The sequence below is a fragment of the Pseudomonas sp. URIL14HWK12:I5 genome, assembly GCF_900176445.1.
Classification (GTDB): domain Bacteria; phylum Pseudomonadota; class Gammaproteobacteria; order Pseudomonadales; family Pseudomonadaceae; genus Aquipseudomonas; species Aquipseudomonas monteilii.
The window spans coordinates 1-56,130 of the sequence record NZ_FWXQ01000001.1; the positions used below are offsets into that span (position 1 = coordinate 1).

52 protein-coding genes and 1 pseudogene (1 of these 53 only partly in view) are annotated in these 56,130 nt (G+C 62.0%); 31 read left to right on the top strand and 22 right to left on the bottom strand.

The genetic code is table 11. The features are described 5' to 3' along the window. Positions 1-384: 384 nt before the first annotated feature. Positions 385-1,605 carry a CaiB/BaiF CoA transferase family protein gene (locus B9A31_RS00005; protein ID WP_019099180.1) on the bottom strand — a complete coding sequence of 407 codons (1,221 nt, stop codon included), beginning with the start codon at positions 1,603-1,605 and terminating at the stop codon, positions 385-387. A 14-nt stretch (positions 1,606-1,619) separates the two neighbouring features. Then, on the bottom strand, positions 1,620-2,801 hold the full coding sequence (locus B9A31_RS00010) for an acyl-CoA dehydrogenase (protein WP_019099181.1): 1,182 nt from the start codon (positions 2,799-2,801) through the stop codon (positions 1,620-1,622). 161 nt (positions 2,802-2,962) lie between these two features. Here B9A31_RS00010 and B9A31_RS00015 point away from each other — a divergent pair, with 161 nt between their 5' ends. The 10 genes from B9A31_RS00015 (at position 2,963) to B9A31_RS00060 (ending at position 12,793) form a co-directional block, all read left to right on the top strand. After that, a complete protein-coding gene (locus B9A31_RS00015; RefSeq protein WP_026020486.1) occupies positions 2,963-3,862 on the top strand; it encodes a LysR family transcriptional regulator in 900 nt (299 codons plus the stop codon). A gap of 434 nt (positions 3,863-4,296) precedes the next feature. After that, positions 4,297-5,418: a Re/Si-specific NAD(P)(+) transhydrogenase subunit alpha gene (locus B9A31_RS00020; RefSeq protein ID WP_019099182.1), complete on the top strand. Its 1,122-nt coding sequence runs from the start codon at positions 4,297-4,299 to the stop codon at positions 5,416-5,418. 11 nt (positions 5,419-5,429) lie between these two features. Next, positions 5,430-5,744 carry an NAD(P) transhydrogenase subunit alpha part 2 gene (locus tag B9A31_RS00025; protein ID WP_016484308.1) on the top strand — a complete coding sequence of 105 codons (315 nt, stop codon included), beginning with the start codon at positions 5,430-5,432 and terminating at the stop codon, positions 5,742-5,744. Positions 5,745-5,746: 2 nt separating this feature from the next. Next, positions 5,747-7,183 (top strand): NAD(P)(+) transhydrogenase (Re/Si-specific) subunit beta, encoded by a 1,437-nt coding sequence (locus tag B9A31_RS00030; protein WP_019099183.1) that lies wholly within the window; start codon positions 5,747-5,749, stop codon positions 7,181-7,183. 186 nt (positions 7,184-7,369) lie between these two features. Next, positions 7,370-8,863: an acetyl-CoA hydrolase/transferase family protein gene (locus B9A31_RS00035; protein ID WP_016712872.1), complete on the top strand. Its 1,494-nt coding sequence runs from the start codon at positions 7,370-7,372 to the stop codon at positions 8,861-8,863. Positions 8,864-9,265: 402 nt separating this feature from the next. After that, entirely contained in the window at positions 9,266-9,481 is a 216-nt protein-coding gene (locus B9A31_RS00040; RefSeq protein WP_003256968.1) for a DUF1127 domain-containing protein, read from the top strand. Positions 9,482-9,785: 304 nt separating this feature from the next. Then, on the top strand, positions 9,786-10,103 hold the full coding sequence (locus B9A31_RS00045; protein ID WP_016712871.1) for a DUF2388 domain-containing protein: 318 nt from the start codon (positions 9,786-9,788) through the stop codon (positions 10,101-10,103). Positions 10,104-10,190: 87 nt separating this feature from the next. Continuing rightward, complete coding sequence (locus tag B9A31_RS00050) at positions 10,191-10,484, top strand: DUF2388 domain-containing protein (protein WP_016712870.1); 294 nt, start codon at positions 10,191-10,193, stop codon at positions 10,482-10,484. 36 nt (positions 10,485-10,520) lie between these two features. Beyond that, complete coding sequence (locus B9A31_RS00055) at positions 10,521-10,841, top strand: DUF2388 domain-containing protein (RefSeq protein WP_012316830.1); 321 nt, start codon at positions 10,521-10,523, stop codon at positions 10,839-10,841. Further along, the gene (locus B9A31_RS00060) at positions 10,838-12,793 is read left to right on the top strand and encodes a DUF7844 domain-containing protein (RefSeq protein WP_084296570.1); all 1,956 of its coding nucleotides are present in this window, start codon (positions 10,838-10,840) and stop codon (positions 12,791-12,793) included. Before B9A31_RS00055 ends, B9A31_RS00060 begins: the two co-directional genes overlap by 4 nt. 6 nt (positions 12,794-12,799) lie before the next feature. Here B9A31_RS00060 and B9A31_RS00065 read toward each other — a convergent pair whose 3' ends face one another. Beyond that, a complete protein-coding gene (locus tag B9A31_RS00065) occupies positions 12,800-13,201 on the bottom strand; it encodes a GFA family protein (RefSeq protein ID WP_019099185.1) in 402 nt (133 codons plus the stop codon). Between the two features lie 267 nt (positions 13,202-13,468). On the opposite strand from B9A31_RS00065, the gene B9A31_RS00070 reads away from it, so the two are divergent. The 9 genes from B9A31_RS00070 to B9A31_RS00110 all read left to right on the top strand — a co-directional run bounded on the left by B9A31_RS00070 (position 13,469) and on the right by B9A31_RS00110 (position 23,638). After that, positions 13,469-14,776, top strand: a complete 1,308-nt coding sequence (locus B9A31_RS00070; protein ID WP_016712867.1) for a CitMHS family transporter — start codon at positions 13,469-13,471, stop codon at positions 14,774-14,776. 71 nt (positions 14,777-14,847) lie between these two features. Beyond that, on the top strand, positions 14,848-15,618 hold the full coding sequence (locus tag B9A31_RS00075) for a TerC family protein (protein WP_016712866.1): 771 nt from the start codon (positions 14,848-14,850) through the stop codon (positions 15,616-15,618). Between the two features lie 198 nt (positions 15,619-15,816). Next, complete coding sequence (locus tag B9A31_RS00080; RefSeq protein WP_019099186.1) at positions 15,817-17,475, top strand: Na/Pi cotransporter family protein; 1,659 nt, start codon at positions 15,817-15,819, stop codon at positions 17,473-17,475. 28 nt (positions 17,476-17,503) lie between these two features. Then, a complete protein-coding gene (locus tag B9A31_RS00085; RefSeq protein ID WP_025754197.1) occupies positions 17,504-18,910 on the top strand; it encodes a M16 family metallopeptidase in 1,407 nt (468 codons plus the stop codon). A 95-nt stretch (positions 18,911-19,005) separates the two neighbouring features. Further along, positions 19,006-20,028 (top strand): DUF5924 family protein, encoded by a 1,023-nt coding sequence (locus B9A31_RS00090; protein ID WP_019099188.1) that lies wholly within the window; start codon positions 19,006-19,008, stop codon positions 20,026-20,028. Between the two features lie 114 nt (positions 20,029-20,142). Next, the gene (locus B9A31_RS00095; protein ID WP_019099189.1) at positions 20,143-21,276 is read left to right on the top strand and encodes an ABC transporter permease; all 1,134 of its coding nucleotides are present in this window, start codon (positions 20,143-20,145) and stop codon (positions 21,274-21,276) included. Then, positions 21,273-22,064: an ABC transporter ATP-binding protein gene (locus tag B9A31_RS00100; RefSeq protein ID WP_016712861.1), complete on the top strand. Its 792-nt coding sequence runs from the start codon at positions 21,273-21,275 to the stop codon at positions 22,062-22,064. The genes B9A31_RS00095 and B9A31_RS00100 overlap by 4 nt, the downstream gene beginning before the upstream one ends. A 3-nt stretch (positions 22,065-22,067) precedes the next feature. Then, complete coding sequence (locus B9A31_RS00105) at positions 22,068-23,006, top strand: MlaD family protein (protein WP_019099190.1); 939 nt, start codon at positions 22,068-22,070, stop codon at positions 23,004-23,006. Then, positions 23,003-23,638, top strand: coding sequence for an ABC-type transport auxiliary lipoprotein family protein (locus B9A31_RS00110; RefSeq protein ID WP_019099191.1), 636 nt, complete (start codon positions 23,003-23,005; stop codon positions 23,636-23,638). Before B9A31_RS00105 ends, B9A31_RS00110 begins: the two co-directional genes overlap by 4 nt. On the opposite strand, the gene B9A31_RS00115 is transcribed toward B9A31_RS00110, so the two are convergent. The 6 genes from B9A31_RS00115 to B9A31_RS00140 all read right to left on the bottom strand — a co-directional run bounded on the left by B9A31_RS00115 (position 23,620) and on the right by B9A31_RS00140 (position 29,008). Continuing rightward, positions 23,620-24,849, bottom strand: a complete 1,230-nt coding sequence (locus tag B9A31_RS00115; RefSeq protein WP_019099192.1) for a nucleoside recognition domain-containing protein — start codon at positions 24,847-24,849, stop codon at positions 23,620-23,622. The genes B9A31_RS00110 and B9A31_RS00115 overlap by 19 nt on opposite strands. A gap of 121 nt (positions 24,850-24,970) precedes the next feature. Then, complete coding sequence (gltP, locus tag B9A31_RS00120; protein ID WP_016712857.1) at positions 24,971-26,299, bottom strand: glutamate/aspartate:proton symporter GltP; 1,329 nt, start codon at positions 26,297-26,299, stop codon at positions 24,971-24,973. A gap of 745 nt (positions 26,300-27,044) precedes the next feature. Then, the gene (locus tag B9A31_RS00125) at positions 27,045-27,515 is read right to left on the bottom strand and encodes an inhibitor of vertebrate lysozyme family protein (RefSeq protein ID WP_016712856.1); all 471 of its coding nucleotides are present in this window, start codon (positions 27,513-27,515) and stop codon (positions 27,045-27,047) included. Positions 27,516-27,517: 2 nt separating this feature from the next. Then, positions 27,518-27,679 (bottom strand): DUF1328 domain-containing protein, encoded by a 162-nt coding sequence (locus tag B9A31_RS00130; protein WP_003252966.1) that lies wholly within the window; start codon positions 27,677-27,679, stop codon positions 27,518-27,520. A gap of 42 nt (positions 27,680-27,721) precedes the next feature. Beyond that, complete coding sequence (locus tag B9A31_RS00135) at positions 27,722-28,012, bottom strand: hypothetical protein (protein WP_019099193.1); 291 nt, start codon at positions 28,010-28,012, stop codon at positions 27,722-27,724. 174 nt (positions 28,013-28,186) lie between these two features. Further along, a complete protein-coding gene (locus tag B9A31_RS00140) occupies positions 28,187-29,008 on the bottom strand; it encodes a BON domain-containing protein (RefSeq protein ID WP_084296571.1) in 822 nt (273 codons plus the stop codon). A gap of 211 nt (positions 29,009-29,219) precedes the next feature. Between B9A31_RS00140 and algB the strand changes: the two genes are divergently transcribed. Further along, positions 29,220-30,566, top strand: a complete 1,347-nt coding sequence (gene algB / locus B9A31_RS00145; RefSeq protein WP_019099195.1) for a sigma-54-dependent response regulator transcription factor AlgB — start codon at positions 29,220-29,222, stop codon at positions 30,564-30,566. Further along, the gene (locus B9A31_RS00150) at positions 30,563-32,344 is read left to right on the top strand and encodes a KinB sensor domain-containing domain (protein ID WP_019099196.1); all 1,782 of its coding nucleotides are present in this window, start codon (positions 30,563-30,565) and stop codon (positions 32,342-32,344) included. The genes algB and B9A31_RS00150 overlap by 4 nt, the downstream gene beginning before the upstream one ends. A 39-nt stretch (positions 32,345-32,383) precedes the next feature. On the opposite strand, the gene B9A31_RS00155 is transcribed toward B9A31_RS00150, so the two are convergent. The 7 genes and pseudogenes from B9A31_RS00155 to B9A31_RS00185 all read right to left on the bottom strand — a co-directional run bounded on the left by B9A31_RS00155 (position 32,384) and on the right by B9A31_RS00185 (position 39,495). After that, on the bottom strand, positions 32,384-33,988 hold the full coding sequence (locus B9A31_RS00155) for an EAL domain-containing protein (RefSeq protein ID WP_019099197.1): 1,605 nt from the start codon (positions 33,986-33,988) through the stop codon (positions 32,384-32,386). 78 nt (positions 33,989-34,066) lie between these two features. After that, a complete protein-coding gene (locus B9A31_RS00160; protein ID WP_019099198.1) occupies positions 34,067-34,855 on the bottom strand; it encodes an N-acetylmuramoyl-L-alanine amidase in 789 nt (262 codons plus the stop codon). Positions 34,856-34,936: 81 nt separating this feature from the next. Further along, positions 34,937-36,865: a GGDEF domain-containing protein gene (locus B9A31_RS00165; RefSeq protein WP_084296572.1), complete on the bottom strand. Its 1,929-nt coding sequence runs from the start codon at positions 36,863-36,865 to the stop codon at positions 34,937-34,939. Between the two features lie 27 nt (positions 36,866-36,892). Next, positions 36,893-37,725 (bottom strand): annotated as a pseudogene (locus tag B9A31_RS00170) (endonuclease/exonuclease/phosphatase family protein). 34 nt (positions 37,726-37,759) lie between these two features. After that, positions 37,760-38,392 carry a thiol:disulfide interchange protein DsbA gene (gene dsbA, locus B9A31_RS00175; protein ID WP_019099201.1) on the bottom strand — a complete coding sequence of 211 codons (633 nt, stop codon included), beginning with the start codon at positions 38,390-38,392 and terminating at the stop codon, positions 37,760-37,762. Positions 38,393-38,543: 151 nt separating this feature from the next. Beyond that, the gene (locus B9A31_RS00180; protein ID WP_016712846.1) at positions 38,544-39,161 is read right to left on the bottom strand and encodes a c-type cytochrome; all 618 of its coding nucleotides are present in this window, start codon (positions 39,159-39,161) and stop codon (positions 38,544-38,546) included. A 31-nt stretch (positions 39,162-39,192) separates the two neighbouring features. Then, on the bottom strand, positions 39,193-39,495 hold the full coding sequence (locus tag B9A31_RS00185) for a c-type cytochrome (protein WP_016712845.1): 303 nt from the start codon (positions 39,493-39,495) through the stop codon (positions 39,193-39,195). Positions 39,496-39,696: 201 nt separating this feature from the next. Between B9A31_RS00185 and yihA the strand changes: the two genes are divergently transcribed. Continuing rightward, positions 39,697-40,329: a ribosome biogenesis GTP-binding protein YihA/YsxC gene (gene yihA, locus B9A31_RS00190; protein ID WP_019099202.1), complete on the top strand. Its 633-nt coding sequence runs from the start codon at positions 39,697-39,699 to the stop codon at positions 40,327-40,329. A 412-nt stretch (positions 40,330-40,741) separates the two neighbouring features. On the opposite strand, the gene polA is transcribed toward yihA, so the two are convergent. After that, entirely contained in the window at positions 40,742-43,489 is a 2,748-nt protein-coding gene (polA, locus tag B9A31_RS00200; protein ID WP_025754201.1) for a DNA polymerase I, read from the bottom strand. Between the two features lie 75 nt (positions 43,490-43,564). On the opposite strand from polA, the gene B9A31_RS00205 reads away from it, so the two are divergent. Continuing rightward, positions 43,565-43,852 carry a DUF2782 domain-containing protein gene (locus B9A31_RS00205; RefSeq protein ID WP_013970316.1) on the top strand — a complete coding sequence of 96 codons (288 nt, stop codon included), beginning with the start codon at positions 43,565-43,567 and terminating at the stop codon, positions 43,850-43,852. Between the two features lie 69 nt (positions 43,853-43,921). After that, the gene (locus tag B9A31_RS00210; protein ID WP_016712843.1) at positions 43,922-44,872 is read left to right on the top strand and encodes a homoserine kinase; all 951 of its coding nucleotides are present in this window, start codon (positions 43,922-43,924) and stop codon (positions 44,870-44,872) included. A gap of 112 nt (positions 44,873-44,984) precedes the next feature. Here the strand turns inward: B9A31_RS00210 and B9A31_RS00215 are convergent, their stop codons facing one another. Continuing rightward, positions 44,985-45,941 carry a zinc ABC transporter substrate-binding protein gene (locus B9A31_RS00215; RefSeq protein ID WP_084296573.1) on the bottom strand — a complete coding sequence of 319 codons (957 nt, stop codon included), beginning with the start codon at positions 45,939-45,941 and terminating at the stop codon, positions 44,985-44,987. A gap of 18 nt (positions 45,942-45,959) precedes the next feature. Here B9A31_RS00215 and zur point away from each other — a divergent pair, with 18 nt between their 5' ends. The 4 genes from zur to B9A31_RS00235 all read left to right on the top strand — a co-directional run bounded on the left by zur (position 45,960) and on the right by B9A31_RS00235 (position 48,825). Next, positions 45,960-46,445, top strand: coding sequence for a zinc uptake transcriptional repressor Zur (gene zur / locus B9A31_RS00220; RefSeq protein ID WP_084296574.1), 486 nt, complete (start codon positions 45,960-45,962; stop codon positions 46,443-46,445). Continuing rightward, positions 46,442-47,215, top strand: a complete 774-nt coding sequence (znuC, locus tag B9A31_RS00225; protein WP_019099206.1) for a zinc ABC transporter ATP-binding protein ZnuC — start codon at positions 46,442-46,444, stop codon at positions 47,213-47,215. The genes zur and znuC overlap by 4 nt, the downstream gene beginning before the upstream one ends. Continuing rightward, on the top strand, positions 47,208-47,990 hold the full coding sequence (gene znuB / locus B9A31_RS00230) for a zinc ABC transporter permease subunit ZnuB (RefSeq protein WP_084296575.1): 783 nt from the start codon (positions 47,208-47,210) through the stop codon (positions 47,988-47,990). Before znuC ends, znuB begins: the two co-directional genes overlap by 8 nt. 127 nt (positions 47,991-48,117) lie before the next feature. Next, positions 48,118-48,825, top strand: coding sequence for a PA5502 family lipoprotein (locus B9A31_RS00235; RefSeq protein WP_019099208.1), 708 nt, complete (start codon positions 48,118-48,120; stop codon positions 48,823-48,825). A 113-nt stretch (positions 48,826-48,938) separates the two neighbouring features. Here the strand turns inward: B9A31_RS00235 and katE are convergent, their stop codons facing one another. After that, complete coding sequence (katE, locus tag B9A31_RS00240) at positions 48,939-51,074, bottom strand: catalase HPII (RefSeq protein WP_019099209.1); 2,136 nt, start codon at positions 51,072-51,074, stop codon at positions 48,939-48,941. A 226-nt stretch (positions 51,075-51,300) separates the two neighbouring features. On the opposite strand from katE, the gene B9A31_RS00245 reads away from it, so the two are divergent. The 3 genes from B9A31_RS00245 (at position 51,301) to B9A31_RS00255 (ending at position 53,814) form a co-directional block, all read left to right on the top strand. Further along, complete coding sequence (locus B9A31_RS00245) at positions 51,301-52,308, top strand: methionine ABC transporter ATP-binding protein (protein WP_019099210.1); 1,008 nt, start codon at positions 51,301-51,303, stop codon at positions 52,306-52,308. After that, a complete protein-coding gene (locus B9A31_RS00250; RefSeq protein WP_010951513.1) occupies positions 52,308-52,979 on the top strand; it encodes a methionine ABC transporter permease in 672 nt (223 codons plus the stop codon). Before B9A31_RS00245 ends, B9A31_RS00250 begins: the two co-directional genes overlap by 1 nt. 64 nt (positions 52,980-53,043) lie before the next feature. After that, entirely contained in the window at positions 53,044-53,814 is a 771-nt protein-coding gene (locus B9A31_RS00255; RefSeq protein ID WP_016712836.1) for a MetQ/NlpA family ABC transporter substrate-binding protein, read from the top strand. A 67-nt stretch (positions 53,815-53,881) separates the two neighbouring features. Here B9A31_RS00255 and B9A31_RS00260 read toward each other — a convergent pair whose 3' ends face one another. The 3 genes in view from B9A31_RS00260 to B9A31_RS00270 are tightly spaced (each overlapping or abutting the next) and all read right to left on the bottom strand, a layout consistent with a single transcriptional unit that may run on beyond the window. After that, positions 53,882-54,514, bottom strand: a complete 633-nt coding sequence (locus B9A31_RS00260) for an SCO family protein (protein ID WP_084296576.1) — start codon at positions 54,512-54,514, stop codon at positions 53,882-53,884. Beyond that, entirely contained in the window at positions 54,511-55,404 is an 894-nt protein-coding gene (gene cyoE / locus B9A31_RS00265) for a heme o synthase (protein ID WP_019099212.1), read from the bottom strand. Before cyoE ends, B9A31_RS00260 begins: the two co-directional genes overlap by 4 nt. Then, positions 55,389-56,130 carry the 3' portion of a COX15/CtaA family protein gene (locus tag B9A31_RS00270; RefSeq protein WP_084296577.1) on the bottom strand. Its footprint extends 338 nt past the window's final position, so 742 of the gene's 1,080 nt are visible here — the last part of the coding sequence; its start codon lies off the right edge, out of view; it ends in the stop codon at positions 55,389-55,391. Before B9A31_RS00270 ends, cyoE begins: the two co-directional genes overlap by 16 nt.

The window sequence follows — 56,130 nt, forward strand, 5'->3', positions numbered from 1 at the left end:
CAACCGAGGCGCGCATTCTACGCTTTCCTCAGAGCCTGTCAAGCGTTTATTTTGAAGTTTTTTGCGAGAAACTCGTTTAACTTCAGACACTTGGCTCGCTGCGATCTCTCGTAGCGGGAGGCGAATCATACAGCGTTTAAAACCGCTGTCAACCACCATTTCAACCGCTTGCGATCATTCGATCGTAGCCCTTTCAACGCCACCTTAACTATTTAACTCATTGAATATCAAGGAGTTTTTCGTTCCGATGTCGCTGGAAGTGGGGCGCATTATAAGGGGATTCGAAACCGCGTCAACCGTTAATTTCAAGAAACCTTAACATCGCTGAAAAGCAAAGCGGGGAGGCCTGACGGCCTCCCCGCTTTTCAGCAACACCGGACAGCTCTACAGCACGCCCGCATCACGCAAGCGCCGCACCTCTCCCGCTTGCAGCCCCAACACTTCCTCCAGCACCAACTCAGTGTGCTCACCCAACAGTGGCGGCGCCCGGCGATACTCCACTGGCGTCTCCGACAACCGTATCGGGCTTGCCACCTGCGGAACGCTACCCGCCAACGGATGGGGAATGCTCACCGCCAAACCCCGAGCCAGCACCTGAGGGTCCTGAAACATCTGCGCCAGGTCATTGATCGGCCCACATGGCACGCCCGCAGCTTCCAACTGGCTTACCCACTCCGCCGTGGTCTTGAACACCGTGGCCTGGCGGATCAAAGGAATCAGCTCCGCCCGGTTGGCTACCCGCAGCTTGTTAGTGGCGAAACGCGGATCATCCGCCCATTGTGGCTGCCCGGCCACTTCGGCGAACTTGCGGAACTGACTGTCGTTGCCCACGGTAAGAATGAAGTCACCATCCGCCGTCGGGAAATCCTGGTAGGGCACTATATTGGGATGCGCATTACCTAGCCGGCGAGGCGGGACACCCGTAGTCAGGTAATTCATTGCCTGGTTCGCCAGGCAAGCCACCTGCACATCGAGCAATGCCATATCGACATGTTGCCCCACCCCGGCCTGATCCCGGTGGGCGAGGGCAGCGAGCATCGCCACCGTGGAATACAGCCCGGTAAGGATGTCGGTAAGCGCCACCCCCACCTTGACCGGCCCTGCACCTTCCTCGCCCTCCGGGCGACCGGTCAGGCTCATCAGCCCGCCCAACCCCTGAATCATGAAATCGTAACCCGCACGCTTGGCATAGGGGCCGGTCTGGCCAAACCCCGTGATGGAGCAATAGATAAGCTGCGGATTGATCGCCTTCAGGCTCTGGTAGTCCAACCCATAAGCAGCCAGACCGCCCACCTTGAAGTTCTCGATGACGATATCGGACTTGGCTGCCAGCTCACGCACCAGGCGCTGCCCCTCAGGCTGGGTGAAGTCGATGGTCACCGAGCGCTTGTTGCGGTTGGCCGACAGGTAATAAGCCGCCTCGCTGGTATTGTCACCCGCAGCATCCTTCAGGAAGGGCGGGCCCCACGCGCGCGTGTCATCACCACTGCCCGGGCGCTCGACCTTGATCACGTCAGCGCCCAGGTCAGCGAGAATCTGGCCAGACCATGGGCCAGCCAACACGCGCGAAAGGTCCAGCACCCGCAGATGTGATAGCGCGCCCATGGGCTGGCTCCTTATTAATAGAAGGCCTGGATACCGGTTTGCGCACGCCCCAGGATCAATGCATGCACGTCGTGCGTGCCTTCGTAGGTGTTGACGACCTCCAGATTGACCAGGTGACGGGCCACGCCGAACTCGTCGGAGATGCCATTACCACCCAGCATGTCACGCGCCATGCGGGCAATATCCAGCGCCTTGCCGCAGGAGTTGCGCTTCATGATCGAAGTGATCTCCACCGCAGCCGTCCCTTCGTCCTTCATGCGCCCCAAGCGCAGGCAGCCCTGCAGTGCCAGGGTGATTTCGGTCTGCATGTCAGCCAGCTTCTTCTGGATCAGCTGATTGGCAGCCAGCGGGCGACCGAATTGCTGGCGATCCAGCGTGTACTGACGCGCAGTGTGCCAGCAGGCTTCCGCAGCACCCAGCGCCCCCCAGGAGATGCCATAACGGGCTGAGTTAAGGCAAGTGAACGGACCTTTGAGGCCGCGCACATCCGGGAAGATGTTCTCTTCTGGCACGAACACATTGTCCATGACGACTTCACCGGTAATGGAGGCGCGCAGGCCAACCTTGCCATGGATAGCCGGCGCACTCAGGCCTTCCCAGCCCTTTTCCAGCACAAAGCCGCGGATATCACCGGCATCGTCCTTGGCCCAGACCACGAATACATCAGCGATCGGGCTGTTGGTAATCCACATCTTGCTGCCGGTCAGGCGGTAGCCGCCATCTACCTTCCTGGCGCGGGTAATCATCGAGCCTGGGTCAGAGCCGTGGTTAGGCTCAGTCAGGCCGAAACAACCGATCCACTCACCACTGGCCAGCTTGGGCAGGTATTTCTGCTTTTGTGCTTCGGTACCGAACTCATTGATCGGGACCATGACCAGCGACGACTGCACACTCATCATCGAGCGGTAGCCCGAGTCGATACGCTCCACTTCACGCGCAATCAGGCCATAGCACACGTAGTTCAGGCCGCTGCCGCCGTACTGCTCAGGGATGGTGGCCCCCAGCAGGCCGACTTCACCCATCTCGCGGAAGATCGCCGGGTCAGTCTGCTCGTGGCGGAACGCTTCAAGTACACGAGGGGCCAGCTTGTCCTGGGCGAACTGATAAGCGCTGTCACGCACCATGCGCTCTTCTTCAGTGAGCTGCTGATCCAGCAGCAGCGGGTCGATCCAGTTGAAGCTTGCTTTACCGGCCATGAGCGAAATCCTCGAAATAGGGGGCAGTTTCTTGTGCCTTTGAGCCTAGGCCTGATCGGCCGCCGGGACAAACGAGGATTGCGCACCAATTAGTGATAATTTGTCACTTCGTAAATCGGCAAAACGCCATATTGACAGCCTTACAAGTGAGGTTGACGTACATGCGCCGCAAGATCCCCAGTACCGCCGCCTTGGTTTGCTTCGAGGCGGCAGCACGCAACGAGAGCTTTACCAAGGCCGCCCAGGAGCTGGCCCTGACCCAGGGCGCCGTTTGTCGCCAAATTGGCGGCCTGGAGGCCTTTCTCAATGTGGAACTGTTCCGACGCTCGCGCCGCGGCGTGAAGCTGACCGAAGCAGGCCTTTCCTATAGCCGTCAGGTTGCCGCCCAACTGGACGCCGTGGAGCGCGATACCTTGTCGGTGATGGGCCAGCAGGGGGCCAGCGTGATCGAACTGGCAGTGGTGCCTACCTTCGGCACTCAATGGCTGCTTCCGCGCCTCAAGGACTTCCAGCAACGCCACCCGGAGGTCACGGTCAACCTCACCAACCGAACCCGGCCATTCCTGTTCGCCGACACTTCGTTCGATGCCGCAATCTATTTCGGTGATGCTGACTGGTCCGGCACCCAGTCTCACCGGCTGATGGGGGAAAACCCGGTCCCCGTCTGCAGCCCGGCATTGCTGGCCGGGCAGGGCATGCTTGAAGCACAGCGCATCGCCCAACTACCTCTGCTGCAGCAAAGCACGCGCCCCTATGCCTGGCGGCAATGGTTCGGCAGCTTGGGGATGAATGTGGAGCGCGACATGACAGGGCCGCGCTATGAACTATTCTCGATGCTCGCCCAGGCGGCCATACATGAAATGGGGATCGCGCTGATTCCGCCGTTCCTGATCCAGCGCGAACTGGAGGAGGGTAGGCTGGTGGTCGCTAACAGGCATGCCCTCGATAGCGACAAGGCCTACTATCTGATGATTCCGGAGCGCAAGGTGGAATCGGCATCACTACGCGCCTTCCGGGACTGGCTGGTAAGCCAGGCCCACGCCTACACCGCAAGAAAATGAGCAGTGCGACAAATTGACCCTGTAGTCAATTATTTTAAACACCTACAGATATATGGATTTGTCGCATATCCGTAAACTGTTATGCAAGCCAGAAAATACCCTTTAACCCTGCTAAGCGCGCGGCCTTGCGGGTTATTTTGCGACACTCAGCGTGCCGTAAGCGAAATGACTGAAAAATTTTTGTTTTTTTCTCCTAATCTGCCAATAGCCCATGCTTGACGGGCTACAGCCTTACTGCTGCGACAAGCGGTCACAGGGTGACTTGTAGTTTTAACTTCGTTTCGCTCCAGAATCGGTTGAAGGCCCCTTGGTTCGTCTGCAAAATGCTTCGCCCGCCCGGGAACTGGCGGGTCGGCGCTCCACAACCGCCCCAGCGCACCATCCGAAGTGTGCTGGCTTTTACAAAGACAAAAGGTCACCGCAGGAGAAAAGTCGTGCACATTGGTGTTCCTCTCGAGACGCAGACCGGTGAGACAAGGGTCGCTGCGACCCCGGAAACCATCAAGAAACTGATTGGCCAGGGCCATCAGGTCACCGTCCAACGGGGGGCAGGGCTTAACGCCGCCATTCCGGACAGTGCCTATGAGGCCGTGGGTGCTTCCATGGGGAATGCCGCCGACGCCTACGGCGCCCAATTGGTACTCAAAGTGGTCGCCCCCAACGACCAGGAACTGACCCTGATCAACAGTGGCAGCCTTCTGGTGGGCATGCTCAACCCCTTCAACAGCGAACTGATCGGCAAAATGGCCGAACGCGGCATTACCGCCTTCGCCCTGGAAGCCGCACCGCGTACATCGCGGGCGCAAAGCCTGGACGTGCTGTCGTCGCAAGCCAACATCGCCGGTTACAAGGCTGTGTTGCTGGCGGCCCATCACTACCCGCGCTTCATGCCCATGCTGATGACCGCTGCCGGTACCGTTAAGGCCGCGCGCGTGTTGATTCTGGGTGCGGGCGTTGCCGGCCTGCAGGCCATCGCCACGGCCAAGCGCCTGGGCGCAGTGATCGAAGCGTCCGACGTACGCCCGGCCGTGAAAGAGCAGATCGAGTCGCTGGGCGCCAAGTTCATCGACGTGCCCTACGAGACCGATGAGGAGCGCGAATGCGCCGAAGGGGTGGGTGGTTACGCCCGCCCGATGCCGGCCAGCTGGATGCAACGCCAGGCCCAGGCCGTGCATGAGCGCGCCAAGCAGGCGGATATCGTCATCACCACCGCACTGATCCCCGGCCGCAAGGCTCCGACCTTGCTCAGCGCCGAAACCGTCGCGCAAATGAAGCCTGGCTCGGTGGTCATCGACCTCGCTGCAGCCCAGGGTGGCAACTGTCCGCTGACGGTTGCTGACCAGGTCGTGCAGGAAAACGGCGTGACCATTGTCGGCCCGACCAACCTGCCTGCCCAAGTGGGTGCCGATGCCTCGGCGCTGTATGCACGCAACCTGCTGGACTTCATGAAGCTGCTGTTCGACAAGGACGGCGCACTGGTCATCAACCTCGAAGACGACATCGTCGCGGCCTGCCTCATGTGCCGCGATGGCCAGGTCGTCCGCAAGAACGGCTAAGGAGCACGACAATGGAAGATATGCTGATTTCCCACGGCATCTACAACCTGATCATCTTCGTGCTGGCCATCTATGTGGGCTACCACGTGGTCTGGAACGTCACCCCGGCATTGCACACCCCATTGATGGCGGTCACCAATGCCATCTCGGCAATCGTTATCGTCGGCGCCATGCTGGCCGCGGCCCTGACCGTTACCCCGGCAGGCAAGCTGATGGGCACCCTGGCCGTGGCCCTGGCCGCGGTCAACGTGTTCGGTGGCTTCCTGGTCACCCGCCGTATGCTTGAGATGTTCAAGAAGAAAGCCAAGAACGAGGGGCAGAAGTAAGCATGAGCATGAATCTGGTAACACTTCTGTACCTGGTTGCGTCGATCTGCTTCATCCAGGCGCTCAAGGGCCTGTCGCACCCGACCACTTCGCGGCGCGGCAACCTGTTCGGCATGATCGGCATGGGGATCGCCATCCTCACAACCGTCGGCCTTATCTATAAGCTGGGGGCAGAGCTTGCTACTGCCGGCATCGGCTACGTGATCGTCGGCCTGCTGGTTGGTGGTACCGCCGGTTCGATCATGGCCAAGCGCGTCGAAATGACCAAGATGCCGGAGCTGGTCGCCTTCATGCACAGCATGATCGGCCTTGCTGCGGTGTTCATTGCCATCGCGGCCGTGTTGGAGCCGCAGTCGATGGGCATCGTTGCCGCCATCACCGACCCGATCCCTACCGGCAACCGTCTGGAGTTGTTCCTGGGTGCTGCAATCGGTGCCATCACCTTCTCCGGCTCGGTAATCGCCTTCGGCAAGCTGTCGGGCAAGTACAAGTTCCGCCTGTTCCAGGGCGCACCGGTACAGTTCGCCGGCCAGCATAAGCTGAACCTGATCCTCGGCCTGACCACCATTGCCCTGGGCCTGCTGTTCACCTTCACCGGCCACTACAGTGCCTTCACCCTGATGCTGGTTCTGGCCTTCATCATGGGTGTGCTGATCATTATTCCGATCGGTGGCGCCGACATGCCGGTGGTGGTGTCGATGCTCAACAGCTACTCGGGCTGGGCTGCGGCCGGCATCGGTTTCTCGCTGAACAACTCGATGCTGATCATTGCAGGTTCGCTGGTAGGTTCGTCCGGCGCCATCCTCTCGTACATCATGTGCAAGGCGATGAACCGTTCGTTCTTCAACGTCATCCTTGGCGGCTTCGGCGGTGACACCGATACGGGTGCGGCGCAAGGCTCCAAAGAGCAGCGCCCGGTGAAGTCCGGCTCGGCCGACGACGCCACTTTCCTGCTCAGCAACGCCGACAGCGTAATCATCGTGCCGGGATATGGCCTGGCGGTGGCCCGTGCCCAGCACGCGCTGAAGGAGCTGACCGAAAAGCTGACCCACAACGGCGTAACCGTGAAGTACGCGATCCACCCAGTGGCAGGCCGCATGCCCGGGCACATGAACGTATTGCTGGCCGAGGCCGAAGTACCTTACGACCAGGTGTTCGAAATGGAAGACATCAACGCCGAATTCGGTCAGGCCGACGTGGTGTTGGTGCTGGGTGCCAACGATGTGGTCAACCCGGCGGCGAAGAACGATCCGAAATCGCCCATTGCCGGCATGCCGATCCTCGAAGCCTTCAAGGCCAAGACCATCATCGTCAACAAACGCTCCATGGCCAGCGGCTATGCCGGCCTGGACAACGAACTGTTCTACCTGGACAAGACCATGATGGTGTTCGGTGACGCCAAGAAAGTGATCGAAGACATGGTCAAGGCTGTGGACTGATACCCACGGCTGAAAACCAGCGGATATAAAGGAAGCCCCGGTCAGAATCTGCCGGGGCTTTTCTTTTATTGATCCGGATCAACGGCTCTACTTCAGGGCTTCTCATACGACCATGGTCGTGGGACGGCAATGGGCGAAATCTCTAGACTGCGCTGCAGTAGTTTCAGTAGCCCGAGATAACAATCCATGTACCGTGATCGTATCCGCTTGTCCTCCCTGCACAGCAAGGTAATGAGTGCGGCTGATGCCGCTGGTCTGATCGAGGACGGCATGACCGTCGGCATGAGCGGTTTCACCCGCGCCGGTGAAGCCAAAGCCGTACCGCATGCACTGGCCGAACGTGCCAAGCAGTCGCCACTGAAAATCAGCCTGATGACCGGCGCCAGCCTGGGCAACGACCTGGACAAGCAACTGACCGAGGCCGGCGTGCTGGCTCGCCGCATGCCATTCCAGGTCGACAGCACCCTGCGCAAGGCCATCAACGACGGCCAGGTGATGTTCATCGACCAGCACCTGTCGGAAACCGTCGAGCAACTGCGCAACCAGCAGCTGAAACTGCCGGACATCGCCGTCATCGAAGCCGTGGCCATTACCGAGCAAGGCCACATCGTGCCAACCACGTCGGTAGGCAACTCGGCCAGCTTCGCGATCTTCGCCAAGCAGGTGATTGTCGAGATCAACCTCTCGCACAACCCCAACCTGGAAGGCCTGCACGACATCTATATCCCGACCTACCGCCCGACCCGCACGCCAATCCCGCTGGTCAAGGTCGACGACCGTATCGGCAGCACCGCCATCCCGATCGACCCGGCCAAGATCGTCGGCATCGTCATCAGCGACCAGCCGGACTCCCCATCCACCGTGCTGCCGCCGGATGACGAAACCCAAGGCATTGCCGACCACCTGATCAACTTCCTCAAGAAAGAAGTTGAAGCTGGTCGCATGACCAACAAGCTCGGCCCGCTGCAGGCCGGTATCGGCAGCATTGCCAACGCCGTAATGTGCGGCCTGATCGAATCGCCGTTCGAAGACCTGACCATGTACTCCGAAGTACTGCAGGACTCCACCTTCGACCTGATCGATGCCGGCAAGCTGAGCTTCGCTTCGGGCAGCTCGATCACCTTGTCCACTCGCCGTAATGCCGACGTATTCGGCAACCTTGAGCGCTACAAGGACAAGCTGGTGCTGCGCCCGCAAGAGATCTCCAACCACCCGGAAGTGGTGCGTCGCCTGGGCATCATTGGTATCAACACCGCACTGGAGTTCGATATCTACGGCAACGTCAACTCCACCCACGTGTGCGGCACCAAAATGATGAACGGCATTGGTGGCTCGGGTGACTTCGCCCGTAACGCCCACCTCGCTGTGTTCGTCACCAAGTCGATTGCCAAAGGCGGCGCGATTTCCAGTGTGGTGCCGATGGTCAGCCATGTCGACCACACCGAGCACGACGTGGACATCCTGGTCACCGAGCAAGGCCTGGCCGACCTGCGTGGCTTGGCACCACGCGAGCGGGCACGGGCGATTATCGACAACTGTGTGCACCCAGACTACCGCGCTGCGCTGAACGATTACTTCGATCGTGCCTGCCAGCGTGGCGGCCATACCCCGCACATTCTGCGTGAAGCGCTGAGCTGGCACGAAAACCTGGAAGAAACCGGGCGCATGCTGGCTAGCTGATCAATTCGTGATCCGGAACAGCGTGTGCTGTTCCGGTCACGCGCTCTGCAGGAGCGGCTTTAGCCGGGAATACCGGCACAGCCGGTGCCATCCTCCGTGTCGCCTGTTCCGCGGGCAAGCCCGCTTCCGCAACACCCTTACAATCTCCATTAAAAACTGTTCTACTGTACTGGTATTTCTGCCAGTCCTTCCTCCTGAAATTCCCCCATCAGCCAAAAACGCACCAATAGCGTGCAGACCAGTACAGTTGCGCTTGTTTCGGGTGCAACAGTAGGGTTACACAGTTAACTGAGTCATCGTCTTTCAACTGAACTGTATCTACTGTTATGGACGACAGAGGAGGATCATTGGCATCAGTTAAATCACTACCTAATCCCGCCATAAGCGGAAGGATGAAGCATCATGGAACGTACCCTCAGTTCCGGTCTGGTTTTTGAAAGCAACGCCCAGCAATCCAACGCCTCGCTGCCGCTGCGCGCACTGTCCACCCTGCTGCTGTGGCAGCGCCGTATGGCTAGCCGCCGTCAATTGGCTCGCCTGGACGCCCGTCTGCTGGCCGACGCCGGTATCAGCGAGTCGCAGCGTTACGAAGAGCTGAGCAAGCCTTTCTGGCGCTAAGCACCGGCTTGCCGGCTTCGGCCGGCACCGCGAATTCCCGAAACCCGTTGCAGGTAACTGCAACGGGTTTTTTGCATTCAGGCCGCATGCTAGAGCCTCTCGCAAACAAATAGGTACAGTTTTGATAATCAAAAAAAACATAGATACAGTTTGTTGGCGCGCTTTTCATTAACATCCAGAAACACCGGCGCGTGATACGCTTGGCTTCACAGTCTGGTAGAACCCACTGTTAAAAGTACCGTGACGAGCTGTGCGAGCGTCCGATAAGCAGAACCACCCGACCCTAGTCCAGGAGTCCACGATCATGTCCCGTAAATACCTGATTGGCGCCGCCCTGATGCTGAGCCTGGCCGGCACCGCAAACGCCACCAGCTTCGTTGTCACCACCGACGCCGTCGTTGGCGCGGTAGCCGCGTCCACCGATGCCACTTCCGATATCTCCTCCTCGTTCAAAGACGACAAGATCGTCAAGGCCGCCCGCGACGATGCCGCTGCCTTTGTTGGCAGCCAGGGCGACATCCGCGGTGCCAAACTGGAAAGCGCCTTCTTGCACATCCGCTCGCAAGCACCCGCGTTGCAGGCCAGCGATGCGCAACTGGCCCAGGCCATCCTGGCACTCTGACGCCAGCTGAGCCCTCTGGCTGTGCTGGTGGCTACCAGCACAGCCATCCAGCCTTTGCGCCCCACCTTTCCAGCTGTTGTAGAGCCCATGCGTTATCTGTTGCCGCTGCTGTTTTCTGTTGCAGGCATGGCCAGCGCCCATGCCATGGATACCACCACGCAAAGCCTGGTCATTACCGGCTATGTCACCAGCCAGGTCACCACTGCACCCTTCGATCGCAAACTGGTCCGCCAGGCGCGCGACGATGCGGCGGCCTTCGTGGCCAGCGACGGCCAGATCCGCGGTGTGCGGCTGGAAGCTGCGCTGGAATCATTACGCCACAATTGTGCACGGCACGCCGTCGGCGACCTGGAACTGGCGCAGGCAATTCTCGTCCAATAACTACACCTGACTCCCTGTATTTTTCGGAGATGCTCCATGCGTAAACCGCTGATTGCCGCTACCCTCGGCATGCTGCTGCTGGCCGACCTGGCCCAGGCACAGACCCTGGTGGCCACCAGCAATATCATCGTGCGTGCCTTTGGCCGCTCGATCGACTTCACCTCGGACACCACCACCTCGATTCGCGACTCCAAAGTGGTGCGCGAAGCCCATGACGACGCTGCAAGCTTCGTCGCCAGCAACGGTGACATTCGCGGCGCCCAGCTTGAGGCGGCCTTCAACACCCTGCGCGAGCGCGTGCCAGAAGCGCGTGGCGCCAGCGACCAGGTATTGGCCGAAGCCATCCTCGCACTGTGAAACGCGTGCGTGCCTGGCTGCTCGGCTGCGCCCTGACGCTGCCCGGCACGCCCGTATTGGCCGACCTGCAGCTTCAGCTGCAGGCAACCGGCCTGGACCCGCAGCAAACCCAAGCCACCCAGGCCCTGCTCGATGAGGCCTTGGGCAAGCTGCCCCCCCGATTCAAGCAGCAGCTGGACCGCCGCGTGCGGGTCAGCTGGAGCGACAGCATGCCGGCAGATGCCTACGGCCAGGCATCGCTGGTGTCCACCCTTGAGCTCAATCGACGCCTGCTGCCCGGTCTCACCGACGGCAGCGCTGCTACCGAACGCACCAACCGCCCCCATGGCACGGTGCGCGAAGAATTGCTGGCCACCGTGCTGCACGAGCTTACCCATATCTACGACCGTGCCCGGCTGTGGCCCGCTGCCGAGCATTCGATGATTGCCCGCTGCAAGCGCCAGCAAGGCACGCTGGGCAAAATCGGCCTGCCCGAAGCGTGCCGGGGCCAGGCCGAACGCCGCTTCACCCTCAGCGACGACCCGCGTTTGCTCGACCTGGCGGGTTGGCAACAGTACGTAGGCCGTCGTGGCGAGCGCGAGCAGCACAATGGTCAGTTCGTGCGCAGCCCCGACAGTTATGAACTGAGCAGCCCCAAGGAGTACATCGCGGTCAACATGGAGTACTTCCTCCTCGACCCGAGCTACGGTTGCCGCCGCCCGGCGCTGAACCAGTACCTGCGCGAGCACTTCGGCTGGGCACCGCAACAGGACACCTGCGCCAAGGGCCTGCCGTTCATCAATGCCGGCAGCGACTTTGCCCGCCAGCCGCTGGGTGAAATCGACCCTGAGCGGGTCTATGAAGTGGACTACCTGCTGGCCGAAGCCAACCAGAATCTGGTCAGCCGCTGGGGCCACAGCATGCTGCGTCTGGTGATCTGCAAGCCGGGCCGCCCACGCGGGCCGGACTGCCGCCTGGACCTCGACCAGAGCCTGGTGCTGTCGTATCGCGCTTTCGTCAACGATGTGCAGCTGTCCAGCTGGGACGGCCTGGTCGGCAACTACCCCTCGCGGCTATTCGTGTTGCCGCTGGGCCAGGTAATCGACGAGTACACCAAGACCGAGCTGCGCAGCCTGGCTTCCGTGCCCTTGAGGCTAAACCGCGACGAAATCGAGCGCCTCGTACGCCAGGCCGCCGAAATGCACTGGAGCTACGACGGCAATTACTGGTTCCTGTCCAACAACTGTGCCGTGGAGTCGTTGAAATTGCTGCGCAGCGGTACCGCCAACCCACGCCTCAACGACCTCGACAGCATCATGCCCAACGGCTTGCTGGCAGTGCTCAAGGGCAGGGGGCTGGCAGACACCAGCGTGCTGGATGACCCGCGTGAGGCGCTGCGCCTGGGCTACCGGTTCGATTCCTATCGCGACCGCTACCAGGCCATGTTCGAGGTGCTGCGCAAACAGCTGCCGATCAAGCAGGCCCTGGTCGAAGACTGGCTGGCACTGGATGCCGAGCAGCGCCGTCCATGGTTTGCCAAGGCCGACCTGCGCACCAGCGCCGCGTTACTGCTGCTCGAACAGGCCAGCTTGCGCCGGCAACTGCTGCTGGCCCAGGACGAGGTCAAGCAGCGCTACCTGAATGCCGCTGCCTTGAAAGATGGCAGCGTCAGCAAGGCCGATGCGACCCTCAAGCAGATGCTCGCCAACAGCGGCTTTCTCAGCCGCCCGGCAGAACTGCTCGATGCCAAGGGCTACGGGCTGCCGCAGCCCGACGAGCGCAAGCACCTTGAGCAGGTGAGCAGCGAACGCCAGGCACAGTTGTTGCGTTTGAGCACCAGCCTGGACAAAGAGGTGAGGGCGCTGCTGGAGCCGTCTCGGGCCAAGGAAATTGCGGCTGTCGAGGCCAATGTGAAGCAGATTGGCGAACATTTGCGGGCACTGCACAAGGCAGCGGGAGGCCTGCAGCTGTGATGTTGCCTACAGTTTCTCTTCTGCCTCCGAAGGCAAATCCTCATCCAGGTGCAACCAAGGCAACCGGCTACCCACCCAGATATGCCGGTTGGCCCTGACCCGCTCCGGGTGATCCAGCGTCGCCACCGTCACATCGACCGTTTCCGGGCTATGGGTAGTCATCAGCGCCACATGCGCCCCGCACTGCCCACAGAAGTACCGGCTGCAACTGGCCGGCGCCACATAGCAGTTCGGCTCACCCGCCAACCACTGAAACCCCGCGCGGGGCAGGGTGAGCCAGGTCACCACCAACCCACCGCTTACCCGCCGGCAAATCGAACAATGGCAGTGGGCGATGTCTGTCAGGTCACCCACCAGCCTGTAACGCAAGGCGCCACAATGGCAGCCCCCTTCGGTTACATCCTGCATCACCTACCTCTCGTCGCCTTTGCTTCGGCGAAAGCTGGCTGAAAGCTTGCGCTCATAGGATAGCCCCCACTACCGGCACAAGACCGGTCAGCCAGGGCACCCGGTAATTACCGAGCCCGGCCCAATCAACAACAACAATGGTGATTCTGATGTATTCCTGTGCCCGCCTTCCTGCAGTCCCCCTCCGCATGCTCCCTGCGCAGCGCCCGACGCGCTGATCCGCCCGAATCGACATTCCTTTCGCCGCGCCACGCCTGGAGTATTGCCATGCTGACCTTCCTCGGCTTTGCCATGGTCATCACCTTCATGTACCTGATCATGACCAAGCGCCTGTCGGCCTTGATCGCGCTGATTCTGGTACCGATCCTGTTCGCCCTGTTCGGCGGTTTCTCCGCCAAGATCGGCCCCATGATGCTCGAAGGCATCAGCAAGCTCGCGCCCACCGGTGTGATGCTGATGTTCGCCATCCTCTATTTCGCCTTGATGATCGACTCCGGTCTGTTCGACCCGGCCGTGCGCAAGATCCTCAAACTGGTCAAGGGCGACCCGCTTAAAGTCTCTGTCGGTACCGCCGTGCTGGCCCTGGTGGTCTCGCTCGACGGTGACGGCGCCACCACCTACATGATCTGCTGCGCCGCCATGCTGCCGATGTACAGCCGCCTGGGCATGAGCCCGCGGATCATGGCCGGCCTGATCATCCTGGCCGGTGGGGTGATGAACATGACGCCGTGGGGTGGCCCGACCGCCCGCGCCGCCAGTGCCCTGCACGTAGACCCGTCGGACATTTTCGTACCGATGATCCCGGCCATGCTGTTCGGCGTGCTGGCAATTCTGGCCATCGCCTACATGTACGGTAAACGTGAACGTGCCCGCCTGGGTGAGCTGCACCTGCCGACTGACGACATCGACCACAGCGAAATTACCGTTTCGCAGTACCCTGACGCGCGCCGGCCCAAACTGCTGTACTTCAACGGTGCCCTGACTGCTGCCCTGATGGTCGCACTGATTGCCGGTGTGCTGCCGCTGCCCGTGCTGTTCATGATTGCCTTCAGCATCGCCATGATCGTCAACTACCCGTGCCTGCAGCAGCAAAAGGATCGCATCGCCGCCCACGCTGGCAGCGTGCTGGCCGTGACCGGGCTGATCTTCGCCGCCGGTATCTTTACTGGCATCCTGTCGGGTACCGGCATGGTCGATGCCATGTCCAAGAGCCTGCTGGCCGTCATCCCCGAAGCACTGGGCCCTTATCTGGCGGTGATCACCGCGATCGTGAGCATGCCGTTCACCTTCTTCATGTCCAACGATGCCTTCTACTACGGCGTGCTGCCGGTACTGGCCGAAGCCGCCAGCCACTACGGCATCACCCCGGTGGAAATGGCCCGTGCATCGATCGTCGGGCAACCGGTTCACCTGCTTAGCCCCTTGGTGCCGTCGACCTACCTGCTGGTGGCCCTGGCCGGCATCGAGTTTGGCGATCATCAGCGCTTCACGCTCAAGTGGGCAGTGCTGGTATGCCTGTGCATAATGTTCGCCGCGCTGCTGATGGGCATTTTCCCGCTGTTCAGTAGTCTTTAATAAACGCGTATTAGTCTGACGCGACGCGCCTCGACAGGGGCGTGTCGCCTTTATCGTTCGAAGGAAAACACATGGAATGGCTGACCAGCCCGGAAATCTGGGTTGCCTTTTTCACCCTTACCGCGCTTGAGATCGTCCTCGGTATCGACAACATCATCATGATCTCGATCCTGGTCAGCCGCATGCCCAAGCACATGCAGCCACGCACCCGGATCTTCGGCCTGGCCCTGGCCATGGTCACCCGTATCATGCTGCTGCTATCGATTACCTGGGTCATGCGCCTTACCGCCGACCTGTTCGTGGTGTTCGGCCAAGGCATCTCCGGACGTGACCTGATCCTGTTCTTCGGTGGCCTGTTCCTGCTGTGGAAAAGCTCGCAAGAGATCTACCACGGCCTGGAAGGCGAGGACGAAAACGCCGAAGAGCCGAAAGGTGCGGGCGGCAAGTTCTTCTACACCATCATCCAGATCGCCATCATCGACATCGTGTTCTCGCTGGACTCGGTAATTACTGCGGTGGGTATGGTTTCCCACGTACCGGTGATGATTGCCGCCATCGTCGTTGCCGTGCTGGTGATGATGCTGTGCGCCGGCGCCATCAGCAATTTCATCGACAAGCACCCGTCGCTGAAGATGCTCGCGCTGTCGTTCCTGATCGTGGTCGGTACCGTGCTGATCGCCGAAGCGTTCGAGGTGCATGTGCCGAAGGGCTACGTCTACTTCGCCATGGCCTTCTCGCTGGCGGTGGAAGCCATCAACATCCGCATGCGCACCGCCCTGGCCCGCAAGGAAGGCAAAGAGCATGAGCCGGTGAAACTGCGCAAGGACATTCCGGGTCAGTAAGACCAGGAAGCGCAAACCACAAAGGGTCCTTCGCAGGGCCCTTTTTCATGTCTGATCGGTTTCAAACACATGACAGCCATGCGAAGCTGGCGACAGCTGCGCAAAACAACTAAAGCTTTGAGTGAGCACCGAAAATTCTTCAAACGCTCACGTTTCTTTTCTTGGCCCGCTGGGCCAGTGCAACAGGGGGCTTTCGCCATGCTGACCCTGCTCAACCTGCTCTCGGCCGTGACGCTTCTGGTCTGGGGCACCCACATCGTACGTACCGGCATTCTCCGCGTGTTCGGCTCGAACCTGCGGCGCATCATTAGCCAGAACATGGACAAGCGCCCGCTGGCGTTCATTGCCGGCATACTGGTCACGGCCATGGTGCAGAGCAGTAACGCCACGGCCATGCTGGTCACGTCCTTCGTCGGCCAGGGCCTGATGGCCATGACCCCGGCCCTGGCGATCATGCTGGGTGCCGATGTGGGTACCGCGCTGATGGCCCGGGTACTCACTTTCGACCTGTCCTGGCTATCACCCCTGCTGATATTCCTGGGCGTGATCTTCTTCCTCTCACGTAAGCAGACACGGGCTGGCCAACTGGGCCGTGTCGGTATCGGGCTTGGCCTGATCATCCTGGCACTGGAGCTGATCGTGCAGGCAGCTGCGCCGATCACCCACGCCCAAGGCGTGAAAGTGCTGTTTGCTTCGCTGACCGGCGACATCATGCTCGACGCCTTGGTCGGCGCCATGTTCGCCATGATTTCCTATTCCAGCCTCGCCGCCGTGCTGCTTACCGCAACATTGGCCGGTGCCGAGGTCATCAGCCTGCCGGTGGCCATTGGCCTTGTGGTCGGTGCCAACATCGGTAGCGGCTTACTGGCCTTCATCAGCACCAGCATGCAGAACACTGCCGGGCGCCGTGTGGCGTTGGGCAGCTTGCTCTACAAGCTGATCGGCCTGCTGCTGATCATCCCTGTGCTGCACCCATTGGTGGAGTGGATGGACTCGCTCAGCTTCAGCCCGCAAGAGCTGGTCATCGGCTTCCACCTGCTCTACAACACCCTGCGCTGCCTGCTCATGCTGCCCACGGTCAAACTCATGGGCCGGCTGTGCAACAGCCTGCTGCCCGAGCGGGAAAACGGCAACGGCCAGATCCGACCGCGCCACCTCGACGCCTCGGCACTGGAAACACCCAGCCTGGCGCTTGCCAACGCTGCCCGCGAAACCCTGCGTCTGGGCGATATCGTCGACAGCCTGCTTGAAGCCATGCTGGGGGCCCTGCGCGGCACCCAGACTGCCCTGCCACAGCAGGTTCGCGCCCTGGGTGAGGATGCCGACGCCCTGTACAGCGCCATCAAGCTTTACCTTGCGCAGATGTCGCGCGAAGATCTCAGCGAGCAGGACAACCGCCGCTGGGCCGAGATCATCGAGCTGGCCATCAACCTCAAGCTCGCCTGCGACCTCATCGAGCGCATGTTGCGCAAGGTCCAGCAGCAGAAAACCAGCCAGCGCCGGGAGTTTTCCCAGGTGGGGCTGGAAGAGCTGACCGGGCTGCAAGAGCAATTGTTAGCCAACCTGCGCCTTGGCCTGTCGGTATTCCTTAGCGCCGACCCGGAAAGCGCCCGCTTGCTGCTCAAGGAAAAACGCCGTTTTCGCGCCCAGGAACGGCGCCTGGCGCATGCCCACGTCAGCCGCTTGCAGCGTAAGGTGGTGCAAAGCATCGAAACCAGTTCGCTACACTTGGAGCTGATCGCCGACATGAAGCGGTTGAACTCTTTGTTCTGCAGCAGTGCCTATGTGGTACTGGGCGGCTCCGACACCGGCGGGCTGATGCTCGACAGTGTGCCGGACGAAGCCCGCCTGCCGTGAATGCCTACCTGAGGACCGAAGCTCGCCCATGCGTTGCCTGATGTTCGTTTGCCTGCTGATCTGCAGCCTGCCCTCATTGGCCCTCGACCGCTCGCGGGTTGAGGGCTACCTGCTGCCCAACGGCCTGCAGGTCATTCTAAAAAACGGCTACGAGCGCGACCATGTGGCGATTCGCCTGGTGGTCGGGGTGGGCCTGGACGACTTCGATTGCGAACAGAAAGAGCTGCCGCACCTGCTTGAGCACCTGCTGTTCAGCGGCATCGACGAAACCGGCGAGGGCGGCCTTGAAGAGCGCCTGCAATCGCTCGGCGGCGAGTGGAATGCCTACACCAGCAGCGCCGACACCACGTTTGTCATCGAAGCCCCCGCACGCAACCAGCGAAAAGTGCTCGACCTGCTGCTGGCGGTAATCCGCGACACCCGTATCGATGACAAAGCCCTGGTCACCGCCAAGCGCATCATCGAGCGCGAAGATGGTGGCCACTATGGGCACCTGCAGCGCTGGCTCGACCGCCAGGATATCGGCCACCCTGCCAGTGACCAGCTGGCGACCGAGCTGGGCCTGAAATGTCCGGAGCGCTCCAATATCGACGACATGACCCTGGAGCAGGTACAAGCCTTGCGTGACCGCTGGTACGCCGCCAACAACATGACCCTGATCATGGTCGGCGGCCTCGATCGCTTGCTGCCAGCCTACCTGGAACGCACCTTTGGCGAACTGCCAGCCACCGAGCCGGAAGAACGCCGCAACCTGGAAAGCATTACCCAGCAGGCCGAGCAGCGCCGCGACCTGACCCGGGGCTGGTTGGGCGATAGCGTCAAGCTGCATTGGTTGTTCATCGAGCCGGTCCTGGACAACGACCATCAGGCCACCCTCGACCTGCTGTCGCGTTACCTGGACTGGGCGCTGTACGACCAGCTACGCCTGCGCAACGGGCTGTCCTACGGGCCATCGGTGCAGCGTGAAAGCTTTGGCGATACCGGCCTGCTCAGCCTCAATGCCGACCTGGAACGCGACGACATCGACAAGGCGGTGAAGGTGATGCGGGCGTTGTTCGAGCACCTGCGCAAGGAAGGCCTCGACCCGGACACCTTCGCCCGCGTCAAGGACGCCAGCGTTGCCAAGGAAAGCTGGAGCACCCAGGGCAACAGTGCCTTGGCCGACTACTATTGGGGGGCGCTGAACGACTACACCGACGGGCGCTTTGCCAACCCGGTGCGCAAGTTGCGACAGGTTAGCCTGGAGCAGGCCAATGAGGCGCTGAAGGCATTGCTGAAGGAAGAGGGTTACTTGCGTATCGAGAAGCCGTTGCTTGGCTATGACGAGCTGTACGGGCTGGCCGCGCTGGTGGTGGGGGTGATATTGGCGGCCGGGTTGCTGCGCTGGCGGCGGCATGGCCCGCAACGGCCGAGTGGTGCTACACGAGAACGGTAGATCAGCGGTATCCTTTTGCCAGTACCGGCCTCTTCGCGGGCATGCCCGCGAAGAGGCCCGGCACAGCCACCTCATCCTTTCTGTTGTAGCCCCTAATGCCCCAAATACCCCGCATAGTCCTGCGCATCATCGAACTGCTCAAACGCTACCCCGGCATCATCGCGCTCTGTGGTTTCCTCTCTGGTATCGGCAGCTTCATCCTGGTCGACCGCCAAGCCGGCCTGGCCAGCTGGGTAGCCGTGCTCATGCTGATCAGCTGGGTCTGGCTGATGCTGGAGAACACCCTGACCGGCCTGTTCGCCCGCACCTTCAATCGCGAAATCCCGCAGCCGCTGCTGCGCTACGCGACGCAGATGATCCACCAGGAAACGCTGTTTTTCGTGCTGCCGTTCTTCTTCATCACCACCACCTGGAACAGCGGCCAGCTGGTGTTTACCGGTTTGCTCGGCGCCGCAGGCCTGATTTCGATCATCGACCCGCTGTACTACAAGTGGCTGGCGCCTCGGCGCTGGCTGTTCCTGGCGCTGCATACCCTGACATTGTTTGCCGCCCTGCTGACCGCGCTGCCGATCATCCTGCACCTGACCACCGCGCAAAGCTTCAAGCTGGCCCTGATCGCCGCCATGGCCCTGTCGTTCCCCAGCCTGGCCAGCAGCTTCCCGATCAATACCTGGCGGCGCGGCGTCGCCTTGGTGCTGGTTACCCTGTCGGTGGGTGCCGGGGGCTGGCTGCTGCGTTCCTGGGTGCCGCCGGCCACCCTGTGGATGACCGAAGTGGCGGTGAGCACCGAAGTGCTGAATCGCCAACCGGGCGACTCGCTGGACGAAATAGCCGCCAGCCGCATTCGCAGCAGCGGCCTGTATGCCTACACCGCCATCAACGCACCACGCGGCCTGAACGAGCGGATTTACCACGTGTGGCAGAAGGACGGCAAAGAGGTCGACCGCATCGCTCTGGACATCCACGGCGGGCGCAAGGAAGGCTACCGGGCCTGGACCCACAAGCAGAACTTCCCGCCAAACCCGGTGGGCAAATGGCAGGTGCGGGTGTTGACCGAGGATGGCCAGGTGATTGGCGTGCTGCGCTTCAAGGTGGTCGATGACGCGCCGGCACAGTGATTGAATGGGGGCCGCTTTGCGGCCTCCAAACCCAACAGACAGCACATAATCACCAAACAGCCCATGGCTGCTGCGCTATGATCAGCCCCAAAGCCTTAGCGCCGAGTCAGTAGCATGGAGCCAATGACCCCCCCCAGTGCCACCCTGGACACCAGCAGCCAACCGGCCTGCCTGCGTATAACCGGTGACTGGACCCTGGCGCACTACGCCAGCCTCAAGCGCGAGAGCGAACGCCTGCGAGCGCAGTCCACCCCCGACACCGTCGCCGACCTCAGCCAGCTGGGCCGCCTGGACACTGCGGGCGCCTCGTTGCTGGCCGAACTGCTGGGTTCCGAGCGCCTGTCCCACTGCACCCAAGACCTGCCCAAAGCCAGCCGTGCGCTGCTCAAGAACGTTTACTGTTCGGTGCAGGACTACTGCATCCCGGTCAAGGAACCCGAGCGCAATGTGCTGATCTTGCTGCTGGAACGCATCGGCCGCGCCGTCGGCACGTTGTGGCAGGACAGCATGCAATTGCTGGGCTTTGTCGGCGTGATCCTCGAAACCTTGCTGCGTCGAGCCCTGCAACCACACCGCTGGCGCATTACCCCGGTTGTGGCCCACATCGAGCAGACCGGCCTGGACGCCGCCCCTATCGTCGCCTTGCTGACCTTCCTGGTGGGTGCGGTGGTGGCCTTTCTCGGCGCCACGGTGCTGGCCGACTTCGGTGCAACGGTCTTCACGGTCGACCTGGTGGCATTCTCGTTTCTGCGCGAGTTCGCCGTGCTGCTCACCGCCATCCTCATGGCCGGCCGCACCGCCAGCGCGTTCACCGCGCAGATCGGCTCGATGAAGGCCAACGAGGAAATCGACGCCATCCGCACCCTGGGCCTGAACCCGATGGAACTGCTGGTGGTTCCACGGGTACTTGCACTGCTGATCTCACTGCCACTGCTCACCTTCGTCGCGATGATTTGCGGCATTGTCGGTGGCGCAGTGGTATGCGCCCTGACGCTGGATATCTCACCGGCCATGTTCCTTTCACTGCTGCAAAGCGACATCGGCGTGCAGCACTTCCTGGTGGGCCTGGCCAAGGCGCCGTTCTTCGCCTTCCTTATCGCGGCCATCGGCTGCCTGGAAGGCTTCAAGGTCAGTGGCAGCGCCGAGTCGGTAGGCGCGCATACAACATCGGCAGTGGTGCAATCGATTTTCGTGGTCATCGTGCTGGACGCGGTGGCTGCCCTGTTCTTCATGGAGATGGGCTGGTGAGTGGCCAGGAAACCGTTATCGAGGCGCGCGGCATCTGCAACCGCTTCGGCCGCCAGGTGGTGCATGAAAACCTCGACCTGGACTTGTACCGCGGCGAAATCCTCGCCGTGGTAGGCGGTTCGGGCAGCGGCAAGTCGGTGCTGCTGCGCAGCATCATTGGCCTGCGCCGGCCCAACGAAGGGCAGATCAAGGTGTTTGGCCAGGACCTCGCCGGCCTGCGTGAAGCGCAGCGTTCCCTGGTCGAGCGGCGCTTTGGCGTGTTGTTCCAGAAGGGCGCGCTGTTCTCTTCGCTGACCGTTACCGAGAACGTGGCCTTGCCGCTGATCGAACACGCCGGGCTGTCCCGCGCCGACGCCGAACACCTGGCAGGCGTTAAGCTGGCCCTGGCCGGGCTGCCGATATCCGCCGCCGACAAGTACCCGTCTTCGCTGTCGGGGGGCATGATCAAACGTGCCGCGCTGGCCCGAGCCCTGGCTCTGGACCCTGACATCCTGTTCCTCGATGAACCCACCGCAGGCCTGGACCCGATCGGCGCTGCCGCGTTCGACCAGCTGATCCTTACCCTGCGCGATGCCCTTGGCCTGTCGGTGTTCCTCATCACCCACGACCTCGACACCCTGTACACCATCACCGACCGCATCGCGGTGCTGTCACAAAAGAAGGTTTTGGTGGCCGGCCCGCTGGCTGAAGTCGAGCAGACCAACGACGCCTGGATTCAAGAATACTTTCATGGCCCCCGCGGGCGTGCAGCCGAGCAGGCCGCCACCCGTGCCGGGCAGGAGCGCTGAGCAATGGAAACCCGAGCCCATCACGTACTAATCGGCCTGGTCACCGTCCTGGTGGTGGCCGGCGCCATGTTGTTTGGCCTGTGGCTGACCAAGTCCAGTGTCGATGACGCGTTCAAGGACTACGAAGTGGTGTTCAACGAGGCCGTTTCCGGCCTGTCCCGTGGCAGCCCGGTGCAGTACAACGGCATCAAGGTGGGCGATGTGTCCACCTTGCGCCTGGACCCGAAAGACCCGCGCCGGGTACTGGCCCGCGTTCGTCTGAGCGGCGATACCCCGGTGAAGGAAGACACCCAGGCCAAACTGACCCTGGCCGGCGTGACCGGCAACGCGTTCATCCAGCTCAGCGGCGGCACGCCACAGAGCCCCGAGCTGAAGGGCAAGGACGGCAAGCTGCCGGTCATCATCGCCTCGCCGTCGCCCATCTCGCGCCTGCTCAATGACAGCAGCGACCTGGTCACCAACATCAACATGCTGTTGCACAACGCCAACCAGATGTTCTCCGAAGACAATATCGGCCACCTCAGCAGCACCTTGGCCAACCTCGACAAGACCACCGGCGCCTTCGCCGGCCAGCACGGCAGCATCGCCGAGGCCATTGAGCAACTGGTGCAGGTAGGCAAGCAGGCCAGCGCCACCCTGGTCGAAACCCAAACGTTGATGCGCAATGCCAACGGGCTGCTGGGCAGCGAAGGCAAACAGGCGATCGGCAGCGCCGAGCAGGCCATGCAGTCGCTGGCCGAAAGCACTGCCACCATCAACAATCTGCTGAAAAACAACAGCGAGGCCATCGGCGACGGCGCCCAGGGCCTGAACCAGCTCACACCTGCCATTCGCGAACTGCGCGAAACCCTTAACGCACTCAAAGGTATTTCCCGGCAACTGGAGGCCGACCCCAGCGGCTACCTGCTCGGCCGCGACAACAACAAGGAGTTCCAGCCATGAAACCGTCGCTGCGCCTGCTGGCCCTGGCGGCCGCGCTGAGCCTGGCCAGTGCCTGCTCGATCCTGCCCAAGAGCGAGCCCGTCGACCTCTATCGCTTGCCGGTTAACCAGCCCAGCCGCACCGCAGCGCCGCTGGACTGGTCATTGCGGCTGAACAAGCCGCTGGCCAGTGAAGTGCTGGCCGGCCCGCGCATTGCCGTGATTCCACAGGGCGATGTGGTCAGCAGCTACAAAGGTGCACGCTGGAGCGATGCCGCCCCGGTGCTGCTGCGCAATCGCCTGCTCGATGGCTTCCAGCGTGATGGCCAGGTACAGCGCCTGAGCGCCGACGACAGCAACCTGCAGGCCGACTACGAGCTGGCTGGCGAGCTGCAGGCATTCCAGAGTGAGTACCGCCCGGGCGGCGCGGTGGAGGTGGTGATTCGCTATGACGCTCGGCTGGTTCAGGGCCGTAACCAGCGCATCCTCGCCAGCAAGCGTTTCGAGGTCCGCCAGCCGCTGGCCGACAAGCAGGTGTCAGCGGTGGTCGCCGGTTTCGGCCAGGCCAGCGACCAGCTGGTGGGGCACGTTGTGACCTGGACCGTCGACCAGGCCAGCCAGGCACAGCGCAAAGTTCAGGCGAAGAACCAGTAGCAGACGAAGATCGCTGCGACCACGCCAGAGAACTCGGCCAGCAGTGCGCAACCGACCGCGTGGCGCACGCGCTGGATACCCACCGCGCCAAAGTACACGGCCAGCACGTAGAAGGTCGTTTCAGTACTGCCCTGGATGGTCGCCGCAACCAGGGCCGGGAAGCTGTCTACACCCTGCGTCTGCATGGTCTCGATCAGCATGGCCCGCGCTGCGCTGCCGGAGAACGGCTTGACCAGCGCTGTGGGCAGGCCCTCGACGAAGCGGGTGTCCAGGCCCAGCCAGTTCACCGCATGGCGGATACCGTCCAGGGCCAGCTCCAGCGCGCCTGAAGCACGCAGTACACCCACCGCTACCAGCATCGCCACCAGGTAGGGCAGCAGGTTCTTGGCCACATCGAAGCCTTCCTTGGCCCCATCGACAAAGGCTTCATACACCTTGACCCGCTTCAGGGCGCCAATCACCAGGAACAGCATGATCACGCCAAACAGTGTGAGGTTGCCCAGGACCGACGACAGGCTGGCCAGCGCGGCGGCCGACAGGGTGCCGAGAAACGCCATGAAGCCTCCCAGCAGCAACGCGCCGGGAATGAAGTAGGCGAGCACCACCGGGTCCCATAGACGCAGGCGCTGCATAACCGCCACCGACAGCAGCCCGACCAAGGTCGAGACACTGGTGGCCAGCAGGATGGGCAGGAACACCATGGTCGGGTCTGGCGCGCCTTGCTGGGCCCGGTACATGAAGATGGTCACCGGCAGCAGCGTCAGCGACGAGGCGTTGAGCACCAGGAACAGGATCTGCGCGTTGCTGGCCGTAGTGCTGCTGGGGTTGAGCTCCTGCAGCGCACGCATGGCCTTCAGGCCAATCGGCGTGGCGGCATTGTCCAGCCCCAGGCCATTGGCCGCGAAGTTCATGGTGATCAGGCCCAGGGCAGGGTGGCCGGGCGGCACTTCCGGCATCAGGCGGGCGAACAGCGGGCCCAACACCTTGGCCAGCCATTCAACGATACCGGCCTTTTCGGCGATCTTGAGAAAGCCCAGCCACAGGGTCAGTGTGCCGAACAGCAGCACCATCACCTCGACCGACAGCTTGGCCATGGCGAAGATGCTTTCGACCATTGCCGCGAAGATCCCGGCATTACCACCTACCAGCCATTGGGCCAGGGCGGACACTGCCGCCACCAGGAAAAAGCCAAGCCAAAGGCCGTTGAGCATCCGCGTATTCCCCCTGAAAAATGCCCGAATGATAGCGGAAGTTGCTTGTACCGGGGCCTGCGATCCAGACAGACAACAAAAAGCCCCGACAAGTCGGGGCTTTTTGGGACAGCAATCAGGTTCAGCGCTTGGCGGCTTCGCCAACCACTGCGGCTTCCTGTTTGTCGGCCATCAGCGAGGCGTAGTACTTCTCGCCCTTGGCAGCGTCGTACATGCCTTCCCAGCGAGCGATGACCAACGCAGCCAGGGCGTTGCCTACAACGTTCAGCGCGGTACGGGCCATGTCCATGATGCGGTCGACACCGGCGATGAAGGCCAGGCCTTCGAGCGGGATGCCCACGCTGCCCAGGGTGGCCAGCAGCACCACGAACGACACGCCCGGCACACCAGCGATGCCTTTGGAAGTGACCATCAGGGTCAGCACCAGCAGCAGCTGCTGGCTCCACGACAGGTCGATACCGTAGAGCTGGGCGATGAAGATGGCCGCGATGCTCTGGTACAGGGTCGAACCGTCGAGGTTGAAGGAGTAGCCCGTCGGTACCACGAACGAGCAGATCGACTTCGGCGCGCCGTACTTCTCCATCTTCTCGATCACGCGCGGCAGCACGGTTTCGGAGCTGGAGGTGGAGTAGGCCAGAATCAGCTCATCTTTCATGATGCGCATGATCTTGATCACCGAGAAGCCGAACACGCGGGCAACCAGGCCCAGCACCATGAAGGCGAAGAAGGCGATGGCGAAATACACCAGCAGTACCAGCTTGGCCAACGGCAGCAGCGAGCTGAAGCCGAAGTTGGCCACGGTCACGGCAATCAGGGCGAACACACCGATCGGGGCATAGTTCATGATCATGTGGGTGACCTTGAACATGGTTTCCGATACGGCCTGGAAGGTGCGTACCAGCGGGTCGCGCAGCTCGGCCTGCAGGCTCGACAGGCCCAGGCCGAACATGACCGAGAAGAAGATGATCGGCAGCATTTCGCCACGCATCAGCGCTGCGAAGATGTTCGACGGAATCAGGTTCAGCAGGGTCTCGATGAACGCGTGCTCATGCTGTACCTCGGCCGCAGTGGCCTGGTACTTGGAGATGTCCACGGTACCCAGGGTGCTCATGTCGATGCCGGCGCCCGGGTGGAACAGGTTGGCCAACACCAGGCCCACGACGATGGCGATGGTGGTCACCACTTCGAAGTAGATGATGGTCTTCAGGCCGATGCTGCCCAGTTTTTTCGCATCGCCAACCCCGGCGATACCCACGATCAACGACGAAATCACGATCGGGACGACGATCATCTTGATCAGGCGAATGAAGATGTCACCGGCGGGCTGGAGGACGTTGCTGATCCACCATGCCTTTTCTGCACTGAAATGATTCAGTAGCGCGCCGATTGCAACGCCCAGGACCAGACCGATGACGATCTGCCAGGCGAGGCTCAGTTTTGCCTTCTTCATGTCTTTACCCTTTGTTCTAGTGGTCATGGCACCCGACGAAAACACGCGTAACAGAGCCATCGGCAAGGCCTCTGGCTTCAAGCGCACCCATCTGGCGACTTCATGTAAGGACACCGCAGGCGAGCGACAGGGCGCTCTGACCAGCGAAAAAGGCGGCAACTATTGCGATGGGAAAGGGGGAAATCTAATGCCGGAAGCGCATGACCCATGCCGATCATGCATAGTGTTTCATGCCAAAACAGAGGGTTCGCAAGTGCTTGATTTATAACGTTCGGAATCCCGAACAAGACCAAACCGCCATTTTTCGGCAGATTTGACCGTACACAAAGGGCATGAAAGATGGCTTGTTCGACAATCCGAATGGCCGAAATACCACTTGAAGAAGGGCTCGCAAGGCCGAAAAAAATTTGATGTACGGTCGAGACAAAATGTGTCTCAAGGATGAAATCGCGCAAGGAAGAGGGCGTTTCCTACATGGCTCCTCGGAAGTCAGGTCTGGTCAGGTATCCCTTTGACACCGCCGACCTGATACTTCCGATTCCGCCTTTCCTGACCCGGCCCATCGCTGGAGGCACTCCCTGTACCCCTAGGCCACTCCGATCCTGAAACAATCAGAACAGCCCGGCCCCTTGGTCATGTGCTGCCCCTCCTCGGGGCGGCGCATCATAGAAGGCTGAAATATAGAAAGGTTCAGCTTCTATTACGTGACAGTCGATGACCTTTCATCCGTACCGGCAATAAATGCTCAGTACCAGTTCGGGTCACGCTTAAGCTGCTCCTGCAGCATCGCCTTCATGCCGTCGTCAGGGTCGCCCAGCCAGCGATATTGCGCGTGGCGTGTAGGCGACTTGTCGCTCGGCAAGCCTTCGGGTACCTCCACGAGCATCCCGTAGGCATCCTCCTTGTCCCAGCTGAACGCAACGATCAGCCGCTTGTAGGTGCAGTTGTCCTGTGCCTCGCACAACGCACCGACCAGGTACTTGTCGCCATCTTCGGTAGTGGCGGACATCTGCTGCTGGGAACTGCCGGTCAGATTGACCACCCAATCGGGCAGGCGTTCCTCGCCTTTGATCGTGTCCTGCCAGGTTTCCCGGTACTCCGGGTCCGAGCCGAGCAACTGGTCGACCCGGACCTGGCCGTCATTGGCCGCCATCGCCGCCGCGCTGCCACCCAGCATCAGGGCGGCAGCCAGGGCTGTAAAAAGCTTCCTGCCCATCTTCAACCTCGTCCACGTCCAAAGAAGAAGGAGGCTACGAACAACACCAGGAAGACAATGAACAGGATCTTCGCGATACCCGTCGCAGCGCCCGCGATACCACCGAAGCCCAGTACGGCAGCGACAATGGCGATGATGAGGAAAGTGATAGCCCAGCTCAGCATGGTGGTTCTCCTTTCTTTTTCAGAATCGGTGCGGCCGGCAGGTCAGAAGACCCAACGGTCCTGGGGTACGACATTTTCCAGGGTGGCCGGTGAGGCGGAGGCCTGGCCGGCAGGCGATGGCTCAGCTGCCTTGACCAGGGTATTGGCACGGGTCGCCTGAATCTGCGTCAACAGCGCAGTCTGCGCTGCCACTTGCTCAGCCAGACGCGCGGTCTGCCAGCTGTAATAGAAAAGGCCAGCGGCCAAGGTCAGCAGCAGCGCCATGCCGACAGACAACATCTGGCGCAGGGGCAGGGCGACGTTCTGCGAGCGGTTGACGGATTGGCGGTTCATGCCGGCTCCTCCTGCTGTAATTTTTGTTCAAACCTGAACAGGTAATTGCAGCCTGCATGCCAGCCTTTTGATTTTAAAAAATACGTTTAAAATCAATAACTTATAATTAACATAAACATTCGACAGGGACGTATCCTGCACGATGCCGCCCGAGGGGTCGTGCGAATTGCACGATCAGCCTTCCGCTTTCGTCGCCACTTTGAGCAGGTCGGCATCCACCCCGCGCACGCCAATGATCTGCCGGGCGATCTCCACGGCGATGGTTTTCTGCTCAGCGCTGACAACCTCGCCCGACAGCCGCACCATGCCCGCTTCACTGGCAACTTTCAGCTTCAGGCCATCGAGGTTACGGCTGAAGCGGTAGCTGTTCTGGATCTTGTCGATGATCCAGCTGTCGCCTGGCTGTGGACCCGTTGGGGCCCCTACCGGTGTTTCGCGGGCCTTGGCCATGGCGGCGGTATCGAGGCTGACCAGGTTGTTGACCAGGTACACTCCGTCGGTGGTACGCGCTATCACGCCGGCCAGCTCCTTGGCTTCGGCGCTGTCGACCTGGCCGCGCAAGGTCACCACGCCTTCGCTACTTTGTACTTCTATAGGCGCCTTCTCGGTGGTGCGGCTCCACAACAGCCGGGCACGGATCACCGCCGCCAGGGTGGCGTCCTCCAGGCGTTGGGCGTAGGCACGTAGCGCCAACGGACGCTCAACCAGTCGGGCGTTGACCTGCAGCTGGTTTTCCACGTGTTCGATGCCCCGTGTGGCACGGGCCACATCTTCGGCCAGCTGCCGCTCTACCTCGTTCTCCACCTCGCCGGAAAGCCGTGCATGCTTGCCGTCTACATCAACCCTGATACGGAACGGGTCAAGCATGCGGTTCAAAGACAGGGCGGTTTGCAGGGCGCCTTCCAGGCGCGCGTCCCGCACAGGGTCGGCGATAGCCGGGGTGAAAACGGGCAGCAGGGCGGCTGTGAACACGGCTGTACGCAAGGAAAAGAGCATGGCAGTGCCTCCTTTTTTGGGCAAAAGGTAAAAACCTTCGCAACCAATGTGCCACTGCATACCTCTAAGCAAATCAATGGTATTTCACGGCCTGCAGTAAGCATCAGGCCATTGGCTAGCATGCAAAGGGCAGAATCCTTCAGAATTGACCATGCAACTTGCCCGATTTTTCCCACACTAAATGAAGATCTATCCCTAAGGAGCGCAGGAAATGGAATCAGCCCAGGACAACCAAGGCCGCATTCTGCTGGTGGATGACGAGTCCGCGATCCTGCGCACCTTCCGCTACTGCCTGGAAGACGAAGGCTACAGCGTGGCCACAGCCAACAGCGCGGCCCAGGCCGAAACGCTGTTGCAGCGCCAGGTGTTCGACCTTTGCTTCCTGGATTTGCGCCTGGGCGAGGACAACGGCCTGGACGTACTGGCGCAGATGCGCATCCAGGCACCCTGGATGCGTGTGGTGATCGTGACCGCGCACTCGGCAATCGATACAGCGGTGGATGCCATCCAGGCCGGCGCCGCCGACTACCTGGTCAAGCCATGCAGCCCCGATCAGTTGCGCCTGGCCACCGCCAAGCAGCTGGAAGTGCGCCAGCTTTCTGCGCGCCTGGAGGCCCTGGAAGGCGAAATGCGCAAACCCAAGGACGGCCTGGACTCGCACAGCCCGGCCATGATGGCGGTGCTGGAAACTGCCCGCCAGGTCGCCACCACCGACGCCAACATCCTCATTCTTGGCGAGTCCGGTACAGGTAAAGGCGAGTTGGCCCGGGCCATCCATGGCTGGAGCAAACGTGCCCGCAAAGCCTGCGTGACCATCAACTGCCCGTCGCTGAACGCCGAGCTGATGGAAAGCGAACTGTTCGGCCACACCCGTGGCGCCTTTACCGGTGCCAGCGAAAGCACGTTGGGGCGGGTCAGCCAGGCTGATGGGGGTACGTTGTTCCTCGACGAGATCGGCGACTTCCCGCTGACCCTGCAACCCAAGTTGCTGCGGTTCATTCAGGACAAGGAATACGAGCGCGTGGGCGACCCCGTGACACGGCGTGCAGATGTACGCATCCTGGCCGCCACCAACCTCAACCTGGAAGAGATGGTGCGCGAAAGCCGCTTCCGCGAAGACCTGCTATACCGCCTGAACGTCATCACCCTGCACCTGCCGCCCCTGCGCGAGCGCAGTGAAGACATCCTGACCCTGGCCGACCGCTTCCTTGCCCGCTTCGTCAAGGAATACTCCCGCCCCGCCCGGGGCTTCAGCGACGAAGCGCGCAACGCCCTGCTCAACTACCGCTGGCCCGGCAACATTCGCGAACTGCGTAACGTGGTAGAGCGGGCCAGTATCATCTGCCCGCAGGAGCGCGTGGAAATCAGCCACCTCGGGATGGGCGAGCAACCGGCTGGCAATGCCCCGCGTGTCGGTGCCGCGCTGAGCCTGGACGAGCTGGAGCGCGCCCACATCGGCGCGGTGCTGGCTGCCAGCGACACCCTCGACCAGGCCGCCAAAACCTTGGGCATCGACGCCTCCACCCTGTACCGCAAGCGCAAGCAGTACAACCTATGAAGTGGCCGCCCATGAAGCTGCGCACGCGGCTTTTCCTGAGTATCTCGGCACTGGTCACGGTGGCCTTGCTCGGGCTGCTGCTGGGCCTGGTCAGCGTGCTGCAGATGGCTACCGCGCAACAGCAGCTGGTGCGTGACACCACCCACGTCCTGGAAGTGGGGCTGAAGTTGCGGCAGAACCTTGGCGAACAGTTGACCCTGATCCTTGATGAAGGCACGGCCCCGGAAAACCTCCGGCTGCTGCAAGAAAACTTCCAGGCCTTGCTGAACCAAGGCCTGGAGCAAGGCGGAGAGCGCACCGGCTTCAGCAAGGCCGGCAGTAACTACCAGACGTTCCTGCAAGCCTACCGTGACAGCCCCGCGCCCGCTCGTAGCATGGGTGTCGACCACCCCTTGGGGGCCGCCTTCAACCAGGTGCGTACCGACCTGATCGATTCCCACAAACAGGCGCTGGACCTCATCACCCGCAGCGAGGAATACAGCCGTGACCGCGCCCTGCTGGTCAGCGGTGTGCTTGGCCTGATGGGCCTTGTGGTGCTGGTGCTGGGCTTCATTACTGCGCACAACATCGCCCGACGTTTTGGCCAACCGATCGAAGCCTTGGCCAAAGCAGCCGACCAGCTGGGCAAGGGCAACTTTGACGTCACCCTGCCAGTCACCCAGGCCACCGAGCTGAACCAGCTGACCCGCCGCTTTGGCATCATGGCCGATGCCTTGCGCAAGCACCAGGCCACCAACGTCGACGAACTGCTGGCCGGGCAGCAGCGCCTGCAGGCCGTGCTCGACAGCATCGACGATGGCCTGCTGATCATCGACCGCCAGGGCCGCCTGGAACACCTCAACCCGGTGGCGCAGCGCCAGCTGGGCTGGAATGATAGCCGCGTGGGCAGCAGCCTGGCCGAAGCCCTGCGACGGCCGGAGCTGGAGCAGCAGCTGCGTCAGGTGCTGCGCGGTGGCAATCTGGACCGCCCGCCGGAAGACCTGACCATGGAGGTGGATGAAGAAACGCGCTTGCTGACCTACAGCCTGACCCCGGTGAGCCACCCGCAAGGGCCGATCCTTGGCGCGGTGATGGTGCTGCACGATGTGACCGAGCAACGGGCCTTCGAACGCGTGCGCAGTGAGTTCGTACTGCGCGCGTCCCACGAACTGCGCACCCCGGTAACCGGCATGCACATGGCCTTCGGGCTGTTGCGCGAGCGAGTCAAGTTTCCGCCTGAGGCACGCGAGAATGACTTGCTGGAAACCATCGGCGAAGAAATGCAGCGGCTTACCCAACTGATCAACGACCTGCTCAACTTCTCTCGTTACCAGAGCGGGCTGCAGAAACTCGACCTGGCCCCCTGTGCCATCGACGAATTGCTGGAGCGCGCACAACTGCGTTTTGCCGAACAGGCGGCAAACAAGCAGGTTGAACTGGTCAAGGCACTTGAACCACCGCTCCCGCGTATTCAGGCCGACGTTGCGCAACTTGATCGGGTTCTGGACAACCTGCTGCACAACGCCATCCGCCATACCGCCAACGGCGGGCGCATCCGCCTGCATGCGCGGCGGCATGCCGAGCGGGTGATCATCAGCGTCGAGGACACAGGCGAAGGGATTGCCTATGGGCAGCAAGGGCGCATTTTCGAGCCGTTTGTGCAGGTAGGGCGCAAGAAGGGCGGTGCAGGGCTAGGATTGGCGCTGTGCAAGGAAATCGTCCAGCTGCATGGCGGGCGCATGGGCGTGTTTTCCCGGCCAGGGCAGGGGACACAGTTCTACATGGCGCTGCCAGTTTGAGTATCGCCTGTGCCGGCCTCTTCGCAGGCGCAGGACTTCTCAATGTTCAACCCGACGCGGCAACTGCCCGCGGGTCACCAGCTCGGCAAACTGCCGGGCGTTTAGCGGTCGGGCAAACAGCCAACCCTGGCCGTAATTGACCCCTTCACTGTTCAGCAACACCGCCTGGTCCTCGCATTCGATGCCTTCGGCAATCACCCGCAGGTGCAGGTCATGGGCCATGCGAATGATATGCGGGGCAACCCCGCTGCTGGCGGCATCGTGGCCCAGCGCATCGATGAAGGCCTTGTCGATCTTCAGGCAATCCACCGGCAGGGTTTGCAGATAGGCCAGGCTGCAATAGCCGGTACCGAAGTCGTCGATCAGCACCTGATGCCCCACGGCGCGTAGCGCCTGCAGGTTGTCACGTGCCACCACCACGTCGATCAAGCCGCGCTCGGTCACCTCGAACGCAATCTGGCTAGCGGCCACCCGGTGCAGGGCCAGCAGGCGCGCCGCCACCCGGCCAATACGCGGCACCATCACATCGCAGGCGGCCAGGTTCACCGATATGTACAGTTTGGGGTGCGACCGCAGCAGCTGCCCCAGCTGTTCGAGGACGCGCTGCAGGACAAAGTCAGTGATCTGACATATCTGCCCGGTGTTTTCCGCCAATGGGATAAACAGGTCCGGGCTGGTCAGCGTGCCATCCGGGCGGCGCCAGCGCACCAGAGCCTCGGCGCCTACACAGCGCCGTGTGTCGAGTTCGAAGATCGGCTGGTAGAGCACCTGCAGCTCTCCACGGCGCAAGGCATTCTGCAACTCCGAGCTCATCGACCGCCGTTGCAGGATCAACTGCAGCACCAGCCAGCCGATGCAGCAGGCAGCCAACACGCTGCCAGGGAACAGCAGCCAGAGCATGCCATTCATTCTCAACGGCAGGCTGGCCCGTGGGGCAATCAGCACCAATTGGTAATCCGGCGACTTGGTGGGCATGCGGTAGATCAGCCGGTCACTGAGTTCGAGCAACGACTTGTGGCTGGTCGACCAGGCCGAGGGCGGCGGCCACACCTGTGGCGGGCCGAGCACGGGTATGGCGCGGGCACCGTTGTCCAGCACCACTACCAGGCTGCCGCCCGGTGGCAGGTCGACCACGTCGGTCAGGTGCCCACGCGAGGTGGAGACCACGAACTTGCCCCGGCCCAGCATCAACGCAGCCAGGTTCTCGTTCGGCTCGGTCGTGGTGTTCAACCAGTAGCTGTAGGTCGGCCCTTGGATGTCGGGTGCCCGCAAAGGCTCGAATGCCCGCTCATCGCCACGGTTGGAGCAGGCGACGTCACCATCCACATAGGCCGCTTCATAAATGAACCGCGAACTCAGGCCAACCTGCTGCAACGCCGCCAACATCGCCGGGCTGCAGCCACGCAAGGGTTGGGCCTGCAGCAGGTCGACCCCTTCGCGCAACTGGCCGAATACCTGCTCGAGGCGGTCGAGAAAACGCTCGCCCTGGGCGTTCATCTGTTCGCTCTCGCTTTGCTTCATCTGCTGCAGGGCAATGCCGATGCTGGCAGTAAGCAAAAGTGCTGCGCTGGCCAATGCTGCTAAGGTGGCCAGCATCCAGGGACGGTAAAAAAATTGGCGCAGCGTAGAAATGAGAGCTGACATCGAAGGCATCCAGTTGATTACCAAGGTATAGCAACTGGATCAAGAATCATCCTCGCCGTTTAGCGCCTCGCTGCAGGCTCAACGCATCCGGTTGAGCACCTGCAGCATCGCTGCCGTCTGCGCATCGGGCATGCCGTCGAAGCGCTGGGGACGGAAGCGCATCTGGAACGCAGCAATCACGTGGCGGGTGGCGACATCCAGCACCCCGGTCTGCTCGACTTGGTAGCCAAACCGCGCCAGTTCCTGCTGGTACCAGCCCACGCTTGGCGGGTTGACGCTGAAGTAGGCCTGTTGGCGCGCCACGGCATTGGCATCAGGCCAGATACCCAGCCCGGCATCGGCCAGGCGCTTCCATGGGAACAGCGGCCCCGGGTCCAGCTTGCGTGATGGTGCGATATCACTGTGACCAATGATGTGCCGAGGCTCGATGTTGTTACGTTTGACGATGTCCTTGAGCAGCGCGATCAGCGACTGAACCTGCGCTTCGCTATAAGGGTGCCAGACCCGGCCATTCGGCGTGTCGGTGAAGCCCGGGTTGACGATCTCGATCCCGATGGACGACGAGTTCAGCCAGGTGCGCCCCTGCCATTGGCTGTCGCCGGCATGCCAGGCACGACGGTTTTCATCCACCAGTTGATACACCGTGGCCGGACCGTCGCCGATCAGGTAATGGCTGCTGACCTCACCCTGGGTAAGCAACGCCAGGGAGCGCTCCAGGGATGCATTGGTGTAATGCAGTACAACGAACTGGATGCGGTTGTCCTGGTTGGCCGAGGGGTGGCTGCGGTCGATGCGCAACCCCGTCGAACATCCGGCAACAGACAACAGCAAAAAGCAAATCAGCGTTTTTTTAAGCGTGGAAAGCACGTCAGTGGCCTCAGCGAATGAGGGCTACAGTATAACGTGCTCCCCATGGCCGCGCTTACCGTGGATCAGTGTTAGCAAACGCTAGCTCTGCTCGACGCGGTTACGTCCCAGCTCCTTGGCCCGGTACAGCGCCGCATCGGCGCGCTTGAGCACCTGGTCGCCACGCTCGCCAGAGCGAAACGCCCCCAGGCCGATAGAGGTGGTGATCACCACCCGCTCGCCCTTGAAGTGGAACGGGCAGGCCTCCACCGTGGCGCGCAGTACTTCCGCCATCTGGGCCGCTGCCGCGGGTGAAGTCTGCGGCAGTAACAGGACAAACTCTTCGCCCCCGAAACGGGCAATGAAGTCACGACCACGCAGGCGTTTGCGCAGCTGGTCAGCAACAATCTTGAGCACCTTGTCCCCGGCCAGGTGCCCATAGCTGTCGTTTATGCGCTTGAAGTGGTCCAGGTCGAGAATCGCCATGGCCAGATGGCCGCCGGCCTCTTGCCATTCGAGTATTTCGCGTTCTACCCGCTCGCTCCAGGCCGCACGATTGGGCAAGCCGGTGAGCGGGTCGAGCAGGGCTTTTTGCCGTTGCTCTTCCAGGTGTTCACGGTAGCCGAGCGCTTCATGCTCCATGTTCGCCACCCGTTCCGACAAGCCTTGCAGACGCCCTGCCAGCTCCTGCTCGCGGCGATCACGCTCAAGCTTGTGCTCGTCCATGGTGACCAATAGGCCTTCCAGCCGGTTTTCCAGGATGTGCTTGAGGCTGTCCACATCGGCGGCGCCTTGCACGCTGCTTTGCAAGCCGTCGACGTGCTCGCGCAGCTGGGTATCCAGTTCGCGGGCAGCGTTGCTGTTGTCGGCATGGCCGGCGCTGGCCTCCTGCAGGTGGCTCTGGAAGCCTTCCAGGCGTTCGTTGAGCTGTTGCAGGTAGGTTTCGAATTCGTGCTGGCCGCTGTCGGTTATTGCCAGCATCAGCACAGCCAGGTCATCCAGCACCGGGATCAGCTCGTACCAGTTCAGGCCACGGGCAACCCGCTCGCGCATTTCCAGCGCCTGGGCCTTGTGCCGCTCGGGCAGGCTGAGGTCATCAAGCAGGCCGATCAGGGTCTGCTCGATGTGCGCGGCAACCTGGCTGTAGGGTGGCTCGACGGCATAGGGCAGGGCATAGGGGCCATCTTCGCCGAACGTCTCTTCGAGCGTGGGGGCCGGTTGTGCTGCTGCCATAGGTTCGCTGGCGGTCGCGTCAGGCTCCAGTACGTCCTCCTGCAGCGGGTGCGGGACGGCGAGTGTTTCAGCCGTTTCGATCAGCGCTGGGCCCTGTAGCTCCGGCTCGGGTTCCGCCGCTACGGTCGCTTCGGTGACAGGGGCCGGCAACGGTTGCAGCGCATCCACATCGTCGGGCTGCGGGGCTTCAAGAGGGGGCTGCGCAACCTGAGGCGGCGCTTCGGCAGCAGGCACTGCCACCGGCTCAGGGACTGGCTCGCCTTGCGGGTCATCCTCGCGGCTACCGAACAAGCGCTGCAAGAAACCAGGCCGGGCTTCATCCTCCGTTTTACCAAGCGCCGACAGGGCACGGCCCTGCAAACCACTCAACTCGCCCAGCAGCGGCGGCAGATCGCGGGACTGGGCAACTCCACCCTCGAGCTTCTTCGCCAGTTTTTTCAGCGGACGCGAGATATCGCTGGGCAGCGACAGACCTTGCAATTGGCCAACCAGCGCGGCGAGCGCATCGCTGACCTGGTTCATGCGGGTTTCGCGGCGCTGTTCGGAGTCCAGCACCGCCTTTTCAAGGCGCGGGATCAAACCGGCGAGGCCGGCGTCCATGTTGTCACTGCGGATGACTTCGCGCATTTCCTTCATGCACGCGTCCACCACCTTGTCACTGCCTTCCGCAGCCAGGCTGCTGCGCACCAGGCCACGACGAAGCAGGTCGAGACGGGCGTCCCACCGGCGTTCGAGCTTTTCTTGCTGCTCGATGCTTTTAAGGTATTTTTCTTTCCAGCGCTCAGCGTCTTCAGTCATGCCCGGGTCCGCAAACGGTGATGGCAATTAGCTCAAGACCGGCAGCGTATCCACAGTCAATGCATCAGGCAATCGAATCTCGACTGCAACGGGAAGGTGGTCGGAAATTGGCCGCGCCAGCACCTCGACACGCTCCAGCGTGAGGCTTGGGCTGAGCAGGATATGGTCCAGGCAACGCTGTGGTCGCCAGCTGGGGAAGGTGGCCTCGACTTGCGGGGCAATCAGGCCCAGGTCGCGCAGCGGCGAGTGCTCCAGCAGGTCGGTGGCATGGGTGTTCATGTCGCCCATCAGCACCTGATGACGATAACCACCAATCAGCTCGCGGATATAACCCAGTTGCAGGGCACGCGTCCTGGCGCCGAGCGCCAGGTGCATCATCACCACGATCAACGCATCCTCGCCCTCACCAAAACGCACCAGGATCGCCCCACGGCCGGCCGGGCCTGGCAACGGGTGGTCTTCGAGCACCTGCGGCTTCAGGCGGCTGAGCACGCCATTGCTGTGCTGGGCGAAACGCCCGAGGTTGCGGTTGAGTTGCTGGTACCAGTAGGGGAAGGCCCCCAATTGAGCCAGGAGCTCGACCTGGTTGATGTAACCCGAGCGCAGGCTGCCACCGTCGGCTTCCTGCAAGGCCACCAGGTCGAAGTCGCCCAGCAGTTCGCCGATTTTCTGCAGGTTGCCGGCACGCCCGTTATGCGGCAGCAAGTGCTGCCAGCTGCGGGTCAGATAATGCCGGTAGCGTTCGGTGCTGATGCCAACCTGAATATTGAAACTGAGCAGCCGCAGCCGACCATCCTCGGGCAGGCCAGAGGCCTGCAGGTGATGCTCGTTGACCTGCGGCTGGTGCAGGCCAATGCCACGCGTGGCTCGGAAGCGGGGCATGGGTTACGCCGCTTACTTAGCGGCGCGCTCCTTGTCGATCAGCTGGTCGGCAACGTTCAGCACGCCTTCCGGCCCGCCAGCGGTGCCCAGGTCGAAGCGGTACTTGCCGTTGACGACCATGCTCGGTACGCCGGTGATTTCGTACTTTTTCGCCAGCTCTTTGGCCTGGTTGACCTGGCCCTTGATGGCGAATGAGTCGAAGGTGGCGAGGAACTTGTCCTTGTCCACGCCTTGGGTGGCGAGGAAGTCGGCCATGTCGTTCTTGTCGGTCAGGCGTTTGTGTTGGTTCTGGATGGCATCGAACACCGCCGCGTGAACCTTGTGCTCGACGCCCATGGCTTCGAGGGTGAGGAACATCTGGCCGTGGGCGTCCCATGGGCCGCCGAACATGGCCGGTACGCGCTTGAAGTTGACGTCCTTGGGCAGTTTTTCGACCCATGGGTTGATGACCGGTTCGAAGTGGTAGCAATGTGGGCAGCCGTACCAGAACAGCTCGACCACTTCGACTTTGCCAGGCACGGAAACCGGAACAGGGTTGCTCAGCTCGATGTATTCCTTGCCGGCGACAGGCTCGGCGGCCTGGACGGCAGTCATACCGAACACGCTGGCGGCGACCAGCGCAGCGCTGAGAATCAGTTTACGCATGCTTTACTCCTGAGCAGTCATGGGTCGCCACGACGCGACCTGCACTAGGACAGGCCGGGAAGGGCTCGAGTTCTGTAGTGTAACGGCTGCGGACTGAAAAAAGGGCGGCCCGGCCGCCCTTTCATCATTGGCCTACAACATTAACTGAAAGTTAATGCAGGCCCTGGATGTAGCTGGCCAACGCTTCGATGTCGTGGTTGCTCAGCTTGCCGGCGATGGTGCGCATGGTCATCGCATCGCCATCGTTGGTGCGGTTGCCTTCGCGGAAGTCCGTGAGCTGCTTGGTCACGTACTGCGAATGCTGCCCGCCCAGGTGCGGGAAGCCAGCCAGGGCGATGCCCGCGCCATTCGGTGAGTGGCAGCCTGTGCAGGCCGGCATGCCTTTTTCCAGGTCGCCGCCGTTGAACAGCGCACGGCCACGCTCGACCAGCTTGGGATCGGCGGCCCCCACGCTGCCTTTCTGGCTGGCGAAGTAGGCGGCAATGTCAGCCAGGTCCTGGTCGCTGAACGCGGCCAACATGCCGGTCATTTCCAGCACGGTGCGCTTGCCCGACTTGATGTCGTGCAGTTGTTTTTCCAGGTAACGCTGGCCTTGGCCGGCCAATTTAGGGAAGTTCGGTGCCAGGCTGTTGCCGTCGGGGTTGTGGCAGGCGCCACAAACGGCCGTCTTGGCCTGGCCGGCGGCGGCATCGCCTTTGATAGGTTGCGCAGCAGTGGCCGCACCTGCGACACCCAGGGTCAACAGCAGACTCACGACTAGTTTGTTCATCAGCTAATCCAACACGGCTAAGGGTGAAATGTTATGTATCGGGACTGCCGCTCATCCAAAGGATGACCAAACGGTAGTCCTCGGCACTGCAGTCCATGCACAATCCACGCGGCGGCATAGCCTTGAAACCCTGGGTCACGTGCTTCACCAGTACCTCCATGCCTTGCGCCAGCCTTGGCTCCCATGCTGCCCGGTCACCCCGTCTGGGTGCCTGTGGCAACTGCCCGGTGTGACAGGCCGCACACGTGCGGTTGTACAACACCTCGGGATCCTGTGTAGCCTGTGCGCTGAAAACCGGCAGGAACATACCGACAGCAAGCAGCCATTTCGCCATGCGGAACGACCTTCAGGGTTGGGGGCCGCGCTGCGTTCTGTTGCGCGAGCTATTGTTCGACACCCCATGCTCCTTCCCCTTCGCTGGGAGAATGAGCACACAAAAACTGGGGCATTATATACTTCCGCCATCCAAACGGAAACGACACCGCTTGCCAGGCTCGGGCCTTCAGAGTCAGGCAACACCCACATCGGATATCCCATGCAAGTCAAGAACCCCATCCTCGGCCTCTGCCAGAAAGCCAAATTCGCCCTCAGCGCAGCCAAGGTCGAACAATGCCCGGACGACCAGGGTTACGAGGTGGCTTTCGCCGGCCGCTCCAACGCCGGCAAATCCAGCGCCCTCAACACCCTGACTCATGCCAGCCTGGCGCGTACCTCGAAAACCCCCGGGCGCACCCAGCTGTTGAATTTCTTCAGTCTGGACGATGAACGGCGTTTGGTCGACCTGCCTGGCTACGGTTATGCAAAAGTGCCGATTCCGCTCAAGCAGCACTGGCAGAAACACCTGGAAGCCTACCTGGGCAGCCGTGAGTGCCTGCGTGGCGTGATCCTGATGATGGACGTGCGCCACCCGATGACCGACTTCGACAAAATGATGCTCGACTGGGCCAAGGCCAGCAGCATGCCGATGCACATCCTGCTGACAAAGGCTGACAAGCTGACCCACGGCGCGGGCAAGAACACCCTGCTCAAAGTGCAGTCGGAAATCCGCAAGGGCTGGGGTGATGGCGTGACCATCCAGCTGTTCTCGGCGCCCAAGCGCCTGGGCGTGGAAGACGCCTACAGGGTGCTGGCAGACTGGATGGAGCTGGAAGACAAGCCGGTAGCCTAAGACTAGAGCATCTCTGTGGGAGCGGGCTTGCCCGCGAAGATTCCAGCGCGGAGCATGGCCTGGGCTTCGCCCAGGTTTGCGGGCCAGCCCGCTCCCACAGTGTACTTCGCCAGGTTCAAGTCAAATTCCGGGCAAAAAAAACCCCGGACTTCGTATGGGGAGGGGGAAGTTCGGGGTCCAAGTCCGGACCGCTAGGGCGGGGTCCAGATATCTGCCAACACTTAACACAACATAGGAGCATCGAAGGGCTTCACCAGCCATTCAGTTACTCTGAGTTCCGCTTCACCGGTTTAGTTCCAAAGCCTTGAAAACTATTTGCGATAGTTTCATGAAACTTCAGCACCCATGGCACTGAGCGGTGCCAGGATCCGCGTCACTACGTCGCAGATCCTACACAGCTTTCCCCGCTCAATCAGTGAGCTTCGTCCCAATTCGCGCCAATTCCTGCTTCCACCAGCAGCGGCACATCCAGTTCCGCCGCCTTGCTCATGTGCTGGCGAATTTCATCTTTCACCTGCTGAACCAGGTCTTCACGCACCTCAAGTACCAGTTCGTCGTGTACCTGCAGGATCACCCGGGCATCCAGCCCGCTCTCGCTCAGCCAGTTGTCCACATTGACCATGGCCCGCTTGATGATGTCGGCCGCGGTGCCTTGCATCGGCGCGTTGATCGCCGTGCGCTCGGCGCCTTTGCGCAGGGCCGGGTTCTTGGCGTTGATGTCCGGCAGGTACAGCCTGCGGCCGAACAGGGTTTCGACAAAGCCTTGCTCGGCGGCCTGGGCGCGGGTGCGCTCCATGTAGGCCAGCACGCCCGGGTAGCGGGCGAAGTAACGGTCGATGTAATCCTGCGACTGTTTGCGGTCGACACCGATCTGCTTGGCCAGGCCGAAGGCGCTCATGCCATAGATCAGGCCGAAGTTGATGGCCTTGGCCTTGCGGCGTTGGTCGGTTGTGACGTCTTCCAGGGCCACACCGAACACTTCCGCCGCCGTGGCGCGGTGCACGTCCAAGTCATTGCGGAAGGCGTGCAACAAACCTTCGTCCTTGGCGAGGTGGGCCATGATGCGCAGCTCGATCTGCGAATAGTCCGCCGCCAGCAGCTTGTAACCGGGGCTGGCAATGAAGGCCTGACGAATACGACGGCCTTCGGCAGTGCGGATCGGGATGTTCTGCAGGTTCGGGTCGCTGGACGACAGCCGGCCGGTGGCAGCTACCGCCTGCTGGTAGGAGGTATGGATACGCCCGGTGCGCGGGTTGATCTGGCCCGGCAGCTTGTCGGTGTAGGTGCTCTTGAGCTTGCTCAGGCTGCGGTACTGCATCAGCACTTCTGGCAGCGGGTAGCCTTGCACGGCCAGCTCGTCGAGCACGGCTTCGGCAGTGGATGGCTGGCCTTTGGCCGTCTTGCTCAGCACCGGCATGCCCAGCTTGTCGTAAAGGATCGAACCCAGCTGCTTGGGCGAGCCGAGGTTGAATTCCTCACCGGCCAGCTCATAGGCGCGCTGTTCCAGCTCGGCCATCTTCACGCCCAGTTCACCACTCTGTACCTGCAGCAGTGCGGCATCGACCAACGCACCCTGGCGCTCGATCTTGGCCAGCACCGGCACCAACGGCATTTCGATGTCCATCAGCACCGGCTGCACACTCGGCGTCTGCGCCAGGCGCGCTTGCAGGGCGTGATGCAGGCGCAGGGTGATGTCGGCATCTTCGGCGGCATACGGACCGGCCTTGTCCAGGTGGATCTGGTTGAAGGTGAGCTGCTTGGCGCCCTTGCCGGCGATATCCTCGAAGGCGATGGTGGTGTGGTCGAGGTACTTCTGCGCCAGGCTGTCCATGTCGTGGCGGGTAGCCGTGGAGTTCAGCACATACGACTCGAGCATGGTGTCGTACGCCACGCCGCGCATGTCGATGGCAGGCGAGCCGTTGGCCAGGATGTTGATGTCGTACTTGGCGTTCTGCCCGACCTTGGCCTTGGCCGGGTCTTCCAGCAGCGGCTTCAGGGCGAGCAGCACGGCCTCGCGGTCCAGCTGGGCCGGCGCGCCTTCGTAATCGTGGGCCAAGGGCACATAGGCTGCTTCATGTGGCTCGACGGCGAACGACAGGCCAACCAGCTGTGCCTGCTGGGCGTCCAGGCCGGTGGTCTCGGTGTCGAAGGCAAACAACGGCGCCTGGCGCAGCTTCTCCAGCCAGGCATCGAAACGGGCCTGGTCGAGGATGGTCTCGTACCTGGGCTCGGCCTTGGCGGCTGGCGCCTCTACCGGTGCCACGTCATCACCGGCCTTGGCCGCGTCACGCTGCACCTCGGCGACCCAGCTCTTGAACTCCATCTCGGTGTATAGCGCCAGCAGCGCTTCACGGTCCGGCTCGCCGCACACCAGCGCATCCACTTCGACATCCAGCGGCACGTCGACCTTGATGGTGGCCAGTTCATAGGACAGGAACGCCGCATCGCGGTGCTCTTGCAGCTTGGCCGGCAAGGTCTTGGCGCCGCGAATGGCCAGCGCCGGGACCTTGTCCAGGTTGGCGTACAAGTCGCTGAGGCCGCCGCCGATGCCGGTCAGCAGGCCCACGGCGGTCTTTTCGCCCACACCCGGCACGCCTGGAATGTTGTCGACCTTGTCGCCCATCAGGGCGAGGAAGTCGATGATGTGTTCCGGGCCGACGCCAAATTTCTCGTGCACGCCAGCCACGTCCAGCACGCTTCCGGTCATGGTGTTGACCAAGGTAATGTGCCCGTCCACCAGCTGCGCCATGTCCTTGTCACCGGTCGAGATGATCACCGGGCGCCCTTGGGCCGCGCTGCTGCGGGCCAGGGTGCCGATGACGTCGTCAGCCTCGACACCCTCGACGCACAGCAACGGGTAGCCCAGCGCCCTCACGCTGGCATGCAGCGGCTCGACCTGCACGCGCAGGTCGTCCGGCATGCTGGGGCGGTTGGCCTTGTACTCGGCGAACATGGCATCGCGGAATGTGCCGCCTTTTGCGTCGAACACCACCGCGAACAGGCTGTCGGGGTATTGCTTGCGCAGGCTCTTGAGCATGTTCAACACACCCTTCACCGCACCGGTCGGCATGCCCTTGGACGTGGTCAGCGGCGGCAGCGCGTGGAAAGCGCGGTACAGGTAGGAGGAACCGTCCACCAGGACGAGGGGCGCTTGGCTCATGAGCAGAATCAACCTTTTCGACGGGTCCGGCGCTAGAATAGCCAGAATCATTGACGACAAAGGGACTAGGTTATCATGCGTACACTCAATCGCCTGTTACTGCTCGGCCTGTTGGCAACCATGCCTGTCGTTACCCTGGCGGCGGACGACGCCCCCTCGGCCGATCCCGAGGTGACCATTCGCACGGAAGGCGACAAAACCATCCAGGAATACCGGCAGAACGGCTTCCTGTATGCGATCAAGATCACGCCGAAAAACGGCAAGCCTTATTTCCTGGTACGCGCCGATGGCTCTGATGGCAATTTCATTCGTTCCGACCAGCCGGACATGCTGATTCCGTCCTGGAAGATCTTCGAGTGGTAATCTGACGCGCACCGTTCACATCAACCCGGCACTTCCCGGCGGAAGTGCCCGTATGGGCAATTTTTCATCATGTCAGTCTTCACCCCCGTGACCCGGCCTGAGCTGGAAACCTTTCTGGCGCCGTACGAGCTGGGCCGTTTGCTCGACTTCCAGGGCATTGCCGCCGGCACCGAGAACAGCAATTTCTTCGTCAGCCTCGAACAGGGGGAGTTCGTCCTGACGCTGATCGAGCGTGGGCCGAGCGAGGACATGCCGTTCTTCATCGAGCTGCTCGACACCCTGCACGCTGCCGACATGCCGGTGCCCTATGCCATTCGTGACCGCGACGGCAATGGCCTGCGCGAGCTGTGCGGCAAGCCTGCGCTGTTGCAACCACGCCTGTCGGGCAAGCACATCAAAGCGCCGAACAACCAGCACTGCGCCCAGGTCGGCGAGCTGCTGGCGCACATCCACCTGGCCACCCGCGAGCACATCATCGAGCGCCGCACCGACCGTGGCCTGGACTGGATGCTGGCCTCGGGTGCCGAGCTGCTGCCACGCCTGACTGCCGGGCAAGCCGCGCTGCTGCAGCCGGCGCTGGATGAAATCACCGCGCACAAGGCGCAGATCCTGGCCTTGCCACGGGCCAACCTGCATGCCGACCTGTTCCGCGACAACGTGATGTTCGAAGGCACCCACCTGACCGGTGTGATCGACTTCTACAACGCCTGCTCGGGGCCGATGCTGTATGACATCGCCATCACCGTGAACGACTGGTGCCTGGATGAACACGGCGCGATCGATGTGCCACGCGCCCAGGCGCTGCTGGCGGCCTATGCGGCGCTGCGGCCGTTCACGGCGGCCGAGGCCGAGCTGTGGCCGGAAATGTTGCGGGTAGGGTGCGTGCGCTTCTGGCTGTCGCGCCTGATTGCGGCGGAATCGTTTGCCGGGATGGATGTGATGATCCATGACCCGAGCGAGTTCGAGGTGCGTCTGGCACAGCGCCAGCAGGTGGCTTTGCACCTGCCGTTCGCCCTCTGATACCGGGTCTGCTTCTTCGCGGGTGAACCCGCTCCCACAGGTACAGCGATAGGCTTGAGACTAGCGCTATCTCTGTGGGAGCGGGTTTACCCGCGAATAGGCCGGAACAGGCTTACAGCTGTTCCAGACACCCAACCAGGTCACCGCCCAACTTCTCCAGCAAGCGCTCATAGCCCTTGCCATCCACCGGGTCGGTACCGCCCAAGGCATCCAGCTCGGCCAGGCGCACCGGCAACCCGGCGGTCAGGGTCTCGGCCAGTCGTGGTCGCAGCGGCGGTTCGCTGAACACACAGGTTTTACCCACTTCCTGCAGGCGCTTGCGCATGGCAGCAACATGCTGCGCGCCCGGCTGCACCTCGGAGGCCACGCTGAACACGCCCGTGTGTTTCAGGCCGTACTCGGCCTCGAAGTAGTCGAACGCTTCGTGGAACACGAAGTACGGCTTGCCGGCAATACTGGCCACTCGCGCCTTGATTCGCCCATCCATCGCATCCAGGCGCTCATCGAACGCCTTGAGGTTGCTCTGGTAGCGGGCAGCGTTGGCCGGGTCAACCTGAGCCAGGTCAGCGGCCATTTTCGCCGCGATCACCCGCGCATTGACCGACGACAGCCACAAATGTGCATCGAGGCTGCCCGGGCGGTGATCGTGGTCATGGTCGTCGTGATCCTCTTCCTCATGGGAGTGGCTGTCCTCGCCAAAATGACGCAACTTCATGCCCGTCAGCGACTGCACTGCCACCGTGGGCTTGCTGCGGCTGCCCAGCACCCGTGGCAGGAAGTTCTCCATGTCCGGGCCGATCCAGTACAGCAAGTCGGCATCGCCTACCCGCCGCACGTCGGAAGGGCGCAGCGCGTAGTGGTGGGGTGAAGCGCCTGGCGGCAACAGCACGTCAGGGCTGCCAACGCCATCCTGCACGGCGGCGGCAATCTGCTGCAGGGGTTTGATACTGGTGAGCACACGCACATCGGCCTGGGCAGAAAATGCGATGAAAGCGACAAACAGGGCTAGGAATCGGGACACGGTGGATACTCGAGTCGTCAGAAACAGGTAACATAATAACGTCTCCATCCAGAACCGTCGCTGCCCATGTCCATCACGCCGCTGGCCAACCGTCCTCACGATCACTCCCATTGCGTACACAGCGCATTGGCTGAAGCCGACGCCTTGTGCACCCGCCAGGGCCTGCGCCTGACCGCGCTGCGCCGCCGTGTGCTGGAACTGGTGTGGCAAAGCCACAAGCCGCTGGGCGCCTACGACATCCTCGCCGTGCTCAGCGAGCAGGACGGCCGCCGCGCCGCCCCGCCTACGGTGTACCGCGCGCTGGACTTCCTGCTGGAAAACGGCCTGGTGCACCGCATCGCCTCGCTCAACGCCTTCATCGGCTGCAGCCACCCCGAGCACGTGCACCAAAGCCAGTTCCTGATCTGCCGGGCCTGCCATGTGGCCATCGAGCTGGAGCAAAGCAGCATCAGCGAGGCCATCATCAACAGCGCCAAGGGCGTGGGCTTCATGGTCGAGACCCAGACCGTAGAAGTGGTCGGCCTGTGCGGCAACTGCCGGAGCGCGGCATGAGCGATGCGCTGATCCGCCTGGAACAGGTGGGCGTTACCTTTGCCGGCGAGGCGGTACTCGACAGCATCGACCTGTCGGTGGCACCCGGCCAGATCGTCACCCTGATCGGCCCCAACGGGGCGGGCAAAACCACCCTGGTGCGCGCCGTGCTCGGGTTGCTCAAGCCGCATCGCGGCAAGGTGTGGCGCAAGCCGAAACTGCGTATTGGCTACATGCCGCAGAAGATCCAGGTCGATGCCACACTGCCGCTGTCGGTGCTGCGCTTCTTGCGCTTGGTGCCCGGCGTAGACCGCGCGGCAGCCTTGTCGGCGTTGCAGGAAGTGGGTGCCGAGCAGGTCATCGACAGCCCGATCCAGACTATTTCCGGCGGCGAGATGCAGCGCGTGCTGCTGGCCCGTGCGCTGCTGCGCGAACCTCAGTTGCTGGTGCTCGACGAGCCGGTGCAGGGCGTGGATGTGGTCGGCCAGACCGAGCTGTACAACCTCATCACCCGCCTGCGCGACCGCCACGGCTGCGGCGTGCTGATGGTGTCCCACGACCTGCACCTGGTGATGAGCGCCACCGACCAGGTGGTGTGCCTGAACCGCCACGTGTGCTGCTCGGGCCACCCGGAGCAAGTCAGCAACGACCCGGCCTTCGTCGAACTGTTCGGCCAGAACGCCCCGAGCCTGGCCGTTTACCACCACCATCACGACCACAGCCACGACCTGCACGGCTCGGTCGTCGCCCCCGGCACCCATGTTCACGGAGAGCACTGCAAGCATGGCTGATTTTCTTCTTTACGCCTTGCTTGCGGGTTTGTCCCTGGCAGTAGTTGCGGGCCCACTCGGCTCTTTCGTGGTGTGGCGGCGCATGGCGTATTTCGGCGATACGCTGTCCCACGCCGCGCTGCTGGGCGTGGCACTGGGTTTCGTGCTGGACGTAAGCCCGGCCTTGGCGGTAACCGTGGGCTGCCTGTTGCTGGCAATCCTGCTGGTCACCTTGCAACAGCGCCAACCGCTGGCCTCCGACACGCTGCTGGGCATCCTCGCCCCCAGTACCCTGTCGCTGGGCCTGGTGGTACTGAGCTTCATGCACGATGTGCGCATCGACCTGATGGCCTACCTGTTCGGCGACCTGCTAGCCATCAGCACCACCGACCTCGCCTGGATTCTCGGCGGCAGTGCGCTGGTCCTGCTGCTGCTCGCCGTGCTGTGGCGGCCGTTGCTGGCAGTTACCGTGCACGAAGAACTGGCGATGGTCGAAGGCCTGCCCGTTGCGGGCCTGCGCATGGCATTGATGCTGCTGATTGCAGTGGTGATTGCCGTCGCCATGAAGATCGTCGGTGTATTGCTGATCACTTCGCTGCTGATCATCCCCGCCGCTGCGGCGCAACGTCACGCACGCTCCCCCGAGCAGATGGCCCTGGGCGCCAGCCTGCTCGGCGTTACCGCCGTTTGCGGTGGCCTGGCCATGTCCTGGTTCAAGGATACCCCCGCCGGCCCGTCGATCGTGGTCTGCGCTGCGGTGCTATTCTTGCTGAGCCTGGCCCTGCCAAAACGCTGAAAGACAGGGCGTGTGATGGCACGCCTTGCAACCTTTTGCCGGGTAAAGGGTCTGTAAGACCTGTTTTCGAGCGTGCGCACCTGGGTGTAGACTTGCTCGCTTTTTGCGCAAATAGAGAGTCGCAGGAATGAAGCCGTTCGCCTCCCGTTATCTGCTTGTTGCCGCGTTTTCCCTGTTCCTGGCTGCTTGCTCCAGCGCGCCGGTCGAACAGGCCGCTGTACCTGCCCAAGCCGATGCCTGGCAGCAGTTGCAACAAAACATCGCCAGCAATGAGCTGGCCACCGCCGAAGACCAGCTGGCAGCCCTTCAGGCCCAGTCGCCGGATGACGCGCGCCTGGAGCAATACCAGCGTCAGTTGGCCGAAGCCTATCTGCAACGCAGTCAGATCGTCCTGCAAAAGGGCGATGTGAACGCAGCAGCTACCGCCCTGGCCCGTGCCCGTGCACTGATGCCGCAAGCCCCGGCGGTGACCGGTGGCGATCCCCTGTCCCAGGCACGCAAGGCCGAGCTGGAGAAGGCAGAAGCTGCCTTGAAAGCTGCTGAAGCGAAGCCCAAGGCACGCATCATCGACCCTACAGCGCCAAGCACGGTGGTGGCCTTGAAGACCACCGACAGCCGCGCCATGCGCCGCCAGCTCGATGACATTGCCGCCGACGTGGTGAGCTATGGCTGCGAAGTGGTGTTCCAGGTGCCGCGTACGGACGATGCCCCTTGGCTGAAGACCTTGCTGGAGAAACGCGTGCGCAAGATCGACAGTGGTTTCGAGCTGAAGCAGAAGCATGAAATTCAGCGCTCGCTGCCGGCCCAAGTGGTTTTGGTGCCGCACCCGCAATAAAACTTTAGAGCCCTATCGCCGGCAAGCCAGCTCCCACAGGTAGTGCACAACCCCAAGCCCTGCGCAGTACCTGTGGAAGCTGGCTTGCCGGCGATGGGCTGCAAAGCAGCCCCTTAGGCCGGCACAGCCTCCGCAGCAGCTTCCCGCTCCCACACCCGATGCCCCTCAACCGCTTTGACAAAGGCATCCACGGCTTTTTGGTCATCCGCCAGCAGCAAGCCCTTGTCTTCCTTAAGTCCCAGGCCGGTCGCCAGTTCCTTGGTCAACACCATAGCCTTCAGGTGCTTGTAGCCTTCCAGCAAGAAGTGTTTGGCTAGCCCGCTGGCTGCCAAGGCATCCGTCGAAGCCTTACCTGATGGCACGACAATCCCGTCGAACATGATCGATGGCATCCCCTCCATCGATGCCTCCACCGGCAGTTGCTTGCCATCCGTCGCCTTTACCGGCGCCGAGGTCGGCCCCAACAGCATCGGCCGGGCACTGTGCGCTTCCAGGGCCTTGATCAGTTTGTCCACGCTTGCAGCGTCCACGCCATTGGCCACCAGCACGGCAATCTTGCGCCCCTTGATACCCACCGAACCTGGGTGGTTCATCTGGCTCAAGGCCGGTGATTGCGCCAGCTGGCTGCCCTTCACCTGCACCGTACCCGCTTTCGGCGCAGGCAGGCCCAGGTTGGCTGCAACTGCCGCCGCCAGCTTCAAATCGATATTGGCGAGAATTTCATTCACTTCCCGGGCGCGGATATGTTCGCGCTCCACTTTGCCCAACTCGAAGCTGTAAGCCTTGATGATGTGCTGCTGTTCGGTCGGGCTCATGCTCTGGAAGAACAGCCGGGCTTGCGAGAAGTGATCACCGAACGACTCGCTGCGCTGACGAATCTTGTGCGCATCGATACGCTCCTGGTAGCTCTCGAAACCACCGTCCTGCGCCGCTGCCGGGGTTTCCTTTGGCCAACCACCGTCGATCGAGTTTGGCTCGTAGGACGCCCGCCCCTTGTGCACGACGTGCTGGTGCAGGGCATCACGCTGGTTGTTGTGGTTAGGCGCTACCGGGCGGTTGATCGGGATCTGGTGGAAGTTCGGCCCGCCCAGGCGGCTGATCTGGGTATCGGTGTACGAGAACAGCCGGCCCTGTAGCAGGGGGTCATTGGTAAAGTCGATTCCAGGCACGATATGGCCTGGGCAGAACGCCACCTGTTCGACCTCGGCAAAGAAATTGTCCGGGTTACGGTTCAGCACCATCTTGCCCAAGGGCGTTACGGGCACCAGCTCTTCCGGAATGATCTTGGTCGGGTCCAACAAGTCGAAGTCGAACTTGTGCTCGTCGGCCTCCGGCACGATCTGCACGCCGAGTTCCCATTCCGGGTAATCGCCGGTCTCGATCGCCTCCCACAAGTCACGGCGCTGGAAGTCAGTGTCCTTGCCCGCCAGTTTCTGCGCCTCGTCCCACAGCAGCGAATGCACGCCCTGGCGCGGCTTCCAGTGGAACTTGACGAAACTGGCCACGCCCTCGGCGTTGATCAGGCGGAAGGTATGCACGCCAAAGCCTTCCATCATGCGCAAGCTGCGCGGGATAGCCCGGTCGGACATGGCCCACATCACCATGTGGGCCGACTCCGGCACCAGCGAAACGAAATCCCAGAACGTATCGTGGGCCGAGCCACCGGTAGGAATCTCGTTATGCGGCTCGGGTTTGACCGCATGCACAAAATCGGGGAACTTGATGGCATCCTGGATGAAGAAGACCGGCATGTTGTTGCCGACCAGGTCGAAGTTACCTTCGTCGGTATAGAACTTGACCGCGAAACCGCGCACATCACGCACGGTATCCCCCGAACCACGGGGACCTTGCACGGTGGAAAAGCGTACAAACACCGGTGTGATCTTGTCGGGATCTTGCAGGAAACCGGCTTTGGTCAGATCCGCATGGTTGCCATAACTCTGAAAGTAGCCGTGCGCCCCGGTACCACGGGCATGCACGATGCGCTCCGGGATGCGCTCATGGTCGAAGTGGGTGATCTTCTCGCGCATGATGAAGTCTTCGAGCAGCGACGGCCCTCGTGCGCCAGCCTTGAGGCTGTTCTGGTTGTCGGCAATCTTCACGCCCTGGTTGGTGCGCAGGGCCTGGCCGGTAGCGTCGCTGCGGAAGGTTTCCAGGCTCTGCAACTTGGCATTGGTATTGGCCCGGTCCGGGGTCTGGGTGCCAGCGGCTTCACTCTGCTTGGGCGCGTCCGTTTTCTTGCTGGGCATGGTCGTCTCTCCTCATCAGTCTTCAGGCGTGCCCGTTGCGGGCTTGTTCAACTAGTGACTGGAAGGCTTTGCCGAGCGTTCAATCAGGATTACCGGTTGTCGCGATATGCCCGATGGATTGGTGCATTACGAAATAAATGCTAAGAACAGCTATGGGAAAAGGCTAAAATGCGCGACCCCAGCTAACCGCTGACCCAAATTTCATGCGCCCCACAAGGTTCGCTACGTGATCGAGTTCCAACAGGTACATAAAACCTACCGCGTTGCCGGTAGGGAAATCCCCGCACTGAATCCGACCAGCCTGACCATCGAAGATGGCCAGGTGTTCGGCCTGATCGGCCATTCCGGCGCCGGCAAAAGCACCATGCTGCGCCTGATCAACCGCCTGGAAGAGCCCTCCGGCGGCAAGATCATCGTCGACGGCGAAGACGTCACCGCGTTCAACGCCAGCCAGTTGCGCGGCTTCCGCCAGCAGGTCGGGATGATCTTCCAGCACTTCAACCTGCTGGCCTCCAAGACCGTCGCCGACAACGTCGCCCTGCCACTGACCCTGGCCGGCGAGCTGTCGCGCAGCCAAATCGACAAACGTGTCACCGAGCTGCTGGCCCGTGTAGGCCTGCAAGACCACGCCAAAAAGTACCCGGCGCAGCTGTCCGGTGGCCAGAAGCAGCGCGTCGGCATCGCCCGCGCCCTGTCCACCAACCCGAAGATCCTGCTGTGCGACGAGGCTACCAGTGCCCTCGACCCGCAAACCACGGCTTCGGTCCTGCAATTGCTGGCCGAGATCAACCGTGAGCTGAAGCTGACCATCGTGCTGATCACCCATGAAATGGACGTGATCCGCCGTGTCTGCGACCGCGTGGCAGTGATGGACGCCGGCCAGATCGTCGAGCAAGGCTCGGTGGCCGATGTGTTCCTGCACCCGCAGCACCCCACCACCAAGCGCTTTGTCCAGGAGGACGAGCAAGTCGACGAAGGCGAACAGCGCGACGATTTCGCCCATGTACCAGGCCGTATCGTGCGCCTGACCTTCCAGGGCGACGCCACCTACGCGCCGCTGCTGGGCACCGTGGCCCGCGAAACCGGTGTGGACTACAGCATCCTCGCCGGGCGTATCGACCGCATCAAGGATGTCCCCTATGGCCAGCTCACCCTCGCCCTGATCGGCGGTGACATGGAAGCGGCATTCGCCCGCTTCAAGGCAGCTGACGTACATATGGAGGTACTGCGTTGATGGACGCCCTGAATTTCTTTGCAAACGTCGACTGGGCCGAAATCTGGCTGGCCACCGTCGATACCATGATCATGTTGTTCGGCTCGTTGTTCTTCACCGTGCTGCTGGGCCTGCCGCTGGGCGTGCTGCTGTTCCTCTGCGGGCCTAAGCAGATGTTCGAGCAAAAGGGCGTGTATGCGCTGCTGTCGCTGGTGGTGAACATCCTGCGCTCGCTGCCGTTCATCATCCTGCTGATCGTGATGATCCCGTTCACCGTACTGATCACCGGCACCTCGCTGGGCGTTGCCGGCGCCATTCCGCCGCTGGTGGTAGGTGCCACGCCGTTCTTCGCGCGCCTGGTGGAAACGGCCCTGCGTGAAGTGGACCGCGGCATCATCGAAGCTACCCAGTCGATGGGCGCCACCACCCGCCAGATCATCACCAGTGCGCTGCTGCCGGAAGCCCGCCCGGGCATCTTCGCGGCCATCACCGTAACGGCCATCACCCTGGTGTCGTACACCGCCATGGCCGGTGTGGTCGGTGCCGGTGGCCTGGGCGACCTGGCGATTCGCTTCGGTTACCAGCGCTTCCAGACCGATGTAATGGTAGTGACCGTGGTATTGCTGCTGGTACTGGTTCAAGTACTGCAGAGCGTGGGCGACAAACTGGTCGTGCATTTTTCCCGTAAGTAACCCCAATGGGGTCGGCCCGGCCGACCCGTTCGGGGGCCGTCGCGGCCCTCACAAGGAGTGATTGATGAAGAAGCTGCTTGCTGTCGCTGCCGCTGTCGCGGCCTTCTCGGCCCACGCCGATACCCTGACCGTTGCCGCCACCCCGGTGCCGCACGCCGAGATCCTCAACTTCGTCAAACCACAGCTGGCGAAAGAGGGCGTGGAGCTGAAGGTGAAGGAGTTCACCGACTATATCCAGCCGAACGTGCAGGTGGCCGAAAAGCGCCTGGACGCCAACTTCTTCCAGCACCAGCCGTACCTGGATGAGTTCAACAAGGCCAAGGGCACCCAACTGGTGAGCGTAGCCGGCGTGCACATCGAGCCGCTGGGCGTGTACTCGACCAAGATCAAGAAGCTGGACGAGTTGTCTTCCGGCGCCACCGTGGTCATCCCCAACGACGCCACCAACGGCGGCCGCGCCCTGCTGCTGCTGGACAAGGCCGGTGTGATCAAGCTGAAGGACAACAAGAACATCCTGTCCACCGTGAAGGATGTTGCCGAGAACCCGAAAAGCATCAAGTTCCGTGAGCTGGAAGCGGCCACCATCCCGCGCGTGCTGACCCAGGTCGATGCCGCCCTGATCAACACCAACTACGCGCTGGAAGCCAAGCTGAACCCGGAGAAGGACGCGCTGGCCATCGAAGGCAGCGACTCGCCTTACGTGAACATCCTGGTTGCCCGCCCGGACAACAAAGACTCGGAAGACATGAAGAAACTGGCCGCTGCGCTGCACTCGCCTGAGGTGAAGCAGTTCATCGTCGAGAAATACAAGGGCGCTGTGGTTCCGGCGTTCTGATCCGAAATCCCCGGGGCCGCTTTGCGGCCCTTTCGCGGCACAAGGCCTGCAAAGCAGGCTCGAAATCTCAATCCCGCTTCACAAGCCCGGGCAACTGCGCCACCAGCTTCTGGTTGTTGAACGGCGCACGAATGAAACCACGCTGACGCCCATCCGGCCCCACAACCGCCAGGTTACCGCTGTGATCCACGGTATACCCCGGCTTGCTGGTATCGGCCGGAATGAACGGAATGCTCAAGGCATTAGCCAACTTCTGGGTATCCTCGATCGACCCCGCCACCCCGACAAAGTCCTTGTCGAAATAGCCCAGGTATTGCTTCAACTGGTTAGGCGTGTCGCGGTTCGGGTCCACACTCACCAACACCACCTGCAGCCGGTCAACGGCTTCCTTGGGCAGCTCACTCTTCACCTGGCGCAACTGGGCCAAGGTAGTCGGGCAGATGTCCGGGCAGTAGGTGTAGCCAAAGAACAGCAGCGACCATTTGCCCTTCAGGTCATCCAGTCGCACTGACTGGCCGTCCTGGTTGGTCATGGTCACATCCGCCACGGTACGGCTCTGCGGCAGCAGGATGATGCCGGCGTCGATCAGCTCGGTAGGGTTGGGCTGGTCGCGGCCATTGAGCACCTTGTTGACAGTCAGGCCCATGATCAGCGCGACCAAGGCAACGAGGATAAAGACGGTTTTCTGGGTTCGGGTCATAGGTTCAGCAACAGGTAGTGGTCGAGGAGCAACGCGATGAACAGCGCGAACAGGTAGCCGATAGAGTACTTGAAGGTACCGATCGCCGCGTGCGGCCGGCTGCCACGGTACAACACCCAGGCCCAATGCAGGAAGCGCAGGCCCAGCGCCAGGGCACAGGCCAGGTACAGCGGGCCGCTCATGTGGATGGCATACGGCAACAGGCTGACCGCCAGCAATACCAGGGTGTACAGCAGGATATGCAGCTTGGTGTAGCGCTCGCCGTGGGTCACCGGCAGCATCGGGATATCGGCCTTGGCGTATTCCTCCTTGCGGTGGATGGCCAAGGCCCAAAAGTGCGGTGGCGTCCAGGCGAAGATGATCAGCACCAGCAGCAAGGGTTCGGCGCTGACATGGCCGCTTACGGCCACCCAGCCGAGCAGCGGCGGGGCGGCGCCGGCCAAGCCACCGATGACGATGTTCTGTGGCGTGGCACGCTTGAGAAAGCCGGTGTAGAGCACCGCATAGCCAAGCAAGGACGCCAGGGTAAGCCAGGCGGTCAGGGCGTTGGTGAACACCAGCAGCAGCGCCATGCCCAACACTGCGAGCGCCAAGGCGAACGACAGTGCGGGCAGTGGCTCGACCCGGCCTTGGGCCAGGGGCCGCTTGTGGGTACGGGCCATCAGCGCATCGATGCGCCGATCCACCACATGGTTGACCACCGCTGCACCACCTGCACACAAGCCGATGCCCAGGTTGCCGAACAGCAGCACGCTCCAGCTCACCCCGGCCCGGGTGGCGAGGAACATGCCTGCCAGCGAGGTAATCAGCATCAGCACCACCACCTTGGGCTTGGTCAGCTCCAGGTAATCGCGCCAGCTGGCCCGCCGTGCACTCAGAAGCGTCGCCACGAATCGTTCCTCATGTGAAGGGAAGTGCCCACGCCGGCCACCGGCCGCAGGCGCCAGCCGTGGCCGACACCCACGCGCAACTTGTCGACCACGCGAATGCGGTAGTTCACCAGCACCATGCTCAGCAGCAACATCGCCCCACCCGCGTTGTGCGCCACAGCCACCGCCAGTGGCAGGTGGAACAACACATTGCTGATGCCCAGGCCCACTTGCAGGGCCAGCGCCAACAGTACCAGCCGCGCCAGACCGGGGAGGCCACAGCGGTGCAGCTTCCAGCTGAGCATCAAAAGCACGCAAGTCACCAACAATGCCCCCAGCCGGTGGCTGATGTGGATGGCCGTGCGTGCATCACTGTCCAGTTGCCCGCCGAGGTAGTTGGGGCCGACGTGTTGGGTCAGATGGAAGCCGTTGCTGAAGTCCGCCGCCGGCCACCACTGGCCATGACAAGTGGGCAGGTCAATGCAGGCGACCGCTGCGTAGTTGGCACTGACCCAACCGCCCAGGGCGATCTGGCCGATCACCACCAGCAGGGCCAATGCAGCGATCCGGCGCAAGCTCAACGGCAACTTGGGCAATGGCGCAAAAGCCCGGGATAGACGCAGGGATAGCAGGAACAGCAGGCTCAACGTAGTGAACCCGCCGAGCAAGTGCGCGGTAACCACCTGTGGCCACAGCTTCAGGGTAACTGTCCACATGCCGAAAGCCGCCTGGGCCAGCACCACGCCC

What these genes read in the sequence shown, in the direction of transcription:
- B9A31_RS00250 (WP_010951513.1), top strand. Translation starts at nt 52,308, where the DNA reads ATGGACGCCCTGAATTTCTTTGCAAACGTCGACTGGGCCGAAATCTGG.
- B9A31_RS00255 (WP_016712836.1), top strand. Translation starts at nt 53,044, where the DNA reads ATGAAGAAGCTGCTTGCTGTCGCTGCCGCTGTCGCGGCCTTCTCGGCC.
- B9A31_RS00095 (WP_019099189.1), top strand. Translation starts at nt 20,143, where the DNA reads ATGGAGCCAATGACCCCCCCCAGTGCCACCCTGGACACCAGCAGCCAA.
- B9A31_RS00215 (WP_084296573.1), bottom strand. Translation starts at nt 45,941, where the DNA reads ATGGAGACGTTATTATGTTACCTGTTTCTGACGACTCGAGTATCCACC.
- B9A31_RS00030 (WP_019099183.1), top strand. Translation starts at nt 5,747, where the DNA reads ATGAGCATGAATCTGGTAACACTTCTGTACCTGGTTGCGTCGATCTGC.
- B9A31_RS00105 (WP_019099190.1), top strand. Translation starts at nt 22,068, where the DNA reads ATGGAAACCCGAGCCCATCACGTACTAATCGGCCTGGTCACCGTCCTG.
- B9A31_RS00015 (WP_026020486.1), top strand. Translation starts at nt 2,963, where the DNA reads ATGCGCCGCAAGATCCCCAGTACCGCCGCCTTGGTTTGCTTCGAGGCG.
- B9A31_RS00045 (WP_016712871.1), top strand. Translation starts at nt 9,786, where the DNA reads ATGTCCCGTAAATACCTGATTGGCGCCGCCCTGATGCTGAGCCTGGCC.
- B9A31_RS00090 (WP_019099188.1), top strand. Translation starts at nt 19,006, where the DNA reads ATGCCCCAAATACCCCGCATAGTCCTGCGCATCATCGAACTGCTCAAA.
- polA (WP_025754201.1), bottom strand. Translation starts at nt 43,489, where the DNA reads ATGAGCCAAGCGCCCCTCGTCCTGGTGGACGGTTCCTCCTACCTGTAC.
- B9A31_RS00185 (WP_016712845.1), bottom strand. Translation starts at nt 39,495, where the DNA reads ATGGCGAAATGGCTGCTTGCTGTCGGTATGTTCCTGCCGGTTTTCAGC.
- B9A31_RS00040 (WP_003256968.1), top strand. Translation starts at nt 9,266, where the DNA reads ATGGAACGTACCCTCAGTTCCGGTCTGGTTTTTGAAAGCAACGCCCAG.
- gltP (WP_016712857.1), bottom strand. Translation starts at nt 26,299, where the DNA reads ATGAAGAAGGCAAAACTGAGCCTCGCCTGGCAGATCGTCATCGGTCTG.
- znuB (WP_084296575.1), top strand. Translation starts at nt 47,208, where the DNA reads ATGGCTGATTTTCTTCTTTACGCCTTGCTTGCGGGTTTGTCCCTGGCA.
- yihA (WP_019099202.1), top strand. Translation starts at nt 39,697, where the DNA reads ATGCAAGTCAAGAACCCCATCCTCGGCCTCTGCCAGAAAGCCAAATTC.
- B9A31_RS00055 (WP_012316830.1), top strand. Translation starts at nt 10,521, where the DNA reads ATGCGTAAACCGCTGATTGCCGCTACCCTCGGCATGCTGCTGCTGGCC.
- algB (WP_019099195.1), top strand. Translation starts at nt 29,220, where the DNA reads ATGGAATCAGCCCAGGACAACCAAGGCCGCATTCTGCTGGTGGATGAC.
- B9A31_RS00210 (WP_016712843.1), top strand. Translation starts at nt 43,922, where the DNA reads ATGTCAGTCTTCACCCCCGTGACCCGGCCTGAGCTGGAAACCTTTCTG.
- B9A31_RS00010 (WP_019099181.1), bottom strand. Translation starts at nt 2,801, where the DNA reads ATGGCCGGTAAAGCAAGCTTCAACTGGATCGACCCGCTGCTGCTGGAT.
- B9A31_RS00165 (WP_084296572.1), bottom strand. Translation starts at nt 36,865, where the DNA reads ATGACTGAAGACGCTGAGCGCTGGAAAGAAAAATACCTTAAAAGCATC.
- B9A31_RS00130 (WP_003252966.1), bottom strand. Translation starts at nt 27,679, where the DNA reads ATGCTGAGCTGGGCTATCACTTTCCTCATCATCGCCATTGTCGCTGCC.
- B9A31_RS00025 (WP_016484308.1), top strand. Translation starts at nt 5,430, where the DNA reads ATGGAAGATATGCTGATTTCCCACGGCATCTACAACCTGATCATCTTC.
- B9A31_RS00150 (WP_019099196.1), top strand. Translation starts at nt 30,563, where the DNA reads ATGAAGTGGCCGCCCATGAAGCTGCGCACGCGGCTTTTCCTGAGTATC.
- B9A31_RS00070 (WP_016712867.1), top strand. Translation starts at nt 13,469, where the DNA reads ATGCTGACCTTCCTCGGCTTTGCCATGGTCATCACCTTCATGTACCTG.
- B9A31_RS00075 (WP_016712866.1), top strand. Translation starts at nt 14,848, where the DNA reads ATGGAATGGCTGACCAGCCCGGAAATCTGGGTTGCCTTTTTCACCCTT.
- B9A31_RS00080 (WP_019099186.1), top strand. Translation starts at nt 15,817, where the DNA reads ATGCTGACCCTGCTCAACCTGCTCTCGGCCGTGACGCTTCTGGTCTGG.
- B9A31_RS00180 (WP_016712846.1), bottom strand. Translation starts at nt 39,161, where the DNA reads ATGAACAAACTAGTCGTGAGTCTGCTGTTGACCCTGGGTGTCGCAGGT.
- znuC (WP_019099206.1), top strand. Translation starts at nt 46,442, where the DNA reads ATGAGCGATGCGCTGATCCGCCTGGAACAGGTGGGCGTTACCTTTGCC.
- B9A31_RS00050 (WP_016712870.1), top strand. Translation starts at nt 10,191, where the DNA reads ATGCGTTATCTGTTGCCGCTGCTGTTTTCTGTTGCAGGCATGGCCAGC.
- B9A31_RS00205 (WP_013970316.1), top strand. Translation starts at nt 43,565, where the DNA reads ATGCGTACACTCAATCGCCTGTTACTGCTCGGCCTGTTGGCAACCATG.
- B9A31_RS00125 (WP_016712856.1), bottom strand. Translation starts at nt 27,515, where the DNA reads ATGGGCAGGAAGCTTTTTACAGCCCTGGCTGCCGCCCTGATGCTGGGT.
- B9A31_RS00110 (WP_019099191.1), top strand. Translation starts at nt 23,003, where the DNA reads ATGAAACCGTCGCTGCGCCTGCTGGCCCTGGCGGCCGCGCTGAGCCTG.
- B9A31_RS00235 (WP_019099208.1), top strand. Translation starts at nt 48,118, where the DNA reads ATGAAGCCGTTCGCCTCCCGTTATCTGCTTGTTGCCGCGTTTTCCCTG.
- B9A31_RS00260 (WP_084296576.1), bottom strand. Translation starts at nt 54,514, where the DNA reads ATGACCCGAACCCAGAAAACCGTCTTTATCCTCGTTGCCTTGGTCGCG.
- zur (WP_084296574.1), top strand. Translation starts at nt 45,960, where the DNA reads ATGTCCATCACGCCGCTGGCCAACCGTCCTCACGATCACTCCCATTGC.
- B9A31_RS00115 (WP_019099192.1), bottom strand. Translation starts at nt 24,849, where the DNA reads ATGCTCAACGGCCTTTGGCTTGGCTTTTTCCTGGTGGCGGCAGTGTCC.
- dsbA (WP_019099201.1), bottom strand. Translation starts at nt 38,392, where the DNA reads ATGCGTAAACTGATTCTCAGCGCTGCGCTGGTCGCCGCCAGCGTGTTC.
- katE (WP_019099209.1), bottom strand. Translation starts at nt 51,074, where the DNA reads ATGCCCAGCAAGAAAACGGACGCGCCCAAGCAGAGTGAAGCCGCTGGC.
- B9A31_RS00140 (WP_084296571.1), bottom strand. Translation starts at nt 29,008, where the DNA reads ATGCTCTTTTCCTTGCGTACAGCCGTGTTCACAGCCGCCCTGCTGCCC.
- B9A31_RS00135 (WP_019099193.1), bottom strand. Translation starts at nt 28,012, where the DNA reads ATGAACCGCCAATCCGTCAACCGCTCGCAGAACGTCGCCCTGCCCCTG.
- B9A31_RS00085 (WP_025754197.1), top strand. Translation starts at nt 17,504, where the DNA reads ATGCGTTGCCTGATGTTCGTTTGCCTGCTGATCTGCAGCCTGCCCTCA.
- B9A31_RS00035 (WP_016712872.1), top strand. Translation starts at nt 7,370, where the DNA reads ATGTACCGTGATCGTATCCGCTTGTCCTCCCTGCACAGCAAGGTAATG.
- B9A31_RS00005 (WP_019099180.1), bottom strand. Translation starts at nt 1,605, where the DNA reads ATGGGCGCGCTATCACATCTGCGGGTGCTGGACCTTTCGCGCGTGTTG.
- B9A31_RS00155 (WP_019099197.1), bottom strand. Translation starts at nt 33,988, where the DNA reads ATGTCAGCTCTCATTTCTACGCTGCGCCAATTTTTTTACCGTCCCTGG.
- B9A31_RS00065 (WP_019099185.1), bottom strand. Translation starts at nt 13,201, where the DNA reads ATGCAGGATGTAACCGAAGGGGGCTGCCATTGTGGCGCCTTGCGTTAC.